Source organism: uncultured Algoriphagus sp. (assembly GCF_963974365.1).
Taxonomy (GTDB): Bacteria; Bacteroidota; Bacteroidia; order Cytophagales; family Cyclobacteriaceae; genus Algoriphagus.
This window is the reverse complement of the sequence record NZ_CAXBBX010000018.1, coordinates 1-57671: the sequence shown is the minus strand read 5'-3', so window position 1 is coordinate 57671 and position 57671 is coordinate 1. Positions and strand designations below refer to the sequence as shown.

General features: G+C 40.6%; 40 protein-coding genes (1 of these 40 running past the window's edge). 17 read left to right on the top strand and 23 right to left on the bottom strand.

The window, feature by feature from the left end; all coding sequences use genetic code 11:
- On the bottom strand, nucleotides 1-1085 hold the 5' portion of the coding sequence (locus tag AACZ87_RS20415) for a chorismate-binding protein (protein ID WP_339869931.1). The gene continues 133 nt to the left of window position 1, outside the view; the window shows 1085 of its 1218 coding nt (coding positions 1-1085); the start codon lies at nucleotides 1083-1085; its stop codon lies beyond the left edge, outside the window.
- Nucleotides 1085-1507: a hotdog fold thioesterase gene (locus AACZ87_RS20410; protein ID WP_339869930.1), complete on the bottom strand. Its 423-nt coding sequence runs from the start codon at nucleotides 1505-1507 to the stop codon at nucleotides 1085-1087. The genes AACZ87_RS20415 and AACZ87_RS20410 overlap by 1 nt, the downstream gene beginning before the upstream one ends.
- A gap of 52 nt (nucleotides 1508-1559) precedes the next feature.
- Here AACZ87_RS20410 and AACZ87_RS20405 point away from each other — a divergent pair, with 52 nt between their 5' ends.
- Nucleotides 1560-2180, top strand: coding sequence for a histidine phosphatase family protein (locus tag AACZ87_RS20405; RefSeq protein ID WP_339869929.1), 621 nt, complete (start codon nucleotides 1560-1562; stop codon nucleotides 2178-2180).
- Here AACZ87_RS20405 and AACZ87_RS20400 read toward each other — a convergent pair.
- The 3 genes from AACZ87_RS20400 to AACZ87_RS20390 form a co-directional block, all read right to left on the bottom strand.
- Nucleotides 2167-2580, bottom strand: a complete 414-nt coding sequence (locus tag AACZ87_RS20400) for a hypothetical protein (protein ID WP_339869928.1) — start codon at nucleotides 2578-2580, stop codon at nucleotides 2167-2169. The genes AACZ87_RS20405 and AACZ87_RS20400 overlap by 14 nt on opposite strands.
- 110 nt (nucleotides 2581-2690) lie before the next feature.
- Nucleotides 2691-3479 carry a C4-type zinc ribbon domain-containing protein gene (locus tag AACZ87_RS20395; protein WP_339869927.1) on the bottom strand — a complete coding sequence of 263 codons (789 nt, stop codon included), beginning with the start codon at nucleotides 3477-3479 and terminating at the stop codon, nucleotides 2691-2693.
- A gap of 3 nt (nucleotides 3480-3482) precedes the next feature.
- Entirely contained in the window at nucleotides 3483-4583 is a 1101-nt protein-coding gene (locus AACZ87_RS20390) for a Nif3-like dinuclear metal center hexameric protein (protein ID WP_339869926.1), read from the bottom strand.
- 39 nt (nucleotides 4584-4622) lie between these two features.
- Between AACZ87_RS20390 and lpxK the strand changes: the two genes are divergently transcribed.
- The 5 genes from lpxK to AACZ87_RS20365 all read left to right on the top strand — a co-directional run bounded on the left by lpxK (nucleotide 4623) and on the right by AACZ87_RS20365 (nucleotide 11456).
- Nucleotides 4623-5678 carry a tetraacyldisaccharide 4'-kinase gene (gene lpxK / locus AACZ87_RS20385; protein WP_339869925.1) on the top strand — a complete coding sequence of 352 codons (1056 nt, stop codon included), beginning with the start codon at nucleotides 4623-4625 and terminating at the stop codon, nucleotides 5676-5678.
- Entirely contained in the window at nucleotides 5679-7646 is a 1968-nt protein-coding gene (locus tag AACZ87_RS20380) for a putative porin (RefSeq protein ID WP_339869924.1), read from the top strand.
- Between the two features lie 2 nt (nucleotides 7647-7648).
- Nucleotides 7649-8260, top strand: coding sequence for a tRNA-(ms[2]io[6]A)-hydroxylase (locus tag AACZ87_RS20375; RefSeq protein ID WP_339869923.1), 612 nt, complete (start codon nucleotides 7649-7651; stop codon nucleotides 8258-8260).
- 107 nt (nucleotides 8261-8367) lie between these two features.
- Nucleotides 8368-9612 (top strand): ABC transporter permease, encoded by a 1245-nt coding sequence (locus tag AACZ87_RS20370; RefSeq protein WP_339869922.1) that lies wholly within the window; start codon nucleotides 8368-8370, stop codon nucleotides 9610-9612.
- 158 nt (nucleotides 9613-9770) lie between these two features.
- Nucleotides 9771-11456 (top strand): GMC family oxidoreductase, encoded by a 1686-nt coding sequence (locus AACZ87_RS20365; protein ID WP_339869921.1) that lies wholly within the window; start codon nucleotides 9771-9773, stop codon nucleotides 11454-11456.
- A 22-nt stretch (nucleotides 11457-11478) separates the two neighbouring features.
- Here the strand turns inward: AACZ87_RS20365 and AACZ87_RS20360 are convergent, their stop codons facing one another.
- The 4 genes from AACZ87_RS20360 to mtaB all read right to left on the bottom strand — a co-directional run bounded on the left by AACZ87_RS20360 (nucleotide 11479) and on the right by mtaB (nucleotide 16019).
- Complete coding sequence (locus AACZ87_RS20360; protein WP_339869920.1) at nucleotides 11479-12099, bottom strand: YdeI/OmpD-associated family protein; 621 nt, start codon at nucleotides 12097-12099, stop codon at nucleotides 11479-11481.
- Between the two features lie 9 nt (nucleotides 12100-12108).
- Nucleotides 12109-14118, bottom strand: coding sequence for an alpha-amylase family glycosyl hydrolase (locus AACZ87_RS20355; RefSeq protein WP_339869919.1), 2010 nt, complete (start codon nucleotides 14116-14118; stop codon nucleotides 12109-12111).
- A gap of 160 nt (nucleotides 14119-14278) precedes the next feature.
- The gene (locus tag AACZ87_RS20350) at nucleotides 14279-14638 is read right to left on the bottom strand and encodes a DUF805 domain-containing protein (protein WP_339869918.1); all 360 of its coding nucleotides are present in this window, start codon (nucleotides 14636-14638) and stop codon (nucleotides 14279-14281) included.
- 61 nt (nucleotides 14639-14699) lie between these two features.
- Nucleotides 14700-16019, bottom strand: coding sequence for a tRNA (N(6)-L-threonylcarbamoyladenosine(37)-C(2))-methylthiotransferase MtaB (gene mtaB, locus AACZ87_RS20345; RefSeq protein ID WP_339869917.1), 1320 nt, complete (start codon nucleotides 16017-16019; stop codon nucleotides 14700-14702).
- 232 nt (nucleotides 16020-16251) lie between these two features.
- On the opposite strand from mtaB, the gene AACZ87_RS20340 reads away from it, so the two are divergent.
- From AACZ87_RS20340 to AACZ87_RS20320, 5 genes are all read left to right on the top strand, one after another.
- A complete protein-coding gene (locus AACZ87_RS20340) occupies nucleotides 16252-18414 on the top strand; it encodes a glutamine synthetase III (RefSeq protein WP_339869916.1) in 2163 nt (720 codons plus the stop codon).
- Nucleotides 18415-19068: 654 nt separating this feature from the next.
- Complete coding sequence (locus tag AACZ87_RS20335; protein WP_339869915.1) at nucleotides 19069-22134, top strand: SusC/RagA family TonB-linked outer membrane protein; 3066 nt, start codon at nucleotides 19069-19071, stop codon at nucleotides 22132-22134.
- Between the two features lies 1 nt (nucleotide 22135).
- On the top strand, nucleotides 22136-23734 hold the full coding sequence (locus AACZ87_RS20330) for a SusD/RagB family nutrient-binding outer membrane lipoprotein (protein WP_339869914.1): 1599 nt from the start codon (nucleotides 22136-22138) through the stop codon (nucleotides 23732-23734).
- A gap of 113 nt (nucleotides 23735-23847) precedes the next feature.
- Nucleotides 23848-24702 (top strand): ROK family protein, encoded by an 855-nt coding sequence (locus AACZ87_RS20325; protein ID WP_339869913.1) that lies wholly within the window; start codon nucleotides 23848-23850, stop codon nucleotides 24700-24702.
- Nucleotides 24703-24708: 6 nt separating this feature from the next.
- Nucleotides 24709-26568, top strand: a complete 1860-nt coding sequence (locus AACZ87_RS20320; RefSeq protein ID WP_339869912.1) for an FAD-dependent oxidoreductase — start codon at nucleotides 24709-24711, stop codon at nucleotides 26566-26568.
- A gap of 8 nt (nucleotides 26569-26576) precedes the next feature.
- Here the strand turns inward: AACZ87_RS20320 and AACZ87_RS20315 are convergent, their stop codons facing one another.
- From AACZ87_RS20315 to AACZ87_RS20300, 4 genes are read right to left on the bottom strand one after another with little or no spacing between them, the layout of a single operon-like run.
- Nucleotides 26577-28022, bottom strand: coding sequence for a sulfatase (locus AACZ87_RS20315; protein WP_339869911.1), 1446 nt, complete (start codon nucleotides 28020-28022; stop codon nucleotides 26577-26579).
- Nucleotides 28023-28033: 11 nt separating this feature from the next.
- Nucleotides 28034-29308 (bottom strand): vanadium-dependent haloperoxidase, encoded by a 1275-nt coding sequence (locus AACZ87_RS20310; protein WP_339869910.1) that lies wholly within the window; start codon nucleotides 29306-29308, stop codon nucleotides 28034-28036.
- A 50-nt stretch (nucleotides 29309-29358) separates the two neighbouring features.
- On the bottom strand, nucleotides 29359-32637 hold the full coding sequence (locus AACZ87_RS20305; protein ID WP_339869909.1) for a VCBS repeat-containing protein: 3279 nt from the start codon (nucleotides 32635-32637) through the stop codon (nucleotides 29359-29361).
- A gap of 20 nt (nucleotides 32638-32657) precedes the next feature.
- The gene (locus tag AACZ87_RS20300) at nucleotides 32658-33905 is read right to left on the bottom strand and encodes an ROK family transcriptional regulator (RefSeq protein WP_339869908.1); all 1248 of its coding nucleotides are present in this window, start codon (nucleotides 33903-33905) and stop codon (nucleotides 32658-32660) included.
- Between the two features lie 217 nt (nucleotides 33906-34122).
- On the opposite strand from AACZ87_RS20300, the gene AACZ87_RS20295 reads away from it, so the two are divergent.
- Entirely contained in the window at nucleotides 34123-34635 is a 513-nt protein-coding gene (locus AACZ87_RS20295; RefSeq protein ID WP_339869953.1) for a phosphoheptose isomerase, read from the top strand.
- 221 nt (nucleotides 34636-34856) lie between these two features.
- Here AACZ87_RS20295 and AACZ87_RS20290 read toward each other — a convergent pair whose 3' ends face one another.
- The 5 genes from AACZ87_RS20290 to AACZ87_RS20270 form a co-directional block, all read right to left on the bottom strand.
- A complete protein-coding gene (locus AACZ87_RS20290; protein ID WP_339869907.1) occupies nucleotides 34857-36431 on the bottom strand; it encodes a toxin-antitoxin system YwqK family antitoxin in 1575 nt (524 codons plus the stop codon).
- Between the two features lie 125 nt (nucleotides 36432-36556).
- Entirely contained in the window at nucleotides 36557-37111 is a 555-nt protein-coding gene (locus AACZ87_RS20285; protein ID WP_339869906.1) for a hypothetical protein, read from the bottom strand.
- A complete protein-coding gene (locus tag AACZ87_RS20280) occupies nucleotides 37112-38110 on the bottom strand; it encodes a beta-ketoacyl-ACP synthase III (protein ID WP_339869905.1) in 999 nt (332 codons plus the stop codon).
- 85 nt (nucleotides 38111-38195) lie between these two features.
- Complete coding sequence (locus AACZ87_RS20275; protein WP_339869904.1) at nucleotides 38196-38894, bottom strand: SOS response-associated peptidase; 699 nt, start codon at nucleotides 38892-38894, stop codon at nucleotides 38196-38198.
- Nucleotides 38895-38923: 29 nt separating this feature from the next.
- The gene (locus tag AACZ87_RS20270; protein ID WP_339869903.1) at nucleotides 38924-39883 is read right to left on the bottom strand and encodes an alpha/beta fold hydrolase; all 960 of its coding nucleotides are present in this window, start codon (nucleotides 39881-39883) and stop codon (nucleotides 38924-38926) included.
- A gap of 121 nt (nucleotides 39884-40004) precedes the next feature.
- On the opposite strand from AACZ87_RS20270, the gene AACZ87_RS20265 reads away from it, so the two are divergent.
- The 5 genes from AACZ87_RS20265 to AACZ87_RS20245 all read left to right on the top strand — a co-directional run bounded on the left by AACZ87_RS20265 (nucleotide 40005) and on the right by AACZ87_RS20245 (nucleotide 48337).
- On the top strand, nucleotides 40005-41642 hold the full coding sequence (locus AACZ87_RS20265) for a pyruvate dehydrogenase complex dihydrolipoamide acetyltransferase (protein ID WP_339869902.1): 1638 nt from the start codon (nucleotides 40005-40007) through the stop codon (nucleotides 41640-41642).
- A gap of 93 nt (nucleotides 41643-41735) precedes the next feature.
- Nucleotides 41736-42278, top strand: a complete 543-nt coding sequence (hslV, locus tag AACZ87_RS20260; RefSeq protein ID WP_283412995.1) for an ATP-dependent protease subunit HslV — start codon at nucleotides 41736-41738, stop codon at nucleotides 42276-42278.
- 345 nt (nucleotides 42279-42623) lie between these two features.
- Nucleotides 42624-43289 (top strand): TetR family transcriptional regulator C-terminal domain-containing protein, encoded by a 666-nt coding sequence (locus AACZ87_RS20255; protein WP_283412994.1) that lies wholly within the window; start codon nucleotides 42624-42626, stop codon nucleotides 43287-43289.
- A 3-nt stretch (nucleotides 43290-43292) separates the two neighbouring features.
- A complete protein-coding gene (locus AACZ87_RS20250) occupies nucleotides 43293-44612 on the top strand; it encodes an AarF/UbiB family protein (RefSeq protein ID WP_339869901.1) in 1320 nt (439 codons plus the stop codon).
- A 431-nt stretch (nucleotides 44613-45043) separates the two neighbouring features.
- The gene (locus tag AACZ87_RS20245) at nucleotides 45044-48337 is read left to right on the top strand and encodes a two-component regulator propeller domain-containing protein (protein WP_339869900.1); all 3294 of its coding nucleotides are present in this window, start codon (nucleotides 45044-45046) and stop codon (nucleotides 48335-48337) included.
- Between the two features lie 68 nt (nucleotides 48338-48405).
- Here AACZ87_RS20245 and AACZ87_RS20240 read toward each other — a convergent pair whose 3' ends face one another.
- The 5 genes from AACZ87_RS20240 to AACZ87_RS20220 form a co-directional block, all read right to left on the bottom strand.
- A complete protein-coding gene (locus tag AACZ87_RS20240; protein WP_339869899.1) occupies nucleotides 48406-49935 on the bottom strand; it encodes a SulP family inorganic anion transporter in 1530 nt (509 codons plus the stop codon).
- Nucleotides 49936-50517: 582 nt separating this feature from the next.
- A complete protein-coding gene (locus AACZ87_RS20235; protein WP_339869898.1) occupies nucleotides 50518-51942 on the bottom strand; it encodes a DUF6600 domain-containing protein in 1425 nt (474 codons plus the stop codon).
- Between the two features lie 685 nt (nucleotides 51943-52627).
- A complete protein-coding gene (locus tag AACZ87_RS20230) occupies nucleotides 52628-53629 on the bottom strand; it encodes a glycoside hydrolase family 43 protein (RefSeq protein ID WP_339869897.1) in 1002 nt (333 codons plus the stop codon).
- Nucleotides 53630-54425: 796 nt separating this feature from the next.
- Entirely contained in the window at nucleotides 54426-55460 is a 1035-nt protein-coding gene (locus AACZ87_RS20225) for a hypothetical protein (RefSeq protein WP_339869896.1), read from the bottom strand.
- A gap of 290 nt (nucleotides 55461-55750) precedes the next feature.
- A complete protein-coding gene (locus AACZ87_RS20220; RefSeq protein WP_339869895.1) occupies nucleotides 55751-57181 on the bottom strand; it encodes a DUF1501 domain-containing protein in 1431 nt (476 codons plus the stop codon).
- Nucleotides 57182-57671 lie beyond the last annotated feature (490 nt).

The window sequence follows — 57671 nt, the reverse complement described above, 5'->3', positions numbered from 1 at the left end:
CTGGCTGTTCGCAAATTGACAAAAACCGAAGTGCTTCCCTGAATATTTACTGGACCTAAAAAGCCTGAGAAAAAGGATCTGTCAAATCCTTCAAATTCCTGAAGGAAATCATGTGCCTCACACCTCGGCATTCCACATACTGCAGAAGTTGGATGAAGCAAACCTAGCATGATGGATCCAAGTTCTGGGAATCCGGTTTCCAGCATATTGATTTTAAAATCCGAGCGCAAATGCAATAAGTTTCCAGCAAGTACTGTTTTTGGTCCATGTTCTTCGTATTCACGAAGCCTTATTTTCTTAAAGCAAGAAACAATGTATCTACTTACTAAAGCTTGCTCTTCAATTTCTTTTTGAGTCCAAGCGACAGATTTGAGTGGATTATCACCAGTAGCTTTTTGAGTACCTGCAAGTGACATGGTTGTGAAAATATCTCCCTTTGTCTCTATCAAAGTCTCAGGCGAAGCTCCAATCCAAGTCCCGACATGGGGCAAATGAAAGAAGTTGATAAATGCGTTTGGGTAAGCGTCCATCAAACTCAAAAGTGTACAGCTCAAATTGAAATTGGAAGGGATGGAAATCGTTTTGGTTCGAGCAGGTACTACTTTTTCAAGTTTATTCTCTCGAATTGCCTTGATTCCTTCCTTGACCAGCTGAGTAAAATGAGTTTTGTCTTCGCTCAGTTTAGAGGTTTGAATTTTGCTGATTAACGTTTGATTTATCAGTAATTCTCTGATTTCTGCAGGAGATAGCCTTTCTTGATTTTGTAGTTGGACTTTAGCCCACTCAGGTAGGTCATCTGTAGCGAGTGGTTTGTCCAGCTCAAAGGAAAAGTATTTGTTGGCTTTGATAAAGTAGGCTTTCTTGTCTGCCTGATCTGCAAAAGGATGCACGATAAATCCAGGTTCAAGAGTTTCAATTGTTAAATCAACTTTTATTGGTTCCGCTATGTCATTAAAGACAATTTCCACGGTGTTGGATTTTGGTTTTCGCCAGATGGCAAAAGAACCACCAGAAGTCAAACCCAGCTGAAGCAGGAGTTGGAGGATTTCTGATTTCGTGTGAGTTGTAGCTACGTTAGTATGCATTACTTTTTATCTAAAATCGCCATGGTAATTCTGCTGATGCAGCAGAGTTGATCAAGCTCATTTGTGATTTTAATTTCCCAGACCTGAGTGCTTTTTCCGATATGAACGGGAGTGGTGATTCCTATTACTCTTCCCGACTTAACGCCTTTTAGGTGATTTGCGTTTATTTCCAGGCCTACACAAACTTGTTTTTTTAGGTCAATCGTAAGAGACGCTGCCACACTTCCTAGAGTCTCGGCAAGCACTACATTAGCACCACCGTGTAACAAACCCATTGGTTGTTTTGTTCGATGGTCTACAGGCATAGTAGCAGTCAGGTGATCATCACCTATTTCTGTAAATGCGATTCCCAAAAATTCAGTCATCGTGTTTTTGCCAGTTTCATTGATCTCATCTAGAGAAGGCTTATGGGAAAATACCATGAAAATTAAAGTAAATGGGTTTTCTTTGGGGTGTAGACAAAAATAGAGAATCTTGAATCGAAAAAAAATTTACTTAGTTAGGCACGGTCAAACTGATTTCAATCTTAAAGGTGTAGTGCAAGGAAGTGGAATCGACGCTCCTATCAATGAAAATGGAAGAAAACAGGCGGCAGCATTTTTTGAGGCATACAAAAATGTCCCTTTTGACCAAGCCTATTACACAGGACTTAAGCGAACCAAGCAATCTATTCAATCATTTTTAGACTTAGGTATTCCCGCAATATCCACAACAGACCTCAATGAGATTTCTTGGGGGGATTATGAAGGACTGCCTATGTCTCCAGAAGAAAGCCAGTATTACCAGCATATGCTGGAGCAGTGGCAGCAAGGAAATCTGGATTATTGTATAGCTGGGGGAGAAAGTCCAAATATTGTGGCAAAGCGTATGCAACGGGGTATTGATGCTATACTTGCTGGGCCAGGCGAAACAATCTTGGTTTGCATGCATGGAAGAGCTATGCGGATTTTCTTAAGCTTGATAATGAAGCAAGACTTATGTCACATGGACATGTTCGAGCACAAAAATCTGTGTCTATATTTAATAGAAGAAAAAGAAGATGGTGGGTTTGAGTTGCTAAGAAGAAATGATGTGGAGCACCTTAAGGAGCTGTAGAATTTCTTTTGTCGATTTTATCCTTTTTCAGGCTTTCTTCATACGCAGTGATGATGTTGTCCAATGATTTTCTGTTGGCAGTCATATCAATCAATCGGAATGCGATTTCTTGAAGTTTTACATCTTCACCTTCATCGAGAGAAATTAAAAACTGACCTAAAAAACAAGCATCAAATTCACACTTAGGGATATTAATGACCATCGCAAGCTCCGAATTTCCAGCGTACGTCTTTGTTTTGTATTCAGAAGAAAATTGTGATTGAATCTCCTTAATGGAAGTGTTCAGCGACTTTAATTCTTTCGATTTGAAGATCACCAAAAAAGTTTTGGATTCAGTCTCTTTCGCGAAGACTGATAGAGAGAGAAAAAGGGTGAGTAATAAAATTCCAAAACTTTTCATACCTGTTAATATAGAATATTAATTACGATGAAAGCAAAAAAATAGACCAAAAAGAAACCCCGAACTGAAAGTCCGGGGTTTCTTATTCTATATAAAATCGCGAAATACGATTAAGCTTTTGAAGCTTTAGTAGATTTTGTAGCTCTTTTCTTTTTTGGAGTTGGCTCCTCGATGATCTCATCTTCTACGCCAGCAAGGATTCTACCACAATGCTCACAAACGATTAGCTTTTTCTTCTCACGAATATCAGCTTGTCTTTGTGGGGGAACTGTGTTGAAACATCCACCGCAAGCACCTCTTTTAACCAATACTACTGCCAAACCGTTCTTAGCGTTCGCTCTGATTTTAGTATATGATTTCAGAAGTCTTTCGTCAACTTTCTTAGTTGCCTTCTCACGATCATTGTTCAATTTCGCCTCGTCTGATTCACTTTCAGATACAATCGAAGTCAATTCGCTGTTTTTCTGATCCAAATCTTTCTGGCGATCTTTCTTCACTGCACTAAGTTCTTCCAAGTCCACTTTCTTCTGGTCGATTCTATAACCGGCTTCGGTGATCTTTTTCTTAGCAACTTGAATCTCTAGATCCTGAAGTTCAAGCTCCTTCGTGATCGCATCATATTCGCGGTTGTTGCGAACATTCATCTGCTGCTCCTGATACTTCTTGATCAGTTTTTCAGAGTCCTTGATGCTTTCTTTAAGCGCCTTTATTTCGTTATCAAAAGAATCTATTTCACTTTGAAATTTCTCCAATCGAGTTTCGTAACCAGCGATTTCATCTTCTAAGTCTTGAACCTCTTCTGGAAGAGCTCCGCGGACCTTAATGATTGCGTCTAGTTTAGAATCTAAAAGTTGAAGGTTGTGAATAGCTTCGAGTTTCTGTGCTACTGTACTTTCCATGTACTATCGGTAGGATGTGGGATTTGTAACTACTTTTGTCAAATAGAGTGCAATATTAGGAAAATTTTGTGACAATAACTCCTTGAGTAATTCTTTTGTGAAAATTTCACTCTCATAATGTCCGATGTCACAGAGAATTAATGCTCCGTCTGCATCAAAAAACTCATGATACTTTACATCTGCAGTGACGAAGACGTCTGCACCTGCTCGTTTGGCATCTCCCAAAAGGAAAATTCCAGCACCACCGCAGACCGCTACTTTCTTGATTTTCCGTGAAACTAGCGCAGTATGTTTGATTACTTCCAAATTCATTTTGGCTTTCAGATAATCCAAAAATTCTTCTCCTTCCATTTCTTGCGCTAGGGTGCCGATCATGCCCGCACCTACTTCCTGATTTTCATTTTCCAGAGATTGAACATAATAAGCTACTTCTTCATAGGAATGGGCTTCACGCATCTTTTGCAGGACTTTTGGAAGCAGGTGATTGGAAACCAAAATTTCCACTCTGATTTCTGATTCTTCTTGTGGTTTTTCCTGCTCTCCTAAAGATGGGTTTGCTTTCGCCGAAGGCGTAAAAGTCCCAATCCCTTTTACCTGAAATGAACAATCTGCGTATTCACCGATCTTACCTGCACCAGCTGCGTAAACTGCCTGAAGCACTTTTTCTTTTTCCGGTTCTGGAACGAAGAATACGAGCTTACTTAATAATTGCTTTTTAGGCTGTAATATTTTGGTTTTCAATAATCCCAATCGATCAGAAATTCGCTTATTTACTCCATGGGCAACGTGGTCCAAATTGGTGTGGATGGCATAGATTGCTATGTCGTTCTTGAGGGCTTTGATGATTGTCCGCTCCACATAGTTTTTCCCAGTTAGACTTTTCAAACCCTTGAATACGATGGGGTGGTGAGCTACGATCAGGTTGGCTCCCAGTTCAATAGCCTCCTCAACAGTTGCTTCTATGCAGTCTAGAGAGCAAACAATCCCGGTTACTTCTGAATTTCTGTCACCAGTGATCAAAGTAGCATTATCGTATGGCTCCTGATAGGATGGAGGCGCGATTTGCTCTAGGTAGGAAATCACATCGCTAATCTTGTATCCCATATTTTTTCTGTTTATTTGATCAAAAATAGTAATTCTGGAATGCGCTGGTACGCTTTTTTGCTTTATCCTTTTGCTTTGATATACGATCTGGTCACCCGACTTCGAAATTGGTTTTTCGATATCGGTTGGCTAAAAAGTGCTTCCTCTCCTATAAAAAGTATCGTGATTGGGAATCTGAGTGTGGGTGGTACAGGTAAAACTCCCATGGTGGAATTCCTGATTAGGATGCTTCACAAAGAGCAAAAACTAGCGACCCTAAGTAGAGGGTATGGTCGAAAGACAAGAGGCTTTCTAAAAGCTTCTCCTGAAGTTTCGCCAGAAGAAATTGGCGACGAACCTTTTCAGATTTATCAAAAATTCGGTCAGAATATTTCTGTGTTTGTGGGAGAGGATAGACTGAATGCTCTTAATGAAATAGCTACCCAACCTAATGCTCCTGAGCTGATTCTTCTTGATGATGCGTATCAACATCGGTATGTGAACGGTGATCTGAAAATCCTTTTATCGACATTTCAGAAGCCTTTTTTCTCCGATTTTCTGTTGCCAATGGGAAGACTGAGAGAAAGTAGAAGCGGTGCCAAAAGGGCAGATTTAATCATCATTACTAAATGCCCGAATCAGCTGAATGATTCTGAGAAAATTAGATTTAGGAATGAGGCTGCCCACTACTGTAAGTTAAATACGCCTGTGCTTTTTTCTTCAATTTCATATGGAGAACCTATTCCCTTGGGTATCTCGCTGCTTTTTTCACCTAAAGTTATTTTGCTCACAGGATTAGCCAATGATCAACCGCTGGTAGATTATGTTCATGAAAAATTCGAATTATTAAAAGTGCTAAGGTATCCAGATCATCATGACTATGCTGAAGTGGATTTCGACAAACTTGCCCATGCTTTCAGGCAACTTGCTTCGCAAAATCCCGTTGTCCTTACGACCGAAAAAGACGCTGTAAAAGTTAAATCTAACGCGCCGGAAGGTTTTCTGGCAGAAATTCCGATTTTTGTGCTACCTATCGAAGTGAGGTTTTCACAGGATGATGAACAAACTTTGGCACTACAAATCCAACAAAAAGTCCTCAAAAAGGATAAAATCTAAGTGAATAAACGGATACTCTGTTTTTTATTTTTCTTAAGCGTCGCAAGCGTTGATATAGCTTTTGCGCAGCAGCGTACTGCACCACCCGTGCGCCAAAATCCCAATCAACAGCGAAGTGGACAGGAGGTAGATCCAGACGGGGAAGAGGATGGGATCGGTAGAAAATCTTTGTTGGATGATAGTACAAGGATGGTTTATGGACCGAAAACGAGCTTGTACTTTTTTGAAAAAGACATTAAGAGAAACAATTTGATTCTCTATGCGCAGGATACTGCATTGAATAATTTCCATAATTATTCGCCAGTGGAAAAAAGCAATTGGAAGTATCAGGATTTGGGGAATATTGGAAGTGCGACCAAGCCGATGTTCTATGAAATTCCAACTATCATAGGAACTAGGTCCGGATTCTCGGTGTACGATTTATACTTTCACGCCCCAGAAGACAATAAGTATTTCGATACCAAATCGCCATTTACGGAGATGTCTGCTTTTTTTGGAGGTGGTCAACGGAATATGTTGGATTTGGCTTTTGCCAGAAATATCAACCCACGATGGAATGTGGGATTTAATTTCCATACAATTCGGGCTAGAAAGACGCTAAACCCTGTTGCTAGAGATGACAACATGGTGGTCCAGAATTCCTATTCCCTGCATACCAATTACCGATCAGAGAACGGGAAATATTGGATTTTAGCGAATTTTTCAAGAATGCTGCATAAAGTGAATGAAATCGGGGGAATCATTCCTCCCCAGGAAGATAGTACTTCCGTATATTTCACCTACGAAGATGCCAAAGTATGGCTTAGTAATACCCAAGCGAGTGATCTACGCCAAGAATATAGAATCTATCATGAGTACAGCGTTCGTGATGAGTTGCAGATCTATCATATTTTTGATCAAAAAAATAACGACTTCACCTTATCAGCTGCTATGAATAGCAGTGATTCGCTTTTCTATCCTAGTGCTCGCCTTAATGCGCTGATGGATAGCACCCAATTGGATACTACGAGGAATTACAGTGATTTCAAGGAATGGGGAAATGAAGTAGGGTTTAAGGGGAGTTTTAAGGGCTTTTATTATAATGCTCATGCAAAGTTTCGGGCAGGGAGGATGAAAAGTACATTTTATCCTGAAGGCGAGAAGAATAACTTCAATGAGGTCTATGTGGGAGGGGAGCTAATCGGAAAAATTTCTGAAAAATGGTCCTTAAGCGCTGATGGAGAATATTTGATACCGGGAGCTTTCAGACTTCATGGCTTATTTATTTCGCCCTGGCTAGAGGTGGATTATACCAAAGCGGTTTACAAGCCTACTGCTATGCAGCAGATGTACTATGGGAATTACTATCAATGGGATAATGACTTTGATAATATAGGTGTGGATCAAGTCAGGGGCGTAGTCAAATTAGATTTCAACAAGATCAAGCTGAGACCATCCTTGACTATTAATAGGGTGAATAACTACGTGTATTTTAACCATAAACGTGAAGCTGAACAAGCCAGTGATGAAGCATTTATGCTGATTCCTGGTCTGAAAGCGAATGTACGGATAGGTCAGAAATTCCAATGGGATACAGAAGTGATTTTCACACAAATCTCCGGTGAATCAAGCGATAATTTTAGAATCCCGAAGTTCTATGGGAATACCAAGTTTTATTTTGATAGCCCGATGTTCAATGAAAATATTTATGTTCAACTTGGGCTGGATATTCGCTATCATTCAGATTATTATGCTGAAGCTTATTTCCCTGGTACTCAGCAATTCTATTTGCAAAACAACTTCAATGTATATGCCTATCCTGTAGCTGATGTATTTTTGGATTTCAGGATTAATAGAACCCGTGTATTGCTAAAATACAATCACTTGAATAGTGGCTTGATGAAAGAGGAGGGCTATTTTGTGACTCCGGATTATACGGGCTATAAATCGTTTATTGATCTAGGTATTACCTGGTATTTATTTGATTAGACATGAATTGGGAAGAAAGCACCAGACAAAAAATGCTGCATTTGAAATTACCCACCGACCCTAGGTGGGCAGGTATTGTAGCGATGAAACTTGAAGATGTGCTGACTGATCATGCTTACTGCGAACAAAAGGCCGCCTCTTCTGGCATTAGTTTGATAGTGCGTTTCAATGACTTCCCCGAGGTAGTTGATACGCTGACGCCACTCGTGGCTGAAGAATGGGGGCATTTTGAGCGAGTGCTTGAAGAGATTAGAAAGCGGGGATTGACTTTTGGTGTAAATCGAAGAGACGAATACGTAGTTCAGCTAACTAATTTCATGAAAAAAGGAGGAAGCAGAATCCAGCAGCTTACTGAGCATTTACTCCTCAATGCATTGATAGAAGCGAGAAGTTGTGAGCGCTTTAAATTGCTGTCAAAACATCTGGAAGATCCAGAACTTCAAAAGTTCTATTACGAACTGATGATATCAGAAGCTGGACATTACGTCACATTCATCGAATTGGCCAGAACGTATGATGACCCAGAAAAGGTAAACAAACGATGGGATGAATGGCTTGCATTCGAGGCTGAAGTGATCAAGAATCTGGAGGTTAGAGGTGATCGGATTCATTGAATAAATCTTAAATTTTATAGTCGGATAGACATTTCGACAGTAATTATCTATACTTGATATAACCAAGGCAGAATTGCCTTATAAAGTCGTTCTAATACGAACACATTATGAATTTGATCGAAAATGTACGCGAAGCTGTACGATCCATAAAAGTAAATTTGCTAAGAACTGTCTTAACGGGAGCTATCATTGCAATTGGTATTTCTTCTTTAGTAGGGATGTTGACTGCCATTGATGGTATCAAAACCCAAATAGCGGATAGTTTCTCTGGTTTGGGTGCAAATTCCTTCGATTTAAGAAATAAGGGATTCAGTGGTGGGCGTGCTATTCAGGACGGTAAAACTGAAAAAACCTATCCAAAGCTTAGCTTTAGAGAGGTGATGAATTTCAAAGAAAAGTACAATAGCGTAGGGATTTCAACGGTTTTTGTGTCAGTGACGGGATCTGCTGAGGTAAAAAGAGGTTCTAAAACCACCAATCCAAATGTGAGAATTAGAGGTGGTGATGATAATTACATCAGCATTAAGGCTATGAAATTAGGTTCTGGCAGGAATTTCACATCAATGGAAGTTCAGAATGGATTTAATGTCTGCATTATAGGAAAGGAATTGGCAACTACGCTTTTTACAGCTGCTGAAGATCCTTTAAATCAAAAAATTATAGTTTTAGGTCGGCCTTATACTGTGATAGGTGTCTTGGAGGAGCAGGGAGGAGTCGGTCAAGATTCTGGAGCTGATAGACAGATTTTGATTCCTATTGAAAATGCAAGTCGATTGGATCAGAGAGGTACATTTAACTACACCGTGACAGGTGTTGCTTCAGGTCCAGAGCGGATAGATTATGAAATGGGGCAGGCGATCGGTATGATGAGAGAGATTCGCCAAGATCGTGTAGCTCAGGAAGATTCGTTTGACTTGACAAAAAGCCAGTCCGTGGCGGAAAGCCTGGAAGAGGTCGCCGGTTATTTAAGATTGGGAGGTTTCGGTATTGGCTTTATCACCCTGCTGGGAGCTTCCATCGGATTGATGAATATTATGCTTGTGTCAGTGACAGAGCGTACCAGAGAGATTGGTATCAGAAAGGCACTAGGAGCTACACCACTTAGAATCAGACAGCAGTTTCTCCTAGAGGCAATTATGATTTGTATTATAGGTGGGGCAATGGGAGTGATATTGGGGATTTCAATTGGGAACATTATTGCACTTGTAATTGGCGTCGGTGGATTCCTAATCCCATGGTTGTGGATGTTTGTAGCTTTTGCTATTTGTATTTTAGTGGGCTTACTTTCTGGCTATTTTCCAGCTTTCAAAGCTTCGAAATTGGATCCTATAGAATCGTTGAGATACGAGTAAGTTATAACTATTCCTATACGTTAAATGCCTCTGGTCTATTATCCAGAGGCATTTTTGTTGTATTGAAACTGAATAGACAGCATAACTACGCTTTAGAAAAGAGAAGTTTATATTTGGAAATATTCAGTATGGGATGGTGATATTTTATATTTTCAATCATGAAATCGAATCAATTTGACGCTATAGTAGTAGGGTCTGGAATAAGTGGAGGTTGGGCAGCAAAAGAGCTTTGTGAGAAAGGCCTGAAAACCTTAGTATTAGAAAGAGGAAGAGATGTACAGCATTTGAAAGATTATCCGACGATGACTTCTGCTCCTTGGGAAATGCCGCACCGCAACCAAATTCCAAGAAAAGACAAACTTGAAAATCCTGTAGTAAACCGTTGCTATGCGTACAAAGAGGATACGCAGCATTTTTTTGTCAAAGATTCGGAGCATCCCTATGTTCAGGAAAAGCCATTTGACTGGGTCCGTGGATATCAAGTTGGTGGCAAGTCACTCATTTGGGCACGACAAACTCAACGATGGAGTAAGTACGATTTTGAAGGTCCAGGGCGAGATGGATTTGCGGTGGATTGGCCTATTCGATATGAAGATGTAGCTCCTTGGTATAGCTATGTAGAGAAATTTGTGGGAATAAGTGGGAGCTATGAAGGGCTGGACACGCTGCCGGATGGAGAGTTTTTGAAAGCTTGGGAGATGAACTGTGTGGAGAAAGAAATCCAGAAACGGATCAAGGCTTCTTATGTGGACCGAGATGTGATTATCGGCCGTTGTGCACATCTTACGGAACCAGAGGAGGTTCATCTTGCTCAAGGTCGAGGTCAATGTATGGCTAGAAATCAATGCTATAGAGGTTGTCCTTTTGGCGGATATTTCAGCTCAAATTCTTCGACTTTACCGACGGCTGCTAAAACGGGGAATTTGACTTTAAGGCCAGATTCTGTGGTTCATTCACTTGTTTATGATGAGCAAAAAGGGAAAGTGACAGGCGTTCGGGTAATAGATCGGGTAACAAAAGAGTCTATGGAGTTTTTTGCCAAAGTCATTTTCTTAAATGCAGCTGCATTAAATACGAATTTGATCTTACTGAATAGTACTTCCAGGCGCTTTCCAAATGGACTAGGCAATGACTCTGGAATTTTGGGGAAATACATAGCTTTTCATAATTACCGAGGATCAATCAATGCCAATTATGAAGGGTTTGAGGATAAATACTATTTCGGTAGAAGGCCTACGGCGGTGATGATGCCTAACTTCAGGAATGTGAAAAAACAAGAAATGGATTTCATGCGTGGTTACATGACCTTTTATACTGCTGGTCGTGCGGGGGTTGGTCATGCTGATACGCCTTTAGGAGCCGAACTGAAAGAAGCAAACTCTAAACCTGGCCCTTGGTCTGTTTATATGATGATGCAGGGCGAAACTATCCCTAAAGAATCAAATCATGTCAGCCTCAGTCCAGATCAAAGTGATGAGTGGGGCGTGCCTTTGCTGCAAATCAATGTAAGCTACGACGATAATGATGAGAAAATTCTAACCGATTTTCATGAGCAAGGTGAGGAGATGCTGACCAAAGCAGGCTGTGTTAATATCCGTAAAGGTGACAGTAAGCAGTCGCCGGGATTGGATATTCATGAGATGGGGGGTGTGAGAATGGGCAGGGATACTGAGACTTCCATGCTGAATGGATTTAATCAGATGCATCAGGCACCCAATGTTTTTGTGACTGATGGAGCTTGCATGACATCGACTGGAACGCAGAATCCATCCATTACCTATATGGCTTTAACTGCCAGAGCTGTTGATCATGCTGTGAAGGAAATGAAAAAGGGGAATTTGTAAGTCGTTAGTTTAAGCCATTTTTTCAACGATCGTTCAATCCTATTTCTTCGAGAATTTTTGGTGCGCACTTTTCTATTCTGGCTTCTCTGGTTTTTGATTGCTTGGGTGCGGAGAAAAATAGGATGTAGCCGCGTTGCCTTCCAGGAGTCAAGGCTTCAAAGGCTGATTTAAAAAAAGGATCATTTTCAAGCTTTGTTTGCAATTCTTCAGGAACAGGCTCAGGGTTTTTAGTGTACTCAACTTTCAATCCTTCCTTTTCTACTTCTATTGCTTCAAAAATGTATGCCTTTATAACCGACTTTAGCTGTGCTATTTTTATCAAATCAGTAAACTTAATCAAGCGTCCTGCCTGTGTATTCTCTCCAGGTTTTACAAGGATTTTGTGTTCATCACTTAGCAATGCTCCCTTGAAAAAACTAATTGAACAATACTCATTGAAGGCTGCCAAAATGAGTATATTTTTTTTCTGAAAGGTATAAGTCGGAACTCCCCATTTTGATTCCTCTGTCAGTCCACAGCTAAGAATGATGCTTCTTAATTGCTTCAATTCTTGTGTCCAGTTATGGACTTTACATTGTGAAGTGCCACCTAAAGGACAGCGTCCACAGCCGTCGGTGAAATAAGATTCAACAGAGGTATTCATGATTTTGAATTAAATTTTCTCCAGCACCACCACAGTTCTATTCGGAACATACAATTTGATGCTTTGGTGTTCATCTGTAGGATATAATATGGTTTGATCCAGCCGCTCGAATCCTCCAAATGCCTTGTCATCGGAATTAAGAAGAATCTTAAATTTTCCAGCGGTTTTCACATGGATTGGAAGCCCGAAAAATGACTCCGTAGGATGGTAGGAAAACACGAAGATCAACCCGCTTCTTTCATAAGCAAGGATCTTTTTATCTGGATCCAAAAATAGCTGATCTGCTGGATCAGAAGCCAGCAGCTGATAATCGGTTGCAAGTTGGATGATGGCCTTGTCCCAAGCGCCAAGTTGCCCGTAGCGAAGAAGGGGATCATCGACGAGAGACCATTGTCGGCGCGCGTGCTGATGACTCCAGTCATTGCCCTCCCTTGGGAAATCTACCCAATCTGGATGACCAAATTCGTTACCGATGAAATTCAAATATCCTTCTCCACCTAGTGTAAGTGTGATCAACCGGATGAGTTTGTGAAGAGCGACGCCACGATCTACGACTAGATTTTGCTGAAGTAGAGACATGGAGAAATACATGTCCTCCTTCATCAATCGAAAAGCAAGTGTCTGGTCCCCTACCAAAGCCTGATCATGACTTTCAGCGTATCCTATAGATCGCTCACCTGAGGGACGATTAGTGAGCTGGTGCCAAAGCTCAAACATGTCCCACTCCTCGTCTTGTTTATGTTTTAGAGTTTTGATCCAAAAATCAGGGACGCCCATTGCCATTCTGAAATCAAATCCCAATCCACCATCGGTTATAGGCCGGGCAAGTCCTGGCATTCCACTCATATCTTCAGCGATGGAGATGTTTTCAGACTTCAGCGTATGAATCAGGGTATTTGCCAGCTGTAAGTACAAAATAGCATCTTCGTCTACATTTTGGTCAAAATATAAGTCCACTGAATCAAAGTCCATGAACAACCCGTGGTGGTGGTACATAATGGAAGTCACGCCATCGAAGCGGAATCCATCAAAATGAAATTCCTCCAGCCAGTAGCGGATATTCGACAGCAAAAACTGCTGCACTTCCCGCTTGGAATAGTCAAAGACTTTTGAATCCCATGCTTCATGATAGCCCTTGTCTCCAGGATGGAAATATTGATGCTCGCTTCCGTCAAACTCATTCAGCCCTTCATTCACATTTTTGATTGCATGGGAATGAACGATGTCCATCACGACTGCGATTCCCATCTCATGGGCTTTGTCCACCAGAGACTTCAGTTCTTCGGGAGTGCCAAATCTCGATGTGGGAGCAAAGAAGTTGGAGACATGATAGCCAAAAGATCCATAATAGGGATGCTCCATGATAGCCATCATCTGAATCGTATTGTATCCTGCAGCTTTGATTCTCGGAAGAGTGAGCTCTTCGAATTCCTTGTAAGTTCCAACTCCCATTTTCTCCTGAGCCATTCCCACATGGCACTCGTAGATTAAGGGTTGTTTGAGGCTGCTCCTTGTGGAAAAGGAATTGTCTGTCCACTTGAAATCCTCAGCAAACCAAAGTTGACCAGCGACATCATGCGTGGTTTCATCTTGGGTTACTCTCCTTATATATGCAGGTATTCTGTCTAAGGCGCCATTTTCGGCTACGACATGAACTTTTACTTTACTTGCGTGAATGAACCTATTCTTGTATTGCTCATAAGGCAAGAAAATCTCCCAGTCTCCGCGACTGGTTTTTTTCATCGGGTGTGAGCTACGGTCCCACTCGTTGAAATCTCCGAAAAAATAGAGTTGATGAGCAGCGGGAGCCCATTCTCGGTATACCCAGCCTTTTCTCCAAGCTTCGTAATGAATCCCGTAGAAATTATGGACTGAAGCATATTCGAGGATATTTCCACTGAAATCATTGATTTCTCGAATAGCTTCCTGATATCTATCAAATCTTCGCTGGATCTGCGGTTCGTATTGGGCAAGCCAAGGTTCCTGCTGGACTAGAGCGATTTTATGTGAATCTTTCACCGTTTGTATTTTTAACTGATTTGAATTTAGAAAAATGTAGGAGTAAATACGCATCACTTCCAGGATTCCCTTCCGAATCCTTCTCCTAAAAAAGCAAAAGTGGTAGAGAAATATCACTTTCTGTACCACTTTAAATCTTGAACCACTTAATAGTATGTGTCTAGAAGTTAGACAATATCTGTTTTTCTTGGATCAGGACCATAATCGTTTGGTCCTTCTTGACCTTTTTTAGCTGCAAGCCAAATAACCCGATGAAATTAATTGGGGGTGGGATTAATAAATAAAACGCATACTTCCAGTCCAACCCTATATCATGTAGTCTCTTGATAGCTTGAATAAGCAATACAGCTATTGAAGCAATCAGAACTAGACCAGCACCGTAAAATATAGCCCAAGACTCAGATTGAAAACTATCCCAAATAATCATCAGGCAAAGGATGTTGATAAAATAAAATATGATAAACATCACCAGATACAATCTTCTGGTAATTCTTCCGTCAGGTTTAAATAAAGAGTTCATATTTAAACAACAGCTGAATTGGCTAGATGTTTAATATTTGACTAATTGGGAATGGTGGGAATTAGTGTTTTTCGTAAACCATCTCTGGTTCTAGCACTTCTACATTTCCTTTTTCATTGATTTGATCTAGCGTAAGCAATTTCAATTCATTAACTAGCATAGGGTCGTATTTGGCGGCCACACGAATGTAGTTTTCGGTAAAGCCATGGATTTTGCCATCTTCCACATCTTCTTCAAAAAGCACGGTGAAAGTTTTGCCAAGGTTTTCAGTGTAGAATTTTCTTCTTTTTTTCTCGGAAAGAATGCGAAGCATTTTTGAGCGCTCATTTCTCTTTTTCATCGGGACGACTTCATCCATCTCAGCAGCTCTTGTATTGGCTCGCTCTGAATAGGTAAATACGTGTAAGTAGGAAATGTCCAGCTCATTCAGGAAATTATAAGTTTCTAGGAAAAGCTCGTCCGTCTCGCCTGGAAAACCTACAATGACATCTACACCGATACAGGCATGCGGCATGAGGGTTTTGATCTTGGTCACACGATCTACATAGAGCTCACGGAGGTATCTTCTCCCCATTTTTCTCAAAATGGTATTGGAGCCAGATTGTAAAGGGACATGGAAGTGAGGAACAAATCTCTTGGATTGTGCAGCAAAGCTGATGATTTCATTGGTCAGGAGATTTGGTTCGATGGAAGAAATCCGAAGACGGTTGATTCCTTCTACTTCGTCGAGTGCATAGACTAGGTCTGCAAATCGTTCGTTTCGTTTTCCATCTACAATGCCGAAGTCACCAATGTTCACACCAGTTAGCACGATTTCATTTACTCCGGTAGCAGCGATCTCTCGGGCTGATTGCAATACGCTTTCAATAGTATTACTTCTGCTTTTGCCTCGGGCAAGAGGAATAGTACAGAAGGCACATCCGTAGTTACAACCATCCTGAACTTTCAGGAAAGTCCGTGTTCTGTCATTTATAGAGTAGGCATTATTAAAGACAGTAGCTTCTTGTATCTCAGATGCCAAAACCTTTGTTTCTTGAACTGCAGCAAAATCATCCAGAAGTTCGATCAAACGGAATTTCTCAGCTGCGCCAAGCACTGCATCTACTCCTTCTATCTCGGAAATCTCCTTAGGTTTCAATTGCGCATAGCAACCGATGATCGTGACATATGAATTAGGAGAAATCTTTTTAGCCTCCTTAACGATCTTCTTACACTTCTTGTCAGCGTTCTCGGTGACCGAGCAGGTGTTGATGATGAAAATATCGGGATTTTCCTGAAAATCCACTTTTAAGTATCCCTTTTCTTCAAATTGGCGACTGATAGTGGAGGTTTCTGAGAAATTTAGCTTACATCCTAGTGTATAAAAGGCTACTTTTTTCACAATTACGCTTCTGATAATGAGATTGCAAAGGTAATTAATCTTCGCTTGTTTTCAATTCTCCAATTTTATCACGGAAATCGAAGGGTTTTCCCGAAAACGGTGCCTTTTTGCTATGATTTATTGAAAAAAGTGTAATTTTTCTGAAAAATGAGGCCAAAAATCAGTCAAAAGCATTTTCATATACATATTTTTCTATTTTTGTGTGTATAATTTTAAACCACATATTGTAGAAATGGCAACACTCAGACAACAAGCCTTAGCAATGGTGCAGACTAGACAGCGCGTAGCTGTAAAAGCACCATCCTCTAAAATCTCAGACTTTTTTGGTACCAATACCTTTGGAACTGCACAAATGAAAGTGTCCTTGGCACCTTCAGCTTATAAAAGGGTAATGGAAGCAATAGACAAAGGAACCAAGATTGATGCTGCTACTGCAGAAGAAGTAGCATCCGCAGTCAAAACTTGGGCCTTGTCCAAAGGTGTTACACATTATACACACTGGTTTCAACCACTTACTGGTTCTACCGCAGAGAAGCATGATTCCTTTTTCGATGCCTTAGGTGGACTTGAAAAATTCAAAGGATCAGCATTAGTTCAGCAAGAGCCAGATGCATCTTCTTTCCCAAATGGAGGTATCCGTTCTACTTTTGAAGCTAGAGGATATACTGCTTGGGATCCTACTTCTCCGATTTTCATCTTCGAAAATACACTTTGTATCCCGACGATCTTTGTGTCTTACACAGGTGAAGCATTGGATTACAAGACTCCACTATTGAAGTCTATCGAGGCAATCAATGACGCCGCTTTAGCTATCTGCCAATTGTTTGACAGAAACGTGAGAAAGGTGCAGCCTTCTCTAGGTGTAGAGCAGGAATATTTTGTGATAGACAAAGCTCTTTTCGCAGCAAGACCAGATTTGGTAATGGGCGGGAGAACTGTTTACGGGCATAGCCCAGCTAGAGGCCAGCAATTAGACGATCACTATTTTGGATCTATTCCTACTAGAGTGAAGGACTTCATGGTTGACTTCGAAAACGAAGCTCTGAAGTTAGGCATTCCAGTAATGACTAGACATAACGAAGTGGCTCCGGGTCAATTCGAAGTTGCTCCTTTGTTTGAAGAAATCAACAAGGCGACGGATCACAATCAATTGTTGATGGACGTCATGGATAAAGTGGCTGAGAGACATGACTTGAAAGTACTTCTTCACGAGAAACCATTTGCAGGTGTGAACGGTAGTGGTAAGCACAACAACTGGTCGTTGATTACAGACACTGGAGTTAACCTTTTCCAACCAAGCAATTCTGCTAGAGAGAATCTTCAGTTCTTAACGTTCTTGGTAGCTACTATCAAAGCAGTTTACGATCACTCTGATCTATTGAGAGCAAGTATCGCTTCTGCTGGTAATGATCACCGTCTAGGTGCTAACGAAGCTCCTCCGGCGATTATCTCTGTGTTCTTGGGTGCTACTCTAACTGAAGTATTGAATGAACTTGAGAAAAACGGAAATATCAAGATCGAAAAGGGTGACAACATGTATATGAAATTGGGTATCTCTAAGATTCCTGAAATCATCCTTGACAATACAGATAGAAACAGAACTTCTCCATTTGCTTTCACAGGTAACAAATTTGAATTCCGTGCAGTAGGTTCTCAGGCAAATGTGGCTGGTCCAATGACGGTACTCAATGTGATCGTTGCAGATGTATTGGCAGAAATGGCAAAAGACATTGAGAAAGAGATGAGCGCTGGTAAAGAGAAGAAAATTGCTATCGTGAACGTGTTGAGAAAATACATCAAGGATAGCAAAAAAGTAAGATTCGAGGGTGATGGCTATTCTGATGAATGGGCTGCCGAAGCTCAGAAAAGAGGATTGTCTAACTTGAAGTCCACTCCTCTAGCATTGGATGTTTATTCTACTAAAGCTACCAAAGAGCTTTTCGAAAGACATAATGTAATGAATGGAATAGAGGTTCATGCACGTCACGAAATCATGTTGGAAAGCTTCATGAAAAAGATCCAGATCGAAGGTCGTGTGATGGGGGATCTTGCATTGAACCATATCATTCCTACTGCAATTCTTTACCAGAACAAAATCATCCAGAATGCAAATGGTTTGAAAGGACTAGGCTTGGATAATACTGCGGCTGTTGAGACGATCAAGGAAGTCTCTAAGCATATAGAGTCATTGAAATCCAATATTACTGCGATGGTAGAGGCACGTAAGAAGCTAAACAAGGAGACTGATATTGTGAAAATGGCCAAAGGATATCAAGTAGATGTCAAAGAAGCTTACTTCGATAAGATCAGGTATGCAGTAGATAAATTAGAACTCTTGGTTGACGATGAGTCATGGCCATTAGTGAAGTACAGAGAAATGCTTTTTCTTAGATAGGTTTTTCTTTAACTATTAGTCAAAGCCGTTCCGAAAGGGACGGCTTTTTTTTTGCATTATTCAGTAATAAATCAGTATGATAATCCGCAATCTCGCCTGCCATCCTAGTTTCTTTGCTTATCTGGTCGGAAGCCCGATGACTGAAGGCCGGAGTGGCCTCAATTTTAAATTTTAACATATACTGGATTGCTTTTCCCTTATAACTGGTAGAAAAGCGGATTTACAAATAAATTAGTTAATAAAAAGTGGGTTATAGTCATGAATCTAAGATTTTATTGTTTTACATAAAAAACAAAGTTTTCACTGTCAAAACAGAGGAAAAACCAAATTACATATCTAGTTACAGCGTGTTTTTCTTTTTTTTAAAAATTGTGAGTAAGAAATTCCATCTTTTTTAAAAAAATCATTTATATGAGATAGAGTTTTGAAATAAAATTTTTCAAAATATTTTTGAATAGTTGGTGAAATCTATAGCTTTACTTAAGAGAGGGTAGAATAATCCTGTACAAAAATGCGTGTATCGACTTTGGAATAGTTGTTTGCTTATAGTCTTGAACATGATTTCAAAGTCCCTATACTTTTAGTGAAAACTCTATGTGCTCGTATTGCGAAAGCCCTTTTTATTCAACTATTATAAACACTTAATTTCAAGCTATGAGAAAAGTTTTATCTATTGCTTTTGCTCTGGGATTTATGCTATGTGCAGTGCACCTGGCACAAGGTCAGAGTAGGATCTTGAAAGGAGTAGTGACGGCAGCACCAGATGGATTGCCTATGCCGGGTGTCACTATCCTTGACAAGAGTAGTCAGACAGGTACTACCACCAATGTGGATGGTGAATACTCCTTGTCAGTTGGGCCAAACGCTGTTTTGGTTTTTTCTTTTATCGGTTATACATCCCAGGAAATTCCAGTTGGCAACCGTTCAGAATTAAATATATTGCTAGAGGAAGATGCGAGTGAGCTATCTGAAGTGGTAGTAACTGCATTGGGTATTAGCAAGGATAAAGAGACTTTGGGTTACTCTGTAACTCAAGTGGGTAGTGAATCATTAACTACTGCTCGAGAAACAAACGTTGCTAACTCACTAGCTGGTCGCGTTGCTGGTTTGGTAGTAAAAGGCACTAATAGTGGTCCTGGTGGAACGTCTAAGATCACATTGAGAGGCTTGCCAAGTATCAGTGGTACTGGTTCTCCTTTATATGTAATCAATGGTATCCCAATGGATAACACCCAAAGAGGTTCCGCTGGACAGTGGGGCGGTGCAGATAGTGGTGATGGTATCGGTAACCTTAGCCCAGATGATATCGAAACAATGACTGTTTTGAAAGGTCAGGCTGCTTCTGCTCTTTACGGGTCTAGAGCATCCAACGGTGTTATTTTGATCACTACTAAAAAGGGATCCAAAGGTGGTGATTGGTCTTTGACATATACTATGAACGTAATGGCTGAAAATCCAGTGGATTTCACAGATTTCCAAGAGGTTTATGGTCAAGGTACAGGCGGTCAGAAACCAACAACAACTACAGACGCACAGTCAACAGGTCGATTGGCTTGGGGTGCTAAAATGGATGGCAGCCAAGTGATTGGTTTTGATGGAAATCAGTATCCATATTCCCCTTCTAATGATCGTTATATTGACTTCTATAGAACAGGGACCAACTTCACAAATACTGTTTCCATTGCTAAAGGAATGGGAAGTGATGGATCATTCAGAATGTCTATTTCTGATCTTGATGCTAAATCAATTGTGCCAAATAGTGGCGTGGATAGACTTACACTGAATCTAAACGTTGAGCAAAATATTACTGATAAGTTGAATGTGACCGCAATGGTTAATTACATCGATCAGAAATCTACAAATGTGCCTAACCTAAGTGATGGACCTAAGAACCCAAATAACTTTTTGCTTCTAGCTCCTAATATCAGTCAAAGTATTTTTGCTCCTGGCTTTGATTCTGATACTGGTGCTGAGACAGTATTCAGTGATGATATTTATGTTACTAACCCGTATTTTGTTGCAAATCAAGGTGTTAATGATGTGGGTAGAAAAAGAACTATTACAGCCGTATCAACGAAATACAGCTTTACAAAGGATATTTATGCTATGATTCGTTTAGGAAATGATGCTTCTAACGATAACTTCTTTAGTGTAGACCCTTCTGGACTTGCTTATTCAGCAAACTTACAAGGTGGTCTTGGGGGAAAAGGTCAGTCTACTCGATCGGAAACAAACATTGATGGTATTCTTGGTGCTAACTTTGATTTAAACAGTAAGTTGAACCTTGATCTATTGGCAGGTGCAAATAGGAGAAATAACAAATATGAATCTGTAGGTGTAGGTGGGAGTCAGTTTGTGATTCCATACTTATATTCTCCTACTAACGTACTTACCTTTTCGAGATCTTATGATTACAATGAAAGAGAAGTGCAATCTGCATATTACTCTGTTGCTCTAGGTTACAATAATATACTAACGTTAACAACTACCGGTAGATATGATGTATATAGTACCTTGCCTACTGACAACAACAGTATTTTCTCTCCGTCTGTAGCTGGAGCATTTGTTTTCAGTGAATTGATGAATAGCTCGGTTTTAGATTTTGGTAAATTCAGAGCATCGTATGCAGTTACCAGTGGTGAGCCATTTGATGCCTATCAAAGCACTTTCTACTACAATTCGGCTAATTCCTACGATGGAGTACCAGCTGGATCATCTCCGACTTCTCTTCCTAATTTGAACCTGAAGCCTTTTACTACAAGTGAAATAGAATTAGGTGTGGATTTAAATTTCTTCAATAATCGCCTAGGTTTTGATGTGGCTTACTATGAGAAAGAGACGCACAATGAGATTATGAATGCTAATTTAAGTATTACCTCAGGATTCAATAGTTCAGTGGTTGCGACTGGTTCTACTAGTAACAAAGGGTTAGAAGTTTTGGTGACAGGTATGCCAATTCAAACCACTAACTTTACGTGGAAGTCATCATTCAACTTGTCAAAAGTTAAGAATGAGATTCTTAGTACTGATCCAAACAATAATCCTATCAATCTAGGACAAAACAGAGGTACTCTTGGGAATGCGATTACTGCTTATGTAGTAGGAGAGCCTGGACCACAGATCAGAGCGTACGATTATGCATACAATACTGATGGAAGCATCATGGTGGACGCTGCGGGCCTTCCGGTACGTGGTGAATTAATCAACATGGGAACTGTTTTACCAACTCTATATGGTGGATGGAATAACGAGTTTAACTACAAAGGAATTTCTTTCTCATTCTTGATAGATTACAACTATGGCAACAAAGTTTTGTCTGCTACTGAATTCTACTCGATTTTCAGAGGGCTTAACCAAGTTACTTTAGAAGGTAGAGAATCTGGTGTGACTAATGGTAGCGAAACTGCATCTGCAGAAGATTACTACAAAGCTTTGGCGCAAAATGTAACCAGCACCAGTGTTGTGGATGGTGATTTCATTAAGTTGAGACAGTTAACCTTGGGTTATACATTCCCTGCAAAATGGTTTGGAAATGTTCCAGTCTTGAAAGGCTTGAGTGCATCCCTTGTGGGTAGAAATATTGGGTTCTTGATGCGTAAAGCTAAAAATATTGATCCTGAGGCTAACTTCGGTTCAAATATCAACTACACTGGTATTGAAGGTGGTAACCTTCCTAGCACTAGATCTTTTGGTTTTAACCTTAATTTCAAATTGAATTAAAATGAAAAAATATATAAGTATATTTCTTACGGGGATTGTATTAGCCGTATCCAGCTGCGATGGTGATTTTGCGGATATCAATACAGATCCAAACCGCGCGGATGGAAGTGTTTTCGATCCTAATTTGATCTTACCTACAGTTCAGTATAACTATGGTAATATGATGACAGGATATACTGGAGCGATACTTTTCCAAAGTATGTGGATTCAAGCAATGGCTTCTACATCTACAGGTGGAGCAAACTACTATTCTAATGCTGATAAGTATGTCGCATCAGGAAGTACAAATAGTTACATCCAGAGTGTGTGGAATGATGGCTACTCTGCTGCCTCCAGAGTTTATCAGATGCAGTCTCTAGCAGAGAAAAAAGGATTTACCAATTTAGTAGCGGTAGGTGAGATTTGGAAAGTTCTTACGCTTTCTTTCGTGTCTGATATCTATGGTGATCTACCTTATAGTGAGGCATTAATGGCCGAAGAGGGAATCACTCAACCGAAATACGACTCACAGTCTGATGCATATATGTCAATGCTTGCTGATCTTGAGTCTGCACTTTCTTCGATAGATCCAGCAGGTGATCCTATCAAAAACGATGTGCTTTATGGTGGTGATTTGACCAAATGGAAGAGACTAGGATATTCTGTAATGTTGAGAATGGCAATGCGGTTAGTTGATGTTGATGCTACTACTGCACAGTCATATGTTTCAAAAGCAATCGCTGGTGGTGTTTTTGCTTCAGTTGATGACGAAGCGGTATTGGTTTCAGACCAAGCCAATGGATATGCTAACTCAAGTGCAAATGCCTTGAACGTAACAGATGATGTATACGAAGTTCGCTGGTCTAAACGAATGATCGACTTCTTAAAGTCTAGTAACGATCCACGTTTATCTATTGTAGCAGAGGTTCCTGCGCCAGGACTTGCAGCGAATAAAAATGGTAGTGATGCTGGAAATAGTGATCCCGCTGTTCAAATCGGTTTGCCAAATGGGTATGATTTGAAAGGTGGGGCAACTGATGTCTCTAAAGCGCCTAATTACCCAGGTCCTACTGGATCAGGTGATGATGTTGCACCAATTGGAGCATATTCAAGACCAACAGGTATCTATAGAGACAGAAATGCTCCTGTTTTCATTCTCACATATGCTGAAATCCAGTTTTTACTGGCTGATGCAGCTACGAGAGGTTACTCAGTTTCAGGCACTGCATCTTCTTATTATAGTGCTGGTTTGGCTGGCGCAATGATTACCATCGGTAAATTTGGAGGTAGATCTGTTTCTTCAGCAGATGCTGCAGCTTTTGTAGCTGCAAATACTCTGGACACCAGTAGCACTACTGCCTCTCAAAAAATGATCAATTCGCAAATTTGGGCTACTACTAGTCTTCTTGCAAACTATGTTGAATCATGGAACAATTGGAAGAGATCTGGATATCCTGAATTGACTTCTGTGAACTACACCGGTAACTTCTCATCAGGCCAAATTCCTAGGAGACAACTTTATCCAACAGGAGAAAGTACTACAAACCCAGAAGGTTTAGCAAATGCTATTACCAATATGGGTGGTGATACTTGGATTAACCCAGTATGGTGGGATAAATAGGTTTCTGCCTAAAATTTATAGTTAGAATTCCGAAAGAGGTTTTGATTCAGTTCAAAACCTCTTTCTTTTTTTTACTTTAGTTTTATGGAAAAAGCTAAAGGCTCATACAAAGAATGGAATTTATAGGAGTAGATATTGGAGGCTCACATATTTCTGCTGCCAAAGTGAGATCAAGAGAAAGGAAGGTTGATTTTTTACAATTTGCCGAAGGAGATATAGATACGTTTGGTGAGAAGGAAAACATAATTTCGGCTTGGTCAAAAGTAATCTTGCTTGCTACGGGTAATTCTAAAGATATCAGAGTTGGAATTGCAATGCCTGGCCCTTATGATTATGAAAAAGGTATTTCTTTGATTAAAGATCAGGGGAAAATGGCTTCGCTTTATCAGCTATCTGTAAAGGATTTACTTGCGGAAAGCTTGAGTATTCCATCCTCAGATATTGTCTTCACAAACGATGCAGAAGCTTTTTTAGCTGGGGAAAGTTACGCCGGAGCTGGAAAAGATTTTCAAAACTCACTTGGTATTACCTTGGGAACTGGTCTCGGATCAGCCATCAAAGTGCATGATGTGGTCAAAGATGCAAAGCTCTGGACCGCGCCTTTCCGTGACGGAATTGCTGAGGATTACCTCGGCACGGCTTGGTTTCGTCAGTATGCTTTGCAGCGGTATGGACTTACTATTTCCGGAGTGAAAGACCTTTTAGCCCCAGGGCATGATTCATCGATTGCCAACGAGATTTTTGAAACTTTTGGAAGAGCTTTAGGCGAGTTTTTATTTCCGTACCTGATTCGTTTGCATGCCGAAGGAGTGGTGCTGGGAGGTAAGATCAGTTTGGCTTCCAATCATTATCTCCCTACTACTTTATCTTATTTGGAGACTATGGGATACCCAATTCCTTTTAAAATATCTGAACTGGGTGAGCGATCTGCACTACTCGGAGCTTGCTTGCCTTTTCTATCAAACTAGTCAATAATGAACTTCAACAAACTCTCATTTTTATTGATCTTCCGATGCTTTTGGATTTCTCCGGAGGCTTTTTCCCAGACGAACTATGATTTGATAATAGTTGGTGGAGGAGCAAGTGGAACGGCCGCTGGAATTTCTGCTGGCAGATTAGGAGTAAAAACATTAATTATTGAACCAACACATTGGCTTGGGGGAATGTTGACTTCTGCGGGAGTTTCTGCAATTGATGGGAATCATCGTTTGCCTTCTGGAATTTGGGGAGAATTTAAGGCTCAATTGGAGGACTATTATGGTGGTCCAAAAAAGCTTGCTACTGGCTGGGTAAGTAATACGCTTTTTGAACCCAAAGTAGGAAATGAGATTCTGCAGAAAATGGCTGCTAAAGTGGATAATTTGATTTTATCATTCGAGAGCGAGTGGAAAACGGCAAGCTATTCTCAAAAGCTTTGGACTGTCACATACACGAAAGATGGAAAGTCCTTTACAGTAAATGCTCCAGTATTAATTGATGCAACGGAACTGGGAGATGTAGCTGCCTTTCAGGGTTTGCCCTATCGTCTGGGGATGGATGCCAGAGATGAGATAGGGGAGATTTTTGCACCCGAAGAATCAAATGACATTATTCAGGATCTGACGTATGTGGTGACCCTTCAGGATTATGGAAAAGGAGTTGATAAAACCATCCAACAACCTGCGAATTATCATCCCTCAGAATTTGCATGTGCCTGTGCTCATTCTGATCCTATTTCTGACAAAGACCCAACTTTGGACTGTGATAAGATGATCAGTTATGGGAAACTCCCAAATGATAAATACATGATCAATTGGCCGAATTGCGGTAATGATTACTATTTGAATATTGTAGAAATGAATCCTGAGGAACGAGCACTTGCTCTGGAAGATGCAAAACAAGCTACGTTGAGATTCACCTATTACATCCAGCATGAGTTGGGCTATAAGCATCTGGGAATTTCAGAGGATGAATATCCTACTGAAGATAATCTTCCTATGATTCCCTATCATCGAGAATCAAGAAGATATGTTGGATTGGTAGACTTTACTTTGCCTTATGTGAGAACTCCATACGATGCTCCAAATCCTTTCTATCGAACAGGCATAGCAGTAGGAGATTATACCATTGATCATCACCATAAGAAGAACTTGGACGCTCCAGCGATTGATTTCATTAAGATTCGGGTTCCTTCTTACAATGTCCCTTTAGGAGCTTTGATTCCAAAGGATCATCCAGCACTCATACTTGCTGAGAAAAGTATTTCTGTTTCGAATATTGTCAATGGAGCTAGTCGTCTTCAACCAGTTGTTTTGGGAATTGGTCATTCCGCGGGGGTTCTGGCAGCTGTTGCTGTGAAGCAAAAGAAAGAATTGCAGGACATTTCGATTCGTGAAGTTCAATCCCTTTTATTATCTCAAAATGCCTATATCATGCCTTTTCTCGATATGAATCCAAGTGATGACCATTTCAAAGCCATGCAAAAAATTGGAGCGACCGGGATTTTTAAAGGTGAGGGAGTTCCTTTTCTCTGGGCAAATCAAACTTGGTTTTATCCAGATCGATTGGTAACAGAATTTGAATTAGTAGATGGTTTGAGACCACTTTATCCAGAATTGAAAGACTATTGGGGAGCTTCAGGAGATTATCTAACTGGAGCAAGATTCCAGCAATTGGTGGAAATTGTCAAACCAAATACTACCTTATTTGAAATCGCTCAAGCTTGGAAAAGAAGGGAATTGTCTGGCGATTTCAAAACTGAAACCCGTCTTAATAGAGAGCAAGTTTCGGTTTTAATAGACGAGATTTTAGCTCCTTTTTCGAAGGAAGTGAATTGGAATGGAGATTTTATGTAAAACTGAATTTACTCCTCGATTCTCCCATGCTTTCTCAATCCCGTTCCTTCTGATTCAGTTAACGCATCTCCCATATCTGCTCTAGCTTGATCCGCAAATTGATTTATTTTGGAGACTATTTCAGGGTTACTTTCAGCTACATCAGTTGTTTCATTCGGATCAGAAGATAGATCGAATAATTCAGCTTTTTCAAGGGTGGTCATTTCATATTTGACAGGAATTCCATCGTTTCTCATGACTGTTCCTTCTGGAATAGTTCTGTAGGTATGTGGCATGACCATTTTCCATTTGCCATAAATCACCGCCTGCAATTCATTCCTATTATAATAGGCATAGTAGGCCTTTTGCTCCATTTCTTTTCCCTCTAGCATAGGCAAAATACTTCTGCCGTCAATTGGTAAATCAGGTAATTTGGAGGCTGTTATTTCTGCTAAAGTTGGAAGTATATCGATCGTCATAGCAGCTTGGTTTTCCACCTTTCCAGCTGGAAAATGATTTGGCCAAACAAATATCCCTGGTTCTCTGATTCCTCCATCCCAAGAAGTGCCTTTCCCTTCTTTCAATCCTGCTGTCAAACCAGCATGACCTCCGTAAGAAAGCCATGGGCCATTATCAGAAGTGAAAATAATAATCGTATTCTCTGCCAATCCCAATTCTTCCAATTTTGATCGAACCTGTCCAACAGACCAGTCCACTTCCATCATTACATCTCCATATAGACCTTGTTCGGATTTGCCTTTAAACTTATCTGAAACAAACAATGGTACATGCGTCATGCTATGCGCAAAATACAAGAAGAAAGGAGTGTCTTTACTAGTTTCTATAAACTTGAGAGCCTCCTCGGTATAATTGGTTGTTAGCATGCTTTGATCATCCAGCGTATCAATTACAGCCGTATTTCTGTACAAAGGCAAGGGAGGATAGTAATTCTTCGCTTCTGGATGATGAGGCCACATGTCATTGGAATAGGGAAGGCCATACCAAGAATCAAAACCCTGCTCGGTTGGCAAAAATGCTGGTTGATCTCCTAAATGCCATTTCCCAACCATTCCTGTTGAATAGCCATTAGCTTTCAGCATTTCTGCAATAGTAGTCTCCTCTGGATTTAATCCATGTGTTGCAGTATGATCCAAAGCGCCGAAAATTTCTAAGCGATTGGCATAAGTTCCTGTTAAGAGGGCCGCTCTAGAAGCAGAACAAACTGCATGGGGGACATAGAATTGAGTGAATCTAACGCCATCTGCAGCCAGTTGATCCAGATTAGGTGTATTCCATTCGGTAGCTCCATATACTCCCAAATCACCATATCCCATGTCATCTGCAAAAATCAAAACAATGTTAGGCTTCGAAGCTGTATCAGGGCTTTCTTCTTTATTGGTTTTGTTTTGGCAGGAAGTATAACCCACTAAAATCAGAACGAAAGAATATAGTAAACTAGAGTTTTTAGAAATCATTTTGATAGGGGTTACTGGTTGAGATTTGACCAGATCATTGTGCCGATCTTTTCACCTTGTTTTATACCTTCTTCAATAGCATCTCTAAAGTGAATTCCTCCATAAAGTCTAGAAATGGCTGCTTCCTCTGAAGCATATAGAAAAGAGGGGAAAGGTCTTTCTGGTAGCCCAAAGTAAGTTTCTGAGCTATCGATAAAGTCAAAATTATCTCCGAAATAGCCTGTCAGAACAACGGCCGAAGCCCTGCTAATCACAGAATGTCCGGAAGTGTATTCTGGAAAAGGAGGAGTCTGCAGTAGTGGTCTCCAGCGCTGATCAAACTTTTGATTAATTACTGTTTCTGGGCGGATTCTATCGGTATCGTATTTTGCTTTCCAACAAGAAATAAATGCGTCATGAAGAGTTAAACCAACCAACGCATGAACATAAGCAGTTTCAGTAAAGGATAGATTTGCTTTTTGAGCAGCAATTCCAGTGATCCCAATCCAATGTCCACCTGGTGAAATCTTCTTCACACCGATCGCCATATGTCCAGAAAACTCCACTTTGAAAGGATTACAATCCCAGAAATTGGCAATCAATTTCCTCTCCTCATTCAGCTCGTTGGTAGTGTTATACACTTCCATTAGTTGCGTGTGAAAAGAACTTCCTTCTTTCATGTCAAAAGGAGCCATGGGAGCCGGTTTATAATCTTCTAGGTTTTGGATATAAAATGGCTTAATGGTTTTCCATTCCGGCTCTACAGCAGCGATATAAGCTGGTGGTGTTGGGTACCAGAAGCCTTCCCCTTTCTGAGGAGTATAGCGAGTCAAGGTCGAAAGCTGCAGATAGCCGTCTTTTTTTGCGACATCCATTACTTTTACAGCAACTTCTGTAGCCAAATCAATGTGTGCTTGAAGCGTCTTTTTGCTGATGATTTTAGCTTTTATAGCCTTCTGGATCCACTCGCTTTGTTTTTCTTCCAATAAATAACCTGAAGGCATGATGGCTTTTCCAACTTTTAGAAAAGCCAAAACAGCGGCAAATTCCGGTGACTGGACTTTCTCCGAACGTATTTCCCAATCGTGAGATGACAAATAAGAATGCTCAAGCAAATCTTTATTTTGGAACTCAGCTCCTTGACTTTTTATGACTAGATAGGCCGCAAGGTTCGTGTAGGCGTAAATTCGAGCAGCTACTGGAGGACTGGCAACATCCGTCACCATCACTTCAGTGATATGAAAAAACTCCTCTTTATAGATCTTAGGCCAGTTTGTTTCCTGTGGTTTTGCAAAGGAAGTACTCATCACAACTGTGATTAAAAAAAGTGCTGTGAAAATTGATTTTAGCTGCTGACTCATCTGATTGTATAACTTTCAATAGGCTTTTGATTGATGCCAAAAAGCAACTGGATTCCTGAAGATGTTTTGATTGGTAGAATGGATTTGATGTCTCCTTTGATGGCTAAGCCTGATTCGGCTGGTGAAAGCGGTTGGAAATTACCTTTTCCATCTCCAAGTAAAACTAACCCGAGACCAGCATCCATCAAACCTATTCGAATTCGAGTGTAAGTTTGATTTCCTCCAAGAATTAAATCCATATTTCCATCCTGATTCAGATCAATTGGTAAAATACTGAAGATAGGAAATGATTGAGCTAGTCTTGGAAGTGACTTAGCTGTGAAGCCATTTCCAGTGTTTTCCAAGACGACCGATTCCAATGTATTTGCTTCTAGTACCTGAGCTTTTTCGAGTTCTTTTACTGTAAAAAGATCAGTCATGGTCGCTTTCGAATAAGAGGCATAGTCAGTAAATCGACTTCTCATACTTGCCATTTGATCCAGCAATTCATCGCGACTAGGGTAAGGATACATTTTGTCCCCGACAAAGCACTCTAATATTGGGTCAATAGAGCCGTTTTGGTCAAAGTCAGCTGCATAGAGCCTAAGCTTTTTGCTCTCATTAGCTTCAAATTGTGAGTTGAGACCAAAATTCCCAGCTATTAAATCCATGTCGCCATCACCGTCAATATCAGCTTTGGAAACCCTGTTCCACCAACCTGAAAGCTCTGAACTGAGATAAGTGGTGCTCTGGTTTTTAAAGCCATTGCCCGTATTAATCATGACGGTGATTGGCATAAATTCTCCTGCGAGAATCAAATCAAGCTTTCCATCATCATTCATATCAATCAACTCTGAGGAGGTGATCAATCCTAGTTTCCCGGAATTTGGCAAATAAGTGCTTGTCTCATCTGCGAAATTTCCTGATCCGTCATTGATCAGTAATTTGCTTTCAGGAATGATCGGGTATTTGCCTGGAATCAATCGGGCTCCTACAAATAAATCCAATTTCCCATCTCCATTAGCATCAATCGCTTGAGCAGTTCCTGTGCTGAATTTGTACGCTGGAAATGAGTTTTGGATAGTCAGTTTTCCAGTTCCATCATTTAAATACAATCGGTCTACAATTGATTCATCAGAACCTAAATAATCGTGATAGCCCCCGCTTCCAATAAATAAATCCTCCTTTCCATCTCCATTGAAATCTTCAAAAATTGCGACAGCATCAGTGAACTCGATTGAGGATTTAAAGCCTGAATAGTCTCCCCAAACCTCATTTTCCAGAGACATAATTTTACCTGCTTGGCCTTTCGTGCCTCCTATAAATACCTCTGGATTTCCGTCACCATTGAGATCTCCTTGAGCTAATACTGGGCTGATATAGCTAGGCATGGTGAGCATCAAAGGCTGACGCTTAAAGTCGTTGTATTGATTAGGTACGGGGTTGTATTGCGGTGAAAAATCGCTTTTACTCAATATTGGATTGGGTCTGGAAGCTGTAGCTGCAAGTGCTTCAGAACTTTCTTTTTGAATAGTAATGTGCTGATTTGCAGGAATGTTTTCCAGGAATTGCTCAGATCCATTGGGCCATACCACTCGAATTGAGGTTACTGATTTTTCATCTCCCAACCCAAATTGAAGCCTCGGGCTAACCGATGATTGGAAACCTCTAACAGGTTGGACCTCCAACGTCTGATTTTTATCACCTGTAAATACCTCAACTTTTGCCCCAATTGCAAAGGTGTTAGTCGAGTTCTCATTCAGTGAAATTTGTAGCCAATTCTTTTTAGGACTGACATTTTCATAGATCGAGGCTGGATCATTCAGGTTGTTTACCACCAAATCAAGGTCTCCATCATTATCCAAATCTCCATATGCTGATCCGCTGGAAAATCCTTTTTCATCAAATCCCCAATCAAATGATCTATCTACGAAATTTAATTCTCCGGTATTTTCGTAAATGTAATTATGAATAGGAGTGGAGGTCATCGTGGTGACCAAGTGTAGCGTATCCGCTTTCTCATTGGCAATCGCCTGTTTGAAATAGTAATCTCCTTTGTATTTTAGAAAATCTCTATTCGTATAGTCCCTATAGTAGCCGTTAGTAATGAAAAGGTCTTTTTTGCCATTATTTGTTGCATCAAAAAACAAGGCTGACCAGCTCCAGTCACTATTGGAAATACTAGCAAGTTGACCTACTTCTGCAAATAGTCCATCGCCGTGACTAATCTGAAGCATGTTTCTCATACTTTGATGATAGAAACCTTCCTTGATCATCAAGGCATATTGCTCGTAGTTTTCGGGGCCGTAAAGCAATTTCTGTCGTTCATTATCCTCAGGCAGCATATCTAAGGTATAGATGTCTGGCCTGCCATCGTTATTAATATCCGAAATATCCGCCCCCATAGAAAAGTGGGAAATATGCTGAAAGTACTCAGTCATTCGATCGGTGAATGTGCCGTCTCCGTTGTTGATGTACAGGTAATCTGGTTCTATGTAGTCATTCGTTACCAAAATGTCAGGCCAACCGTCTTGATTGATATCTGCTGAGACGATTCCCAGCCCAAATCCTAGCGCAGAACCTTTGATGCCAGCTTGCGCACTTATATCTATGAATTTGCCATTATCATTTCGGAAAAGTTTATCTCCTGCATAGGGATGCCGAATCTCTTTGACGTCGCTAAATTCCAGTTCATTGATCGCTTCAATGTGGTGATTGAGTAGAAACAAGTCCAGGTCTCCATCTCTGTCAAAATCAAAAAATAAGCCTTGAGTACTATTTGAGGGATCTGCCAGGCCATATTCCTTTGCCTCATCCTTGAATGTGAAATTCCCTTGGTTTATCCAGAGCTCGTTTCCTCTCAATTCAGGTTTTCCTTTACCAGAATAGCAAACGTAGATGTCTAAAAGTCCATCGCCATTTACATCTGCCATACTCACGCCGGTAGTCCAGATATCTTTTCCGGCTACTCCCGCAGCTTTGGTTTTATCTTCAAATTTCCAGTTTCCTAGATTCTTATAGACCTTGTTGGAAGTCATATTTCCAGTGAAGAAAATATCTTCAAAACCGTCGTTGTCCAGATCTCCAACAGCCACGCCGCCGCCATTGTAGAAATATTCATAGCGTAGGATATTGTTTTTCTCGTCCTCCTTCAGCTGATTTTTAAAGGAAATTCCAGATTTTTTAGTTGAAATTTTCTCAAAGTTCTGCGCAAATAGCAGGTTTCCTGACTGATGAAAGAGTAGTGTTCCTAAAGCCAGTAGTAAGACTGTTTTGGATGATTTAAGGAAACGCATGAGATTATTTAAACTGAATATTACCCCAGCTTGCTAATTAAATCTTCAAAAAGCTTTTCATTTACCACTGCTACTCCACCTAAGAGTCCTACGTCTTCACCTAATTTGTAAAGTGCGATTTGGGACTTTTCGCGTGATTTAGCCATGCTGTAGATATTCAAAGCCTGTTGAATTGGAGTGATTAAGTATTGATTTGCTTCTGCCACGGAGCCACCAATGATGATGAGCTCTGGATTGAGCACTTGGATCAGCATGGAAATTCCTCTTCCAAGATCTAATCCAGCTTCAGATAAAATCGTAATGGCTCGCTGATCGCCAGCCAATGCTGCGTCAACCACCAGGTTTGGCATTATACCACCTTCTTGGTTTCTAGCCATTCTAGCCAATATGCTGTCCTTGTCTAGATTGATTGCTGTTTCAGCCATTTTGACGATGGCTGTTCCGGATGCTACAGCTTCCAGACAACCTTTTTTGCCGCAAATACAAGTCACGTCTCTTGACTCAAAGATTGGAGAGTGGGAGAATTCTCCCGCAAAACCTGATGCTCCCTGATACAGTTTGCCATCTATGATAATTCCAAGTCCAATTCCCCAGCCTATAAACAGACCTAGTACATTTTTGTAATTATGATCTGTAGCAAATTTGAATTCTGCCAGCGTCATTGCACGGGCATCATTTTCAAGGAATATTTTTTTTGAAAATCTAGTTTCCAGATTCTCAAGAAGTGTCTTGTCACCAAATCGTAGGTAAGTGTAATTGACGCCACCCACTGAATCAGTCAATCCCGGCATGCTAAACCCAATAGCAATCACCTTATCAGCAGGAATACCCGTGCTCACTAGATATGCATCTATTATTTGGCAAATGTTTTCAAATGTATCTTTTTCATTGTCTAGGCTGATTCTATGACTTTCTTTCTTTGCTACAATTTTATGATTGCAGGAATAGAGCGCTAGGTTCATATTGTACTTCGACAAATCGACAGACAGTACATAGAATGCATCTAATGCTAATCTGTACAAATCTGGTTTTCTTCCACCTTGTGACTCAGCTCGGCCTTGTTTGATTACTTCACCACTGGAAATTAGATCGCTGAGCAAGGAATTGACGGTGGGTAAAGAGATGCCAACCTCTGAGCAAATTTCGCTTGCTGTGTTTGCACCTTTGGTATACAGGTTCTTAATGATTTTGATTTTGTTGAGGTAGCTTTTGATTTCTACCACACCATCCATTTTATCGATTACTGCCTGAGGGTTTATTAAATGCATAGGTCTAAGTTATTCCTGAATTACGGTAATTTTTAATACTCAAAAAAATACTTTATTAAAAAAATAAGATAACGGCTGTACTTATTCAGCCATTTCTTATAATTCTTAAATACTTGGATCAGTTTTCCGTAAAAGATTCCAAATCTAGAAATTTGAGATTGAATTCATTTTTCAAGGGAAATCTTTATTTTTGAAAAATAAAGATGGAGTAATTATGATGAATATTAATGCTAGTCACAGCAAAGCCGAAGTGTTTCAGAAGGTTGAGGATTTTTTGAAAGAAAAAGGATTTCGGATTTCAAAAATCGACCAAACTAGGCCCTGGGGAGGTTTTTTTGTATTAGATGAAGCTCAGATAAGAGAATTCAGAGCTATGTTTTTCGAAGAAGTTGAACTCTCTGAGGAGCAATTAGAACAGAAACTGAGCCCGAAATTCTTGCTTGTAGCGCCAGGAGCACGCCTTTCCTGGCAGTACCATTTCCGAAGAGCGGAGATTTGGAAGCTTATCGATGGAGAATCTGGTATTGTGAGAAGTGAGACAGATGAACTTGGTGAGTTGGAGAAAATGCAGCTGGGAGAGACCATTTCCCTCAAGCAAGGTGAGCGTCATCGACTGGTAGGTCTAGGCAACTGGGGAATAGTAGCTGAGATCTGGATGCATGTGGATCCTCAAAATCCATCCAATGAGGAAGATATAATAAGAGTAGAAGACGATTATTCCAGGAAATAAAAAAAGCTCGGGTTTTATCCCGAGCTAAAAAGCGTAAAATTTGTCGTCCGTAGCTCAATCACCCTTAAATAAACTTTTTAGTTAAAAAAATCCTACTGGACTAGCTTAAAGAGTGATGGAATTTAATTGTAAATAGTTGAAATTCAAAATATTGTGTTCAATAATTACCGGGAGCGGTTTGAAATGCTTTTTTTGAGTTAGATTGGAAAATAACTTGCAGCCTATTGATTAATTAGATTCACGAGGTTGGTAAGGGATTCTTCTTGGACTTCGTCCTCTTTGTAATTGATCAAGTCTTCTAATCTTCCAGCCGGGTTATAATACCTCCAAGGACCTTCTTTTTTACCATCTTTCATTTGCCCTTCAGAGGCCTTTCTTCCATTTTCGTGATAAAATAACCAAGTACCCGCTGCTTTTCCTGCTACATAATTCCCCTCAGATTCCTTTTTTCCATTCACATAATAGGTGATTCTTGTTCCATCACCATCCTTCAAAGTTCCCTTATTTAAGTTTTCGCTTCCATCGTAGGATTTGTATTCACTGATATTCATCAGACGGCCATTGTCCCAAATCTCTTCTTGAGTAAGTTGCTTGTTGTCATAAAATAACCCCCAAATACCATTTTCGAACCCAATGTTGTAGCTTCCTACAGATTTCAGCTGACCTCCATCGTAATAGTAAACCCACTGCCCATTTTCAAGACCTAAGCTGTATTCACCTTCAGCGACCAGTATTCCGATTTTATTGAAATATTTCCAAAGCCCGGTTTTTAGGTCATTTCTATATTCTCCTATGGAATAAATTTCGCCATCAGGAAAGAAACTCTTCCAAACGCCGGTTTTCATTCCATTTTGATATTGTCCAGATACTGATATTTGTCCAGAACTATGGTATTCTACATAGTCACCTACGGGAACGCCTAAGTCGTAAGTTTTTCGCTTAGCGATCTCCCTATTTGGAAAGTATTCTTCCCAGGTTCCTACAGCAATTCCATTCTCGTATTTCTCAATTCTGGCAAGTCGTTGGTTTTCGTAGTAATACTTCCAAGTTCCAATACGATTTCCATTTTCATCGTAAAATTCCTCCGATTCTTTCGATTTGGTTCCAGTGAAATAGCGTGTCCATTCGCCTACTTTTTTTCCATTCTTATAATTTCCTTCCTCTACTACAAGATTTGGATAGGTGAGTCTTTTAAAAGCACCATCTAGCTGTCCTCCTTTGTATAGTCCTTCAGTAATCAGCACACCTTCTGGATCGTATTCCAAATAGGGGCCTTCTTTAAGTCCATTTACATAAAATTCTCTGGTAGCTACCTCACCGAAATCATAGTATTGGACCCACTGACCAGTTTTTTTGCTGTTTTCATACTGACCTTCCAGAGAAACTTGAGTTGCATCAATGTATTCTGGTACTCCTGTTCTTCCGAAATACTCCACGTATTTCCCTACAATCACAGAATCTTTAAAAATCATTTCTTTTTTCAATGCTCCATCTGCGTCATATAATTTGGATGGGCCAAAGAGAATCCCGTCTTTATATTCAGCCACTACTTTCCTTCTCCCATCACTATAAAAGCTGCTCCATAGTCCTTCTCTTTTTCCGTTTTTGAAAGTTCCTTCAGTAAGAAGCGTGTTGGTTTTAGGGTTGTAATATTTCCACAATCCTTCCCGCATTGAATTAGTAACTATACCTGTAGCCATTAGCGTAGAGTCGGAATTATATTGCCGGACCATAGAGCTTTCTTGGGCCAATACTGGCGTGGTGAAAAGGATTATTGCGATTAGGAGGTATTTCATATGGTTTTTATTTCGTCTAGATTTCATGGGTTAGGTGAAATCTTACAAAAGGATAATCTGATTAGTTTACGAAGGATCTTCAATCCTGTTTAAAAATAAGTTAATTCCAGCTTTATCCCATTTTTTCAGGAAAGTAAGAATATCAATTTTTTTAGTTCATCCAAAATTTCGACTCGAATTACGTTTAAATCATCTGTGGATTGAATCTTTTTGTGCCATTGGCAGAAGGTGGAGTTTTTCAGGTCAAATTCCGTAGGAGATTCAGTTGAACCATTATTTAGCAGTATTTCGGGGTAGTCCCAGGGAGTAGGAGATTGATCAAAAAGCCAGTTATTTCCACTAAGCTTTTCAAAAGGGGATTTAGGATGGTTTTTGCCGAGCAAGACAAAGAGAAATAGCCCGTGACCAAACCAGTTTAAAACTCGGATATTTAACCCTTTGTCAGTATCAAAGTCTCTGATAAGATCCAAAACCTGATAAGGGAACCCTACTAAATCATTCCCTTTAGAAAGTTTTATACCGCGACTTGGGTTATGAATTTCGCTAAGTTTTTTTAGATCAAAGGAATTTCCCACATGAGCAAGCATCTCCAGAAATAGTGCTTTAAGTCTATTTTGACGAGGAATAATGTCCTTATCTAGCCAAAGTTTAAGATCTAACGTGTTGGATTCATTACCCATTTACCACTGAAGTAATGCAGAAGCCCATGTGAACCCCGAGCCAAATGCAGCAAGACAAATCAAATCTCCCTCCTTGATTTTTCCTTGCTCCCAAGCTTCGCTAAGCGCAATTGGGATAGTGGCTGCCGTAGTGTTTCCTTTGTCCATGATATTGTTAAATACCTTTTCGTCAGGTAGTCCCAGCTGCTTTTGTATGTACTGGCTGATACGGAGATTGGCTTGGTGAGGAACCAGTAAATCTATCGCAGATTGATCCAATTGATTTGCATCGAGTGCTTCCTTGATCACTTCCATGAATCTCACTACTGCATGCTTGAAAACTGCATTTCCGTTCATTTTAAGGAAAAAGCTTCCTGACTCGATCAACTCTGGAGAAATTCTTACCTCACGACTACTTCCAGGGTCTTTGCAATACAGCTCTTCCGCATGTTCGCCTTGGGAATGTAGATGTGTACTTAGAATTCCAAGTTGATCCCCCTCTGCAGCTCCCAGAACAGCAGCACCTGCACCATCAGCGAAAATGACGGAGCTGGAGCGTCCTTCATCGCTTTTGTCCAGAGCAGAAGACTGGATTTCAGCTCCTACTACCAAGATCTTTTTGTACATACCAGTTTTGATAAACTGATCTGCTATGGAAAGTGCATAGATAAATCCAGAGCAGGCGTTTCTGATATCCAGAGCTCCGATGGTTCCCATGCCTAACTCACGTTGAAGCAAAACTCCATTACCAGGAATGAAATAATCTGGAGTAATAGTGGCAAAAACAATGAAATCAATTTCTGCTGCCTGCACTCCAGCTCTTTTCAATGCCATTTCTGAGGCTATTTTAGACATACTCGTCACAGTATCCACTCCTGGAGTGAACCAATGTCTGGATTCTATACCGGTTCGCTCGACTATCCACTCATGATTAGTGTTCATCATCTCAGAAAGCTCGTAATTGGTCACACTTCTTTCTGGTACATAATGACCAACTCCTAAAATCCTTGATTTTTGCATGTCAATTTGGGTTATTCATAAAATTGAATGACAATATCGCGAGATCAATTTACTCTAGCAAAAACGACAAGGACTAGCGGTAGAATTAACCGAAGAGTGTATAATTCCCATGTTGGTCCATAGGAGAGGTCTTGCGGATCACAGCTGGACTATCATTCTGAACGGAATTCACTAGGGGTGAAACTGTAAAGCTCAACATGGAATCCGCTGAATAAGGTTTTAATACAGTCAAAAGATCTTCTTCTGAGGCGTAGCTATCCAGCCATTTTTTTTCGGCATTTCTGTCTAAGATGACAGGCATTCTATCCTGAATGTCTGAGACAACAGAATTAGGAGTGGTGGTCAGGATCAAAAAAGTATGCTGAGTTTCTCCGTTTGCAGACTCATATTCCTCCCAGATTCCTGCAAAAGAAAAAAGCTCCCCTTCACGTAATGTGAATCGGTAGGGGACAGAAGTTTTCTTCCCAAGTCGTTTCCATTCGTAAAATCCATCTGCTGGAATAATACATCTACGTTGTCTAAAAGCAGTTTTGAAAGAAATTTTCTCATTCACAGTTTCTGCTTTGGCATTAATCAGTTTTTGGGATACAGGTCTGTTTTTGCCAAAATCAGGAGTGATTCCCCAATAGAAAAAGGAAAATCCTTTAGGGCTCTGAGAGGTGATTACGGGTACAAGTTGTGTGGGAGCGATGTTATATCGGGGTTTCAGATCTGACATCATTTCTGCCTGAAATCGCTCTTCAAGTTCTTCTTTACTTTTGCTAAGGGAATATCGTCCACACATAATGTTATATCGCTGTAATTGGCAGGAAGTTAGATAACAGCGCTTATAAATTCAACTGCTCTTTGCTCCGAATAATAAGGTTTTGATGAGTTTTCAGGAGAAAACCCCACATGACCTCCGTGTTTTGGGAATTCAAAATACACCTGGTCAAGTGATTTGGCAAGGCTTGTTGGAAAGCATTTTTCACTTAGAAAAGGGTCATTTAGCGCATTTAGGACTAGTGTGGGGACTTGGATCTGATCTAGAAAATAGAGAGAAGAATTTACTTCATAGTATTCTTCAGCATCGGCAAAGCCATGAAGAGGGCCGGTGAAAAAATCATCAAAATCTGCCAAAGTTTTAATATTCCTTAGCGTTTCTACTGGAATTTGACCTGGATGAGCTAGTGATTTATCTATTACTTTCTTTTTTAGGCTTCGCAAAAAGCGCTTGGAATACAAGGTGTTTTCCATTTCGGATATTTTTCGCGAGGAGCTTCCCAGATGAAGAGGGACAGAGATCGCTACACCTTTATGGAGTTTCGGGATGGTGTTACCTTTTTCTCCTAAATACTTTAATGTCAGGTTTCCTCCAAGACTAAACCCAATCAAGTTAATTTCTTCATAATTTTTAATTGCATGCTGGACCACCAAATCCAAATCGTAAGTAGCGCCCGAGTGATAGAAAATCACCTGCTTATTCATCTCTTCACTACAGCTACGGAAATTCCAGGTAAGTACATCGTAGCCTTTTCCCAGAAAGGTATTGACCATTCCAATCATGTAAGCTCGGGTGCTATTGCCTTCCAAACCATGACTGATGATGACTAATTTCGACTTGTTTTGTCGGTACCAATCCAGATCCAGAAAGTCACCGTCTGAAGTATCGATTCTCTCCTTTATGGGTGGAGGAGCGGTTGCTTTCCGAAAAAGTGAAGGGTATATTGTTTCTAAGTGTCCGTTAAACAGCCACTTAGGTCTGTTGTAGGTGCTTTGTTCTAGTAATGGCATATCAGGGGGCTAAGGTTTGATAGCTGAAATGCTTGGGGAAATTACTAGTTTTAAATTTGATTAAAGCCATTATAAAAACTATTTTTGGACACTTTAAAAACGAATTAGCGCGGAATTACCTATGGCCGAAATAATAAGAATGCCTAAAATGAGCGACACCATGGAAGAAGGTGTGATCGCTGCATGGTTGAAAAAAGTTGGAGATTCAGTAAAGCCAGGTGATATTCTGGCAGAAGTGGAGACTGACAAAGCAACGATGGAGCTTGAATCCTACGACGAGGGTGTGCTTTTATATATTGGAGTAAACGAAAAAGATGCAGTACCAGTGAACGGCGTAATTGCCGTGATCGGTGAGAAAGGTGAGGATTATCAGCACCTACTTGATGGTGGAGATGCACCTGCGGAAAAGAAAACTGAAGAAGCCCCTAAAGCTGAAGAGAAAAAAGCTGAACCTGCAAAGTCTGAAGCTCTGGCTGAGAAAATTGATACTTCAAACATCAATGCGATTGTAATCACAATGCCTAAGATGTCTGATACCATGCAAGAGGGAACGATTGCAACTTGGTTGAAGAAAGTTGGGGATGATGTGAAGTCCGGTGAAATCATCGCAGAAGTAGAAACTGACAAGGCGACTATGGAACTGGAGTCATACGACGACGGAACCTTGCTTTATATAGGAGTGGAAGCTGGAGACTCAGTGCCAGTTGATGGTGTGATCGCTGTGATCGGTGAAAAAGGTGCTGATTTCGAAACACTATTGAAAGCTCAAAAATCCGAGTCTTCTGAAGCACCAGTTGAAACTAAAACTGAATCGGCTCCTGAGCCTAAAAAAGAAGAAGCACCTAAATCTGCTGCACCAGCTGCAAGCAGTGCGCCAGCTACTACGGCAGATGGTGATCGATTAAAAATTTCCCCTCTGGCTAAGAAAATGGCTGAGGAGAAAGGCATAGATATTAGAACTGTAAGTGGTTCTGGTGATGGAGGAAGAGTGATCAAAAGAGATGTAGAAAACTTCGTTCCTGCCGCAGCACCTCAAGGTGGGCAAGCAGTTGGAGCTGCTGCTCCGGGTCTAGGCGTAGAAAGCTTCAAAGAAGAGAAAGTTTCTCAGATGAGAAAAGTGATTGCGAAGAGACTTGCAGAAAGCAAGTTTGGTGCGCCACACTTCTACGTGACCATGGAAATCAACATGGACAAAGCGATCGAAGCTAGAAAAAGCATGAACGAAATCGCTCCGGTGAAGATTTCCTTTAACGATATGGTAATCAAAGCAACTGCGGCTGCTTTGCGTCAGCATCCTAAAGTGAACTCTAGCTGGTTGGGCGACAAGATTAGATATAACGACCATATCCATATCGGAATGGCGGTAGCAGTCGATGAGGGATTGTTGGTTCCGGTGATCAGATTTGCAGATAGCCTTTCACTTTCTCAGATTTCTACTCAGGCGAAAAGCCTAGGAGGTAGAGCAAAAACTAAAGAACTTCAGCCTAAGGATTGGGAAGGAAATACCTTCACTATTTCCAACTTAGGAATGTTCGGGGTGGATGAATTCACTGCAATTATTAACCCACCAGATGCATGTATACTTGCAGTTGGTGGCATCAAAGAAACGGTAGTAGTGAAAGATGGCCAAATGCAAGTGGGTAATGTGATGAAAGTAACTTTGTCCTGTGACCACCGAGTGGTAGACGGATCTATTGGAGCTGCATTCCTGATTACGTTGAAAAGCTTACTCGAAGATCCAGTCAGAATACTGGTTTAAGGAAATAAATTAACTGCCAAAAAGTCCTGATTTCAGGACTTTTTGCTTTTTGTACGTTTATTGGTAAGTAACGAGCACACAATAACCACAGACATGACAAAAATTAAATCAACAACCGTAGTTGCGATCAGACATAATGGAGAAGTAGTGATAGGAGCGGATGGTCAGGCAACTTTAGGGAATACTGTAGCGAAAAGCAGTGTAAAGAAATTGAGAGTTTTGCAAGGCGGCAAGATTGTTACCGGGTTTGCAGGTTCTACAGCAGATGCTTTTACACTTTTGGAAAAATTTGAAGAAAAGCTTGGAGCTTTTGGGAATAATATGAAGCGCTCAGCTGTGGAACTGGCAAAAGAATGGAGAACAGATCGCATGCTTTCCAAGTTGGAGGCAATGATGATCGTAGCTGACGCCGATGATATTCTGATTATTTCCGGAAATGGCGATGTAATCGAGCCGGATATGGAAATAGCCACTATTGGATCAGGAAGCATGTATGCTCAGTCTGCAGCAAGAGCGATGAAGCAGTTTGCTCCGCACATGACTGCAGAAGAAATGGTAAGAGAAAGTTTGAATATCGCTGCTGATATCTGTATTTATACGAACCATAACTTAGTTATTGAAAAGGTTTCTGGCTAAAGCTAAGTAAAGAAATGAGTATCAAACCGAAGCTAATCACTTCGGTTTTTTTTATTTTTTAGCCACAGAGTACACGGAGGATTACACAGAGGGGCATAGCTTTTAGTGTTATTTAATTTAAGATTGGGCTGAAAGCCCAAAATATCAAAGCCTAGCCTGTAGGGCTGGGGTCAATGAAATTGTATGAGTGATTGAGCTCTGAAAGAGCGGAATAGGTATTAAATTTTTTACCGTAGTATGTGCCGTATAGACCACTATATAGGTGGTGGCCTCATAAATGTTTTTCAGCTTTTTCTAAACCTGTTGTGTCTCTTGACTGTTAACACATTGTATAAAAGCAATACTATGGAAACTACCACTGTTAAGAAGACAACCAAGAAAGATTATAGAAAGCTGATTTTGGAAGGCTTTAAAAACCATGTGCTTGAGCATGGTGAATTACCCAAGTCAGTTTTCAAGTTCGCAAAGGATTTAAAAATGAAGGAAGAGGATTTCTATACCTACTTCACCTCATTTGAAGCGATAAAATCCACGATTCTGGTAGATATTTTTGATGAGACTTTAGCTGATATAGAAAAGCAAGGTGTGTTTGAGGCCTATTCCGCGCGTGAGAAGTTTTTGAGTTTTCTGTTTACGTGGATTGAAGTCTTGAAGAAAAACAGATCCTATTTGCTGAGTTTATACGAAAGTAAGGCGAAGTCTTTTGTCACGTTGCCGAAGGAATCAGCTGAATTCAAGGAGAAGTTTAAAGCTTTTGCCAGTGAGATAATTCTCGAGGGAAAGGAAACCGAAGAAATCGCATCTCGTCCCGTTATTTCAGATCGATACGATGAAGCGCTCTGGATTCAAGTTGGGTTTGTATTCCGATATTGGTTGGATGATAGATCTCCTAGATTTGAAAAAACCGACGCGGCAATTGAGAAATCTGTGAATCTGGCTTTTGATCTTATGGGAAAAAGTGCACTTGACTCTTTTATTGACTTCGCAAAATTCATGTATCAGTCTAAATAAGCCATGACAGACAACTTAAATGAGCAGCAGGCAATCCCTGTCTCAAAAGTGCAGCGTGCTGCAAAATTCATCTCTACTGGAGCAAAAGTAGGAGGGAACTATGTCAAGCATTATGCTAAGAAAATGGTGAACCCTAGTATGGATCGGGAAGAACTTCACCAGAATAATGCAACGGATATTTACTCTTCACTTAGTCAGCTGAAAGGATCTGCGTTGAAAGTAGCCCAGATGATGTCAATGGATAAGAATCTCTTGCCAAGAGCTTATCAGGATAAATTTACCATGGCTCAGTATTCGGCCCCTCCGTTGTCTTATCCGCTGGTGGTAAAAACTTTCCAAAAGTATTTTAGCAAGAGTCCAGACCAGATCTTCGATTCCTTTACACGTTCTGCAGTGAATGCCGCATCGATCGGGCAAGTGCATCAGGCAACCTTAGGTGAGAAGACTTTGGCAGTGAAAATCCAATATCCTGGAATAGCCGATTCAGTGAGTTCCGATTTGAAGTTGGTTCGTCCATTCGCTTTGCGCCTGCTGAATATGAATGAGCGGGAGCTTGATCATTACATGGAGGAAGTGGAGGAAAAGCTTCTGGAGGAAACTGATTATGTATTGGAAGTCAAGCGTTCCCGAGAGATTTCGGGTGAGTGCTCGCACATTGCAAATCTGAAATTCCCGACTTATTACGATGAGCTGAGTGCAGAACGGATCATCACGATGGATTGGATCGAAGGAAAGCACATGAGAGAATGGCTGGAAACAAATCCAAGTCAGCTATCCAGAAATCAGATCGGACAGGCACTTTGGGATTTTTATCATCATCAGGTGCATAATCTTCAGCAAGTACACGCCGATCCGCATCCTGGGAATTTTATCATACAGGAAAACGATCAGCTGGGTATCATTGATTTTGGTTGTGTAAAAGTGATTCCAGACGACTTTTATCAGGGTTACTTTGCGTTAATCAAAAAGGAGCTCCAACTCAATGCTGAAGAATTGGATAAGGTATTCTTTGATCTGGAATTTATCACAGATAAAGACTCTCCGGAGGAGCAAGTGTACTTTAAATCTGTGTTTAAAGAAATGATTTCGCTTTTAGGAAAGCCTTTTCACTCAGATACTTTTGACTTCTCAGATGATAGTTTCTTTCAGAAAATTTTCGAACTGGGCGATCGGATTTCTAACGATAAGATGTTTAAAAAGTCTAACCAAGCTCGTGGATCTAGACATGGGTTGTATGTGAACAGAACCTATTTCGGATTGTATAATCTACTTAATCAGCTTCAGGCTGAAGTGGTGACGACCAAGCCGGAATGGTTAGGCTGAGGTTCTGATTTAAAAATTCATGTTGAATGTTGCATAAAAATAGCACCCTATTGAGATTGGGTGCTATTTTTATTTACACATGATCAGTCTCTAGTATATTTTTATCAGCCTAAATAAATGTTTTTAATTGATGTTTTTTTGTCGATTAAGGCTAAAATCGCCTAAATAGTAAAGTTTAATGATCAATTCGTTTTATACTATATCAAGAATTAATTTAAGATATATACTACGATTTGTTTAGTGGTTATTTTTTTAGATTAGTAGTTTGCGAAATATTTAATCTATACATTGCTTTTGTATTTAGTTTTTATTTGGGAATATTACCTATTTATCTTCCAAAAAGGCATTCTATAAACTCACTACTTGAAGATGACTTTGATTTAGAAATGGATATTTTCAAGATTAATAATTCCATACCCACACTAATTAAAATGAGGTCTCTAGCGCTGCTTCTTTGCGCTATCTTTTACCTTCCCATTTGCACAGCATATAGCCAAAGTCTGGAGGAAAAACCCGATTTGAAATTCCAGAGGATCTATGAAGGATTGGTTAATAATAGGATTTCAACGATTGCGCAGGACCATCTTGGCTTTATATGGGTAGGAACTTCCAGTGGTTTACATAAGTATGATGGGTTAAATTTCCGGATTTATTCCACGCCAACGGACAGCACTGGATTCAGTAGTAACTATATAGGAGCAATTTTCGAAGACAGTAAAAAGAGACTATGGGTCGGAACCGGTGATGGGGTGGCGCGGTATAATAGGCAATCAGATGATTTTACCAAGATTCTTATCCCTTTTGATGCTACTAGTGATACGGGTGAAGGAGACCTAGTCAATACCATTCTAGAAGATGAAGATGGTGTAATTTGGATTTCAAGTGTGTCATCTGGTTTGTTCTTTTTTGATCCCGACAAGCAAGTATTTGAGTCTTATAAAGTAAAGGGCTTGGGGCCTATCAATGCGATAGTGGCGGATATCGGTGATATAATGTGGATTGCTACCATTAGAAATGGTCTGGCAAAATTGAATACCTCCAACGGAGAGTTAGAATATTTCCGTCATGCTTCTGACAATCCAGCATCCATAAGTTCGGATCATCTGAAGTCTATTGCTATTGATTTGGATGGGAACCTTTGGGTAGCTAGCCTTAATAATGGCCTGAATAGGCTAGTAGTAGATCAGGGCAAGATATCTTTTCAAAGGTATCTTCATGAACCTGGAAACCCACACAGTCTTTTTAACAATTCAATTTATAATCTATACGTAGACCCCAAAGGAAACCTGTGGACATGTAATGAAAATGGGGGCCTACATCTGTATAATAAAGAAGCAGATGGGTTTTACCGATACCTTCATGATTCCAAAATTCCAACTAGTCTTTCGCATAATTCGATTTGGAATATTTTTCAGGATAATCAGGACAGGTATTGGGTTGGTACAGCGCAATCTGGAATAAACTTGGCAGATCCTTATGCTTCAAAATTTGAGCATTATTACAACAACTCCCTGAATTCTGAAAGTCTAAACAACAATATCATCCGGGATTTTTTGGAGAATGAGGAAGGGGATATATGGATTGCTACGGATGGTGGAGGTTTGAATTATTTTGATAGGTCAGGTGATGTGTTTAAGCATTTTGAAAATGATCCAAATGATCCGACTTCTCTGGCATCAAATGCAGTCATCAGCCTAAATAAAAATGAGGATGGACAGCTGTGGGTAGGTACTTGGGGAGGTGGAATCAATATTTTACTTGATGAAGAAAAAGGCATCTTTACCAGCTTTACAAGCTGGATTCAAAACACCACTTACCCTATTCAGCATGTGTTTGATGTGCATTTTGACGAAAATTACATTTGGATTGCAGCATTTAATGAAGGCTTATATAGGTACGACAGCAATTCTGGTGAACTTGTTCTTTTTAAACATGATGAAAACAACCCGAACTCTATTTCTTCCAATCAGCCGCTAAGGATATTTGAAGATAGTAAAAGTAACATTTGGATAGGATCCCAAGCGGGGTTGAGCGTGATAGAATCCAGTGATAAAAAAGCCGGCATATTCAAATCCTATCAGCCAGCAGGTATAAACTCCCAGAGCATACCTAGCAATTCTATTCGTCAGATATATGAAGATAGTAATCATATTATTTGGATAGCTACAGAGAGGGGACTTGCCAGGTACATTCCTGAGTCAGATAATTTTATTTCATTTGATAAAAATGATGGCTTGCCGGTCAATGAAATTTGTTCAATTGTAGAAGATGACAAGGGGTATTTGTGGATAGGAACCATCAAAGGAATTGTAAAATTTGATCCTGTTGACGTTGATTTCACTACGTTTGATAAGTTCGACGGGCTTCAAGGGGATGAGTTTTCGCGATACTCAGTCCTTAAAACCCAGAAAGGAGAATTGCTTTTTGGCGGGATGAATGGGTTTAATCTTTTTGATCCAGAGCAGCTAAATACCAATCCGTACGCACCTCCAGTTTACATTACTGATTTCCGCCTATTCAATCAATCAGTGGATTTCAGAGAAGCGGATTCACCATTGCAGAAGGATATTACGGTCACTGATTCTGTCGTGCTTTCCTATAAGCAAAATGTGTTTACGTTTGAATTTAAGGCACTGAATTACACCCATCCTGAGGAAAATCAATTTGCCTATATTCTGGAAGGTTTTGAAGAGGATTGGAACTATGTGGGTTCCCAGAGGAATGCAACATACACTAACCTTAGTCCGGGCACTTACCTGTTTCGCGTGAAAGCGTCTAATAATGATGGGGTATGGAATGAAACAGGAACTTCTTTGGTGTTAATAGTAACTCCACCTTTTTGGAAGACAGCATGGTTTATTGCCTTGTCTACACTTTTGGTTATAGGTCTCTTAATACTTGCATACAACTGGAGAGTCCGTGCAATCAAAGCACAAAACCTGCAGCTTGAAAATACGGTAAAAGAGCGAACCACTATGCTCAATCACGCGAACCTGGAATTAAAAAATCATATCAATGAGAAGGACAAACTCTTAAGTATCATCGCTCATGACCTGAGAAATCCTTTTAGTTCTATCATTGGCTACATGGAGCTTTTGGAAGAGGAATATGAAGATACCGGGAATACCGAACACCTGGAAAATATTCAATACCTCTTAAACGTCTCCCGCAATACCCATAACTTGTTGGAAAACCTATTGAATTGGGCGGTCAAGGAAACCAAACTTTTCGAAATAAAGGCGGAAGTAATTCAGGTGTGTGAATTAATAGAGACAGCAAGCGCTATGGTTGCTTCTCAAGCTGATTATAAAAAAATCAAACTTGATAAATCATGTTCAGAAAATATTTTTGTGTTAGCCGATCAGAATATGATCTTGACGGTGATGAGAAACTTGATTTCCAATGCAATCAAGTTTTCCAATCATAATGCAAAAATCGAGATACTTGTCCTGGAAAAATTGGGAGAAGTCATCATCTCTGTCCGAGACCACGGAACAGGAATGGATGAAGCTATGCTTAAGGGGATTTTTTCAAAATCAAACCATCAAAAACGTGGGACATTAGGAGAGGTTGGTACTGGTTTGGGCTTGGTGCTTTGTCAGGAAATAATTGAAAAACACGAAGGTGAAATTTGGGTTGCAAGCCGACTTGGAGAAGGTAGTACTTTTAGTTTTTCTCTTAAGAGCTATGTGGATAATGAGTTAGAGGTCAAATCTTTAGGGTGAAACTCCCCGGAAATCTAAGAGGGGTTTCCTTCTTTGATCTCCGAGGTTCATTTGATTTTTTAAACACTTTAAACCTTATCCACCGCCAATTTATAAGTAGGATCTTCGATCACATTGACATCGATCAGCTCATCTGCATTTTCGAGCAATCTTCTACAATCAGGACTAAGATGCTTCAAGTGTACTTTTTTACCAACCTTATGATAGCGCTCCGTCAATTTATTCAAGGCTTCAATAGCTGACATATCCACCACACGGCTTTCCTGAAAGTCTATGATTACTTCTGTCGGATCATTGAGCACGTCAAATTTCTCGTTGAAAGCAGCGATTGATCCGAAGAATAATGGACCAAACATCTCGTAGTGTTTCACTCCATTGGCATCCACATTTTTTCTTGCACGGATTCTTTTCGCATTATCCCAAGCGAAAAACAAGGCTGCTAAGATCACGCCTACCAATACTGCCAAGGCTAAATTGTGTAGGAATGCTGTAATTAGTGTCACTAAAACCATCAGGAAAACATCTGATTTTGGCATTTTGGTGAAGGTTCTCAAGCTAGCCCATTCAAATGTCCCGATGGATACCATGATCATCAGTCCTGTCAATGCTGCCATTGGCATCTGCTCGATCAAGCTGGATCCAAACATGATGAAAACCAATAGCATCACAGAAGCAACAATGCCCGATAGTCTCGCTCTTGCACCGGATGAAATATTGATCAAACTCTGACCGATCATCGCGCAGCCACCCATTCCAGAGAATACACCGGAAAGCATATTTGCTACGCCTTGAGCTACTGCTTCTTTGTTTCCACGTCCACGGGTTTCGGTGATTTCGTCAATGATATTCAAAGTCAATAAACTTTCGATCAAACCTACACCTGCTACAATTGCAGCATACGGGAAAATGATCTGTAAGGTCTCCCAAGTCAATGGAACAGCAGGAAGGTGAAAAGGAGGGAAGCCACCTTTGATAGCGGCGATATCACCTACAGTTTTGGTGTCGATATTTAAGACAGTTACTAGTCCGAAAACAACCAAAATGGCTGTCAATGAAGCAGGTACAGCTTTGGTTAGCTTTGGTAATCCCCATATGATCAACATAGTCAACAGGACAAAGCCAAGCAAAATATAAAGCGAAGAACCTGTCAGCCAAGCGCCACTAGCATCTTTGAACTGGTCCAATTGGGACATGAAAATGATAATTGCCAGGCCATTGACAAATCCAAAAATCACTGGATGTGGCACCAGGCGCATGAGTTTTCCTAGTTTCAAAGCTCCAGCAGAAACCTGAAGAATACCTGCAAGTACAACCGCAGCAAATACATATTCTACGCCATGCGTAGCTGCCAATGTGACGATTACCACAGCTACAGCGCCGGTAGCACCAGAGATCATTCCTGGACGACCTCCCAAAATGGAAGTGACCAATCCCATCATAAATGCGGCATATAAGCCAGTCAATGGGGAAAGTCCGGCAATCAATGCAAAGGCAACTGCCTCAGGAATAAGCGCCATGGCAACTGTAAGTCCAGAGAGAACTTCGGTTTTGTAATCTACCTTTTGACTGAAGTCGAATAAGTTGAAGTATTGTTTCAAGGTGTGAATAGGTTGGGCGAAACTTAATGCGCGTGTTGAAAACAGTTTGCAAAGATAGACAAAAACTGGAATTCGAAATTTTATTTGGTAAGCTGGGTTTGTTGTGTCGCTTTAACTAAAGATTGGATTCTACCTTTTAGTTTGGTTTTCGTCATTGCGAAGGGCATACGAAGACTTTGTATTATCCAATGATCAATCAGTAGCTTGTTGTTTTACCAGACCTCGTACGTAGCAATGTATGGTCTGTAGCAGGGATTTAAAGGTATGGCTTCGTTCTGTAGGAACGTTTCGTGAACATGAATCAGGCAGACATTACCAAGGGGTGTAATACTATTGATTTGATGAGTTACCGCGAAATGGAGCGATGGAACACAATAGTTATTTCGCTCTTACAGAGCTTTAGGATGCTTGGTTTGTTACTTTAACCAAGCCCTATCGAGCTTGGCTGGGATATTTTGGGCTTTCGGCCCTGTTTACTTAATGGTGTGCTCTGTGAAAACCTCCGGGTCCTTCGTGGTTAAAACTTAACACAAAAAAAAGGATAGCCATTTGGCTACCCTTTTCACTTTGGTTTAACTGGGTTTAATTATTTCCTCTTGTTTTTGAAGTGGTTCTTGAAGAAGAACTTGTAGTTGTTCTACTTGAACTCTTGGTAGGAGTAGAAGATCTTGAAGGTGCACTTTTTACCTGCGGAGTTGATCTACTGGAGGAAGACTGAGTTCTGGACTCAGTTGATCTCGTAGGTGCACTAGACTTTACTACAGGTCTAGAAGAGCTACTTGGCTGTGTCCTAGATTGAGTCGAACGCTGAGCCGGAGCAGATTGAGTTCTCGGCTGAGTCGTACGTTGAGTAGGAGCTGGCTGAGTTCTAGATTCATTAGATCGTTGAGTCGGAGCAGAACTTTGTGTTCTCGTAGGGTTAGATCTGGTCTGCGACTCTCTGCTTGACGGAGTAGAAGTTCTAGTTTCACTACTTCTAGAGTTGCTAGGCGTAGCGGTTCTGGTTTGAGCTCCGGAGTACGGCTTTGTCTCAAAACTTCCACCACGACTAGACGATGGGGTAGTGGTCCTCACTTCTGTGTTGCTAGAACGGGAAGAGGAAGTTCTTTCGCTAGATCTGGTAGTTCCCGCAGGAGTAGTAGCTGATCTTCCGGATACAGTTTCAGTTCTGCTATTTCCTCTGGATGGTACGGATGCAGGTTGTGTTCTGCTTTGTCCGTTTGCAAGTACTCTAGAAGGTCTAGCTGCAGTGGTTGTTCTTCCGCCGCTGTTTAAGTCTGGTCTATATATATTAACGGTATTTCTGGATACGGTATTTCTCCCAGCAGCTCTAGCAGACTGCACGCTGTGTACAGGATAGGTTGTTCTAGTTACGCGCTGAATCTCTTTTCTTGAAGGTCCTGCATAGTATCTGTTGTTATTATAAACCACCGTGTTATTAATGATTGTGGTATTGTTATAGATTTTGACTCTTCTAGCGTATGGCACATAGTAGTTGTACACATTGTGGTATGCAAATCTATTTTGTGGTACAAACAACCAGTATGCAGTAGGAATGTTGATCCTCACATTGACAGAGAATCCAGGACCCATAGGTGCCCATCCGTAATATCCGCCACCAGTTCTCCAGTCTACCCATGCTGGTCCCCAGTTGTAATCCGGGATCCACGCCCAGCTTCGGTAATTGTCATCATAATACCATCTACCGTAGTGAAATGTCGCCCAACCCCAATCGTAATCTGAAACCCAGGTATTTCCATATTCCGTCATCACCCAGTGTCCGTTTGTTCCATAAGGATGGAAATCATCGTACACAGCAGGTAACCATACGTAGCCATAACGGCCATCTTTGACCCAATCACCATAAGGCATCAGTTCGTCATAGAATACTTGAAATGAGACACCGTTCATGTCATCAGCTGAGGCATCAGATGGGCTAAGCCAAAGCAAAGCGACAAAGCCCATCATCAAGTTTCTCATCCAGTTTGGTACTTGTAGCGTTTTCATATTTAGTGGGTTTAGGTATAAATAATATTGGTTAGGTATTTCTTTCCGGTTGTTGGCTCTCTAAGGCTTCCTAGTTAGTAGATGCAATTTTCTATAAAAAGGATGCATGCATACTAAAACCAAAATCACGCCAACTTTTCAGGACTTATCTCAAAAGAACTAGTCTTTGGGAGGGGTTTACGTAAAAAAATAAGTCAATGGTTGCAAGAAATCTTAATATTATCTTAAGATTGATGATAAAAAATAATACTTATGTAAAATATTTAATTAACCTCTTTTGGCCTTTTAAATAATTTTTTGGATAGATTTAAGCTTTTGCCAGAAAAATCCCAGATTCTAGGATAGTACCTCTATAAAATAAAAAGTTTACTTTCCTGAAAAATTACATTCGGAGGCGAATTAATTCTGATAAAAGCAAAACTTGTTCTCCTCCGAAGCTTTCTTTCTTCACTCCAAGAATAAAAAGTTTTGCTCCGAAGCTTTCTTTTTCTCTTCTGAGCTTAACTAGTTCTGTTCAGAACAGAGTAAGCTCTCCTCAAAGCATAAAAAGGTATCCTCAGAAGGTAATTAATTAACTTCTGAAGCTTAATGTGTCTCTTCTGAAGTTAAAAGGATACCCTCCTAAGGTACCTGAGTTTGCACCGAACAAAGGCAGGTAACTTCTAAAAACTCAGCAATCTCCGCTCTATGGCATATACTCCTTGCCAACAACTAGCTTATCGCCGGACAGATCAATTTCAAAGAAATGAGGATGACGGATGGTCCGTCCATTCACGCTCTTGTGACTATGTACTGACATCAGCAGCTTCCCTTCCAAGGTGTGAAACAACATGCCATGACCAAAATTTGGAGGAGTAATCGGGTCTTTTTCCTGAATCCAAGGGCCATCCAGGGTTCCGCTTTCTGAATAAGCCACTCCTTGGGTATAGTCACTGTAAACCCAACTAGTCCATATCATCCCCAACCTTCCCGTTTTTGTTTCAAACAAATAGGGGCCATCGGTTACTTTGTTAGGTTTATCCTTGCCGTTGTCATCTTTCTCACGGCTCCAGGGCGAATCACTGGCTCGGAAAAGTATTTTTCCTTTACCTATCGAACCGCTTAAATCCGGTTTCAGCTCAATCTTTTCCATAGTGCCATTTCCATTCTGCAACCATTCATGGCAGTAGATCATGTAAGGTTTTCCATCTTTATCTACCCAGAAAGTGCCATCCAACGTAGGCATACTTGCAGGTAAGTACGTATCGTCTTGCATCGGCACATAGGGACCGTCTGGCTTGTCACTCACTAAAACATGGCTGGCGCGACGCTCTATCACATTTCCATCGACGGTATCGATCTTAACCGCCCGGTTGGTGAAGGTGGCAAAATAGTAGTACTTGTTTTTGTAAGCATGAAGTTCTGCGGCCCAAATCATGGGATTAGGCCCCATCCAGGAGTCTGGGTCGGTTTCTGCGATTTTATATGGGCCATCCCAAAGTTTCAAATCCGCGCTTTTCCATAGCATCCCGCCAGTTCCGGTCATATAATACATCTTAGTGCTGGAATCCGCCAAAATAGCTGGATCACTTAATACAATAGAATCCAAGGGAACATTCTTCCTGACCTCCCGAACCCGATTTTGCTGTGCCATTACTGTCAAGGGAAGTAGAAGGAAAATGAATAAGACGAGGCAAAGGTTTTTCATGGGTTTCTGATTTTTTGAATTAGGAAGAAAGAAAAAGAATGCTTTGCGACCTAAATTAGTACACTCTTTAAGATAATAGGATTTCAGGGAATGAAGGTTAAGCTTGTTATAAACCTGAAAGGTTTAGGGTGGGACGGTGAAATCTGGGCTATGAAAAGTTGAACCCATTTATTTCCGGAATGCTACGGTATTCAAAAAATCAATTTATCTGTCTCAAGCAGCTCGGGAGCGGATCTGATTTCCTAGTTAAAGATTCAGAACTGATCCTGAGAGGAAAGTAGCTGATAATTAGGTGCTCTGAACTGAAAAATAGGTGCTTAGAGGTGATAGTAATGTTTGATTAACTGAAAAATATGTGCTCAGAGCTGATAATTATGTGTTCTGAACTGATAATTATGTAAGCTGAGCTCATTGGGATATGCTCTGAGTAGAAAATTGGGGATCTAAGCTGATAAAGGGGAGGGAGGTTGTTTAAGTCGCCTCGGTCTGTGTCACAGACCGGGATTGAAGTGGTCTGTGAAGACACAGGCCACGGTGTGGGGGGCGTCAAACAAGATAACAGGCTGAGGATTAAGTCTACCGTTTTGGCTGGCTCTTTTTATCCTTAGGCGGGTGAGTTTGCAACTTTAGCTAAGTATCAAGATCAATTTGTAATTGATTTTGATCTAGGTGACCAATTAAAAATTGGATGGGATATGGAGGTGTAGATACAATCTACACCTAGTGGCCTCAACTCATATTCTACGCTCAGTGGGGGCTTATGACCCGCGGCCGTCGCTCAATTGTGCGCCGTTTTTTATTTTATCATTTTTAATTCTGTTCCATCATAAATCCCAATTCCATTATTTGAAGTCAGGAAAACAAGTCTTTGGTCGTCTGTAAATTCTAACTTTTTTATTGACATTGAAACCCCAATTGCCAAAGGTTCTCTATCCCAAAGCAACTCTGGTTTAAAAATCAATTCAGGATTTTCTATTCTTCCTTCATTGGGAATTGACGCACGATAAAAACCTTCAGTAGTAGCAAAGTAAATTTTGTTGTCAAAAGAGTTATATGCACCTGGTCCGATGAAAATCCCACCACCAAAAGGATTGTTGTTCCTGGTATCTCTAAAATCTTCGCTGTCATAAATCTTAGTAGCGAGATTATTCTTAATTCTAAAAATATCACCGCTTTTCATAAAATGCTGTAGACCTGAGGTTATATAAATATTTTGGCTTTTATCTTCAAAAACTGACTTTGGAAAGAGCAGCCCAAAGTTTAGGCTATCTATGTCAGCATTTAATTCTGTTCTCTTTCGAGTGTCGAAAATTTGAACTGAACCACCAAATTCTCCAAAACTCTTAGTCATCCAAATTCTGTCTTGACTGTCAATGAAAGTATACTGAGGCATGTCAAAATATTGGTTTGTCCGCTTCCTAAAAATGAATAAGAAGCGTTTTGACACAATCATGCCATTTGGTTGGTGTTCAAAATCAGTCCAATGTTTATCTTTCACTGGATCATAAACTGCATAAGGAACAATTAGAAAAATTTCATCTGAAGTATTGAAAAAGATATCAGTGACGCTGTAGTCCTTTTTTAGTTCAAGGTGTAGGTCAATTGAATAGTCGTTTTTGTTAATCGTGAAAATTTTGCCTTTTGCTGTACCTAGATATATTTTATTCGACTTGTCTTTGGCAATGGAGGTATACTTTACAGTCGTGTCACTCGTAAAGGTTCTAATTAGGTTCTTTAAATCCCAAGCAAAAAGTTGTCCGCTTGAATTCAATGCATAAATATTTTCTGTTCCAATAAGCATTTTGGTAAAGCTAGGATTTACCTTTTTCAAGCTGTCGGTTTGAGCAGAACTGTCAAGTACAATGGATAAGAATAATAATATTGGAATTATGTGTCTCACGTTTTTTTTATGCCCTACAACGTTTGTGTATCCCCAACTGGTGATCTTCTTCCGATTAGACTAATATCCACTGTTATTGTTGATGTTCCTATTTATTTTATTTCGTGATGGCACTTAAAAAATATGCCTTTTATCCCCATCAAAATACACCTACTTTCCTTACCCCGCAACCCTTAGTTAAAAAGTCGAAGAAATTAGGCTAAAAATTCAGTATTAAGCACTTACCCCTTTCTCAATAAATCAAACTCCACCTTCCCATGGCCATCAGGCGTGGTGAAGAATGGGCGCTGTTCGATCTCGTAGTTTGTTTCGGGAGCTATGCCTAAGGCATGATAGACCGTCTGGTGAATGCTGTCTATTTTGATAGGGTTTTCTATGCTTTTGCAAGGTCGCTCATCTGCGGTTTTGCCATACACGTGACCTTTTTTGATTCCTCCACCAAACATCAGCATGGAGCAGCCATCGGTAAAATGCCTATGCATCCCGTAGTTTTTCATGTCTTCTATGATATCCGGCACTTCCACCTGATCTTTCACTTTCAGCCCAGGTCTTCCTTCTGTCAGCATATCCCGGCTAAACTCAGAAGCTACGATCACTAGGGTTCTGTCCAGTTTCCCGCTTTCATCCAGATCAGAGATAAGTTGGGCGATAGGAGAGTCGATCATCTTCTTCATTTCTGTCAATCGGGTATGTCCATTATCATGGGTATCCCAGCCTTTGAAAGGCTCATACTCGGAAGTGACCGTGATGTATCTAGCACCCTGATCCACCAGTCTTTTTGCCAGCAGGCAACCCAGCCCAAACTTACTGTTGTTGTACTTATCATAGCTTTCCTTTGGCTCCTGACTCAGATCAAAAGCCTTGGCTTCAGGGGAATTCAGCAGAATGTACGCCTGCTCCATGGATCGCTTCAGTGATTCCTTTTGATAGTCCGAACCATACTCGCCCATTGCGCCTGCAGAAATCAGGTCTTGGTAAAGTTGGTTTCTGGATTCAAAACGCTGTGTGGACATACCGATAGGAGGGCGTACGCTATCTAAACCCGCGGAAGGATCGGGAATCAAAAATGGGCCATGCTCAGAACCCAGAAAACCTGCGCTGTGAAAAGCCTTCAGTTCCTCGCCTTCACCCACAGAGAATCGCTGACCTATATTAATGAAGGACGGAATCACTGGGTTTAAGGGGCCGAGTTCCTTGGAGATCCAAGAACCTAAATGTGGCACGACCACGGATTGTGGAGGTTCGTAGCAGGTATGGAAATGGTACTGGTGGCGTGTATGAAGAATGTGCCCCAGATCTGCCGCCACGTAGGAGCGGATCAGCGTTCCCTTGTCCATGATTTTGGCGATGGATTCCAGACCTTCGGAAAAGTGGATCCCATCCAAAGCCGTCGGAATGGAAGGGAAGGTGCTGAGCACTTCCTTGGATTCCATTCCCTTGCGAAATGGGGTGTATTTCTTTGGGTCGAAAGTTTCGGTGTGCGCCATTCCTCCAGCCATAAAAAGTAAGATCACCGAATCTGCCGTTGCCGGGATTTTGTCAGTACCACAGGATGATAACAGCCCCGCCAATGGCGCGCCCATTCCCATGGTTGCTATGGCAGCAGCAGAGGTTTTTTTTATAAAGTCACGACGGTTAAGTTGTGTATTCATGTTGTTTCTCTTTTTGTTGGCACTGATGTCAGCACCCTCTTTTTCTTTGTTTCAGCAGACCGAAGACCCGCTAAAGCGAGGCTGGCCTATGACCGAAGACTCCCGTACTAACGGGACAGGCTGAAGTAGCCTCAATCTTAGGGTGGAAAATTCTCTAAGATGCTTTAGTCATTAATTTTCAATATAGGTGAAGTCTTACACGAAACGACTTAAGTGGCGTTCAACTTTAGTGCGTCCGAATCTCCAGTCTTCTGAAATACAGATTGCACCCTTCTCAATGACGGATTATGTTTTCATCTAAAATCGTGTCAGTCCGAGCGAAGTCGAGGACAATAATTTTACTCGCATTAAAATGGGGCTTCGACTTCGCTCAGCCTGACACAATCATCACTCTTTTGTAAATTCTAATTTTTTTCTTGTTAACGCTGACGCTACTGTCATTCCCTGATATAGGTTGACCGTTTTAAAGCTATTTGAAAAATGTTAAAAA

Bases quoted from the DNA above. Each gene is read 5' to 3' on its own strand.
- AACZ87_RS20410 (WP_339869930.1), bottom strand. From the start codon at position 1,507: ATGGTATTTTCCCATAAGCCTTCTCTAGATGAGATCAATGAAACTGGC.
- AACZ87_RS20400 (WP_339869928.1), bottom strand. From the start codon at position 2,580: ATGAAAAGTTTTGGAATTTTATTACTCACCCTTTTTCTCTCTCTATCA.
- AACZ87_RS20395 (WP_339869927.1), bottom strand. From the start codon at position 3,479: ATGGAAAGTACAGTAGCACAGAAACTCGAAGCTATTCACAACCTTCAA.
- AACZ87_RS20390 (WP_339869926.1), bottom strand. From the start codon at position 4,583: ATGGGATACAAGATTAGCGATGTGATTTCCTACCTAGAGCAAATCGCG.
- lpxK (WP_339869925.1), top strand. From the start codon at position 4,623: ATGCGCTGGTACGCTTTTTTGCTTTATCCTTTTGCTTTGATATACGAT.
- AACZ87_RS20375 (WP_339869923.1), top strand. From the start codon at position 7,649: ATGAATTGGGAAGAAAGCACCAGACAAAAAATGCTGCATTTGAAATTA.
- AACZ87_RS20370 (WP_339869922.1), top strand. From the start codon at position 8,368: ATGAATTTGATCGAAAATGTACGCGAAGCTGTACGATCCATAAAAGTA.
- AACZ87_RS20365 (WP_339869921.1), top strand. From the start codon at position 9,771: ATGAAATCGAATCAATTTGACGCTATAGTAGTAGGGTCTGGAATAAGT.
- AACZ87_RS20360 (WP_339869920.1), bottom strand. From the start codon at position 12,099: ATGAATACCTCTGTTGAATCTTATTTCACCGACGGCTGTGGACGCTGT.
- AACZ87_RS20350 (WP_339869918.1), bottom strand. From the start codon at position 14,638: ATGAACTCTTTATTTAAACCTGACGGAAGAATTACCAGAAGATTGTAT.
- AACZ87_RS20340 (WP_339869916.1), top strand. From the start codon at position 16,252: ATGGCAACACTCAGACAACAAGCCTTAGCAATGGTGCAGACTAGACAG.
- AACZ87_RS20335 (WP_339869915.1), top strand. From the start codon at position 19,069: ATGAGAAAAGTTTTATCTATTGCTTTTGCTCTGGGATTTATGCTATGT.
- AACZ87_RS20330 (WP_339869914.1), top strand. From the start codon at position 22,136: ATGAAAAAATATATAAGTATATTTCTTACGGGGATTGTATTAGCCGTA.
- AACZ87_RS20325 (WP_339869913.1), top strand. From the start codon at position 23,848: ATGGAATTTATAGGAGTAGATATTGGAGGCTCACATATTTCTGCTGCC.
- AACZ87_RS20320 (WP_339869912.1), top strand. From the start codon at position 24,709: ATGAACTTCAACAAACTCTCATTTTTATTGATCTTCCGATGCTTTTGG.
- AACZ87_RS20315 (WP_339869911.1), bottom strand. From the start codon at position 28,022: ATGATTTCTAAAAACTCTAGTTTACTATATTCTTTCGTTCTGATTTTA.
- AACZ87_RS20310 (WP_339869910.1), bottom strand. From the start codon at position 29,308: ATGAGTACTTCCTTTGCAAAACCACAGGAAACAAACTGGCCTAAGATC.
- AACZ87_RS20305 (WP_339869909.1), bottom strand. From the start codon at position 32,637: ATGCGTTTCCTTAAATCATCCAAAACAGTCTTACTACTGGCTTTAGGA.
- AACZ87_RS20300 (WP_339869908.1), bottom strand. From the start codon at position 33,905: ATGCATTTAATAAACCCTCAGGCAGTAATCGATAAAATGGATGGTGTG.
- AACZ87_RS20295 (WP_339869953.1), top strand. From the start codon at position 34,123: ATGAATATTAATGCTAGTCACAGCAAAGCCGAAGTGTTTCAGAAGGTT.
- AACZ87_RS20290 (WP_339869907.1), bottom strand. From the start codon at position 36,431: ATGAAATACCTCCTAATCGCAATAATCCTTTTCACCACGCCAGTATTG.
- AACZ87_RS20285 (WP_339869906.1), bottom strand. From the start codon at position 37,111: ATGGGTAATGAATCCAACACGTTAGATCTTAAACTTTGGCTAGATAAG.
- AACZ87_RS20280 (WP_339869905.1), bottom strand. From the start codon at position 38,110: ATGCAAAAATCAAGGATTTTAGGAGTTGGTCATTATGTACCAGAAAGA.
- AACZ87_RS20275 (WP_339869904.1), bottom strand. From the start codon at position 38,894: ATGTGTGGACGATATTCCCTTAGCAAAAGTAAAGAAGAACTTGAAGAG.
- AACZ87_RS20270 (WP_339869903.1), bottom strand. From the start codon at position 39,883: ATGCCATTACTAGAACAAAGCACCTACAACAGACCTAAGTGGCTGTTT.
- AACZ87_RS20265 (WP_339869902.1), top strand. From the start codon at position 40,005: ATGGCCGAAATAATAAGAATGCCTAAAATGAGCGACACCATGGAAGAA.
- hslV (WP_283412995.1), top strand. From the start codon at position 41,736: ATGACAAAAATTAAATCAACAACCGTAGTTGCGATCAGACATAATGGA.
- AACZ87_RS20255 (WP_283412994.1), top strand. From the start codon at position 42,624: ATGGAAACTACCACTGTTAAGAAGACAACCAAGAAAGATTATAGAAAG.
- AACZ87_RS20250 (WP_339869901.1), top strand. From the start codon at position 43,293: ATGACAGACAACTTAAATGAGCAGCAGGCAATCCCTGTCTCAAAAGTG.
- AACZ87_RS20245 (WP_339869900.1), top strand. From the start codon at position 45,044: ATGAGGTCTCTAGCGCTGCTTCTTTGCGCTATCTTTTACCTTCCCATT.
- AACZ87_RS20235 (WP_339869898.1), bottom strand. From the start codon at position 51,942: ATGAAAACGCTACAAGTACCAAACTGGATGAGAAACTTGATGATGGGC.
- AACZ87_RS20230 (WP_339869897.1), bottom strand. From the start codon at position 53,629: ATGAAAAACCTTTGCCTCGTCTTATTCATTTTCCTTCTACTTCCCTTG.
- AACZ87_RS20220 (WP_339869895.1), bottom strand. From the start codon at position 57,181: ATGAATACACAACTTAACCGTCGTGACTTTATAAAAAAAACCTCTGCT.